Source organism: Sinorhizobium americanum (assembly GCF_001651855.1).
Lineage (GTDB): Bacteria > Pseudomonadota > Alphaproteobacteria > Rhizobiales > Rhizobiaceae > Sinorhizobium > Sinorhizobium americanum.
The window spans coordinates 227,314-284,984 of sequence record NZ_LNQC01000045.1; the positions used below are offsets into that span (position 1 = coordinate 227,314).

A 57,671-nucleotide genomic window follows, 5' to 3' on the forward strand; every position below is an offset into this window, starting at 1 on the left:
GCAGAATGCGGCACGGTCACCGTCGCGAATATGAACTGGCAAAGCGGCGAACTGCTGGCGCATGTGGACAAGTTCGTCCTGGAGCACGGCTTCGGTTGTCAGGTCGACTTCGTGCCCGGCGACACCGTGCCGACGATCACGTCCATGGTCGAAAAGGGGGCGCCTGACATTGCGGGCGAGGCCTGGGTGGACCTCGTCCCGGAAATCGTGAAACGAGGAACCGCGGAAGGTCGAATTGTACAAATCGGACAAGCCCTGTCGGATGGCGGCATTCAGGGCTGGTATGTTCCGAAGTACATCGTGGATGCAAATCCGCAGATCAAGACGGTCGACGACGCATTCGCCCATCCCGAACTCTTCCCGGATCCCGAGGATGCCTCCAAGGGAGCCGTATTCAACGGTCCGACCGGCTCGGGCGGTTCGGTCGTCAGCGCGCAGCTCTTCAGAGCCTATGGCGGGCCGTCGAAGAGTTTCAACCTTGTCGATCCCGGTACGCAGGCGGGCCTCGATGGCGCGATGGCCAAGGCAAACGAGCGGAAAGAAGGGTGGCTCGGCTACTACTGGTCGCCGACGGCTCTTCTCGGAAAGTACGCTATGGTGCGGCTGGAGGCTGGGGTGCCGCATGATCCCACGGAGTGGAAACGGTGCAACACCGTCGCCGATTGCCCAGATCCCAAGAGGAACGAATGGCCGAAGGACAATGTCGTCACCCTCGTCACGAAGAGGCTGGCCGATGGCAGTCACCCTGACGTGGCGGCCTATCTCAGCAAGCGCTCGTGGGACAACCAGACCGTCAGTTCCGTCATGTCCTGGATGACGGACACGCAGGCGAACGGTGAAGAAGGTGCGGTCCATTTCTTCAGGGAGCATCCCGACCTTTGGAAGTCGTGGCTTCCGGCCGAGATCGCCGGGAAGATTGAAGCTGCCCTCTAAACAGATGAGAACGGCGCGGACCTGGAAGGGTCCGCGCCGTTTTCGCTACCGCACGGTCCGCCGGGGTCCCGCAAGGCAGCCGCCACTTCACTCGCATGAGATGCCAAAATGACGAGCAGATTTCCCAGGATTTTCTCCGAAATTGCCCTTGGTCCCCATAGACTTAGAAACAGGGTCGTTTTCGGCGCGCACACGGCGAATATGTCCGAGAACGGCCTGCCCGGCGACCAGCACATCGCCTATTATGTGGAGCGTGCGCTGGGCGGGGCGGCCATGATCGTGGTGGAGCCGATGCCGGTGCACCCGGCGACGGTTCTCACCCGTGGCAACTTTCGCACTTGCGACGACACGGTCATTTCAGCCTTCCGGAAGCTGACCGATGCCGTCAAGCAGCACGGCGCGGTCGTCCTCCAGCAGCTCTACCACGTCGGCAGCCATGGAGACTCCGATCTTTCCTACCATGCTCATTGGTCTCCGTCCGGCGGGCCGAGCTATCACGACAGCGACGGTTCCCACGCCATGACCGAGGGGGAGATTGAGGAAACCATCGAAGCTTTCGTCAGCGCAGCGCTCCGCTGTCAGGCCGCAGGCTTCGACGGGGTCGAGGTCTGGGCGGCCTATGGCGGCCTGGTCGATCAGTTCTGGACGCCGTTTTACAACAAGCGTGAGGATCGATGGGGCGGGGCACTTGCCAACCGCATGCGGTTCTCGCGAGAGATCCTCAGCCGCATCAGACGACGCTGTAACCCGGATTTCATCGTCGGCCTGACCGTCAGCGACGAGCCGGGCTGTCCCACGGCTCTCACGCGCGACGAGCTTGCGGAGATCGTGGCCAGGCTCGATGAGGATGGGCTTATCGATTACGTAACCTGCGGCTCGGGCGGATATTTCGACTATGGCAGCTTGATGCCGACCTTTCTTTATCCCGAGCGCCTGGGAGCGGAGTTGTCTGCGCGCCTGAAAGCGGTGGTAAACCACGCCCTGGTTGTTGCCGAGAGCCATATCCGCACGCCGGAAAACGCCGAGATCACCCTCGGCGAGGGGGCCGCGGATCTCGTTTCCATCGTGCGTGGCCAGATCGCCGATCCTCATCTCGTCAACAAGGCGGCCGCCGGCGCGCCGGAGGATATCCGCGGCTGTCTCTCCTGCAATCAGATGTGCTGGGGCCGCCGGTCGCGCGACTATTGGATCAGCTGTCTGATCAATCCTTCGGTCGGCAGGGAGGCTGAGTGGGGCGGGGACCGCCTGCGTCCGGCCGAGCGCTCGAAATCCGTACTCGTCGTTGGCGGCGGGCCCGCCGGGCTCGAAGCGGCGCGGGTCGCGGCGGAGCGGGGGCATAAGGTTGTCCTCGCCGAGGCCGCGGATCGACTTGGCGGCGCGTTCCGTCTTGCGGGCGAACAGCCGCGCCGCGCGCAAATCCTGGATCTCTTCCGTTGGTACGAGGTTCAGTTCGAAAAGCTCAGCGTAGAGGTGCGCCTGAACACTTACATGGAAGGCGCCGATGTCGCGGCTCTCGGTGCCGAGGCGGTCATACTGGCAACGGGGTCGCTGCCGTTGGAAACCGGGTTTCAGAAAGCCCTGCCGGACCGGCCGAACCTCCCCGGATTGCAGGAGGGGAACGTCTTTTCTGCCGAAAGCGTCATGGCGCGTGAGGCAAGACCGGGCAGCCGGGTCGTGCTGCTCGACGAAACCGGCGGTTGGAAAGGATGCGGTACGGCATGGAAACTCGCCGAACAGGGCCATCAGGTTCTGTTCGTAACGCCGGATGCACTCGTCGGCAAGGAGCTGCAGCGCACATCGGCCGACGTGCCGTTGCGCCGGACCTTGAAGAAACTCGGCGTCGAATTCTTTACGGAGACCAGTGTTGACAGTTGGCAGGGGGATTCCGCTGTGTTGATCTCACATCTGACGGGAACGACCCAGACCGTTGTCGCCGACAGCCTAGTCGTCGCATCGACGAACACGGCCGCCAACTGGCTGGCGCGCGAGCTTGCTGACTTGGGAATACCCTTTATCGAGGTCGGCGATGGGGTGGCGCCGCGGCAGGCTCCCTTCGCTTTCTATGAGGGGCGCGTGGCGGGCATGAATCTCTAGGCGCTACCGCTACCGCGTTCCCGCTGCTCGACCGCGCGAATTCGCACGCATGTCGGGGTCGTCTTGTTTGTCGAGACGAACGGCAAGTTGGTAAACCAGCCGGACCCGGAGCGTAAGAGCAAGGAAGGTTCATCCGGTGAGCGATGAGCAGACAGCGGTTGACGCGTTTCGAAGCTTGCCGGCGGTCGAGCCGCACGAGCTTGTCGGGCTCTGGAGGGGGCTTGGCATTCCGACTGGCCACCCGCTCGATGGCGTGCTGGAAAACCTCGGATGGTTCGGCAAGCGTTTCAGGCCGGATATGCGCGTCGATGCGCTGTTGTTTCGCGTCGGACAGCGGCTCATCGCCATCGATCCGGCGAGAATACCGCTTCGTCTGGCGCTTCGTTTCCAAAACATCGGCAGGATGGGCGCCGCGAGACACCTGTTTTCGTGCCTCCAGCGCGGACTTCGGGCGAAAGGCCCGGTGGCCCTGTTGAGGACCATGCCGTTTGACGGCGTGGCGAGTGCCGCCATCGTCTATGACCACCAGCCGATCGTCGACTATTTTCGCCGGATCGACAAGCAGAGGATCATGGGAGCGATGACGATCAGCGGTGACGACCGGATCTACTTCTTCGAACTCGAGCGAGTGGATGAACCTTTACAGCGCCACGCGTCCAATTAGACGCGCAAAGGTCACGGTAGCACTTTGAATTACTGCCAGCTGAATAGCTGCCCCGTGGCAGTAATCATCTATCGCCGAGCATCTGTTTTCGACGACTGCTTTTTCGTGCGCGGTCGCCCGGCTGCTGCAGGGCGTTCGCCAAGCTCGGCCTCGGCTGCATCCCTCTCCAACCTGAGTTGTCTCAGTCGGGCCGTTTTCTTCTCTCTCGCCAATGCTTCCTGTTCCATGATTGCCCGACAGGCGAGAGTTGCCTGATCGACAGCGTGGTTCGAGGCGACTTTCTTGCTCGGCTTGAACGGATCACTTCGGCCAACATCTTTCATTGCCTTCTCCTTCGTGAGGTCAGGAACGCTGAAGCCCAGGTCATCTCGACGGGCGACATCAAAGTGCGCGAAGGTTGTCCGCAGAACTCTTGCCCGACCTGCGGTCCTGAGTGATTTCGAAACTTACCTTTTGGCCGTCTTTGAGAGTGGAGAGACCGGCACGCTCGACCGCCGAAATATGCACGAAGACATCCTGACCGCCGTCATCCGGCTGGATGAAGCCAAAGCCCTTGGTGCTGTTGAACCACTTTACCGTTCCAGAAGCCATGTAGCGTCCTTTTCAACCGTCAGAGACCATCGCCCCAGGGCGATCCGAGAAAGCCAATCTTTTCATGAAGTCGCGATCGAGTGCAACGGAATAAGAGTAGGGTCACTCGTCAATTGCTTAGTACCAGCGTCCCCGGCCGTACCAGCCGCCGCCCAATAGAATGAGAACAAGGACGATGATTAAGAGCGTCGTGATATCCATCGCGGTCTCCTGAAGTACATGGTCGACTTCACCGCGCTTGACGGTGGGTACTTCGATTGACGGAAACGTCCAAGCACGAAGGTTTGTTCCATGCTCGGGAGTGGAGGCTTGACCGGAGTGCCCGGCACTTGGCTGCAGCCGTCTGTTGCCAAGGGACTTTATTGAACTCACACTGCTTGAGCAGAGAAGGGCCCAGCCGAGGGGCGGGGCCCTTCATTTGAAATGATTGAAAATATCAAGTATCAATCGGCGAAGGACAAAGGAATATTCTTTATCAAGAAAACATACTCGAGAAAATTACTTGATAACGCCTGGAAGATTTTTCCTTGCAAGAAGGAGATTACACAATAATAGGCACATATCAATAAAAAATTAGGGGATTATTTTAAGTCATACTGGGGCGCGAGAATGCGAGCAGCCAACGTGTAGTGACGACGGATACCCTTGGTCGCGCAATCTGCTGCAGAGCGGGCAAGTGCTCTAAGAAGCTTTTTCGCAGAGCGACCGCGCGTTCAGGAGACCCCAGCCGAAGACTGGATCCTTGCCCGGATCGCCGAGGTCTTCGACGTTGCCGGCGAGCCTCTCGCGGATCGGCGCGGGGCCGAGTGCCGGTTCCGACGCCTTCATCAACGCCACCGCGGCGGTGACGAAAGGTGCGGCGAAGGAGGTGCCGGTTTTCGGACGGGCTCCGCTGATCGACGCCGCTGTCCAGACGGCCACACCGGGAGCAGCGAAGTCGATGTGGTCGCCGCGTCCGGCGCGCCTGTAAGGTCGCTTGCTCTTGTCCGTCGCCGTCACGGCGATGACCTCTTCGTAAGCGGCGGGATAGACCGGCTCCGCTCTCGGGCCGCCATTGCCGGCGGCGGCCACCAGGATGATGCCGCGTTCGCTCGCCTTCTTCACCACCTGTTCGAGCAGCCGATTGGGCGGGCCGGCAAGGCTGAGATTGATAAGCTGCACCCGACGCGCAGCAAGGAGGTCGAGAGCACGCACCAGATCGAAGGCGCCGGAGCGGTCGTCTTGCCTCGTGGCCCGGTAAAATGCATCGACGGCGATCAGGTCCCCGCCCGGAATGAGGCCGGGTGTGCGGCTCGTCGCGGACCCGACGAGCAGAGCCGCGATGGCAGTGCCGTGCTGCTTCCCCGACTGAGGAAACCGTTCATCGGCAAGGCGGATGATTTCGATATCGCTTCCTTCGAAGGCGTCGTGCTCGGGGTTGATCGCAGTATCCACGAGGCCGATCGTTACGGCGCCGCTGCAAGCGCTCGGTCGATCGTCAGCCGAGGGCCAGCCGATGACGCTGCGCGCCAGGCAGTCGCCGTGCGCGCAATGCTCTGCGGCCCGTTCCGGGCGGAAGTAATGGTTGAAGTCGATGCTGGCCTCTGGCGCAAGGGTCTGCGCCCGCGCTCTCGCGGCGTCCAGTGTCATCCTCGCGGGGATGCGAAGCTTGACGATTTCGCTGTCGAGCATCGTCACCGTGCCGCGGTCGACGACCTCGAAGCCCGCTTCGGCCAGCTGCGTGAGTTGGGCGGCGCTGAAGCCGAAACCGAGGATCTCATCCGGCGCTCGTGTCGGTACGGCGGGTGCGGCAGGCGCACGCCGGGCGCTGCTTCGGCGTGGAAAGAAGCCGCGGAAGGGGAGCAGGTTCCTGCCGCCGTTCCACCCCGCGCCGGACCGGTAGGATCCGGAGCGCCCGGATCTGCTGCCTCCGTCATCGCCGTCGTCATCGTCGGCCAGGGCCGTTTTAGCACCGAGAATTTCCAACTTCGTTCCGCTGCCGGAAACCATGATGTCGCCGGCGACGAAGGCTATTGCCGTAAGGGACATGACCAGAATTTCTTTCAGCGTGGTCACCATCTCAAAACCTCGATCTTGCTTGAAGCAGGAGAGTGCATTGCTTGGACAGACGGGCGGCTGCCTGTAGATTGAATGAGAACGGCTGAGTCGTCGATCTATTCCCATTTCTCGTCCAAATTGCGGAGTTTCGGAGTCATGAGCGATGCGGTGAAGGATGTCGGTGAACGCCTCATAGCGTTCCTGCCCAATCTGCGCCGCTTCGCCATATCGCTCTGCCGCTCGCGCGATGTCGCCGACGACCTCGTCCAGGCGGCTTGCGAACGGGCGCTGGCGAGCGCCGAACGCTTTGAGCCGGGTACGCGCTTCGACGCATGGATGTTCCGCATCCTCCGCAACCTGTGGATCGACCAAGTGCGCAGGCAGAAAACCGTGGGCATTCAGGACGATATCTCCGAACGCCATGACATTGCCGGCTCCTCCGGGGAGCGCGAAGCCGAGGCGCGGCTGACGCTCAAGACCGTGGCGGAAGCGATCGGAGAGTTGCCGGAGGAGCAGCGGGAGGTGCTCATCCTCGTCTGCGTGGAGGAGCTTTCCTATCGCGAGGCGGCCGATGTCCTCGACATCCCAATAGGTACGGTAATGAGCAGGCTGGCGAGGGCCCGCAAGAGTCTGGCCGAGACTGCGGGAATAACGGCAAAGACCGCACGTTCTCACGTAATGAAGGGCGTAGAGGGATGACCAGGACGGATTTCTCCGACGAGATATTGATGCGCTTTGCCGACGGCGAGCTCGATGTCGAGACCTCCGCTGAGGTCGAGCGGGCGATGGAAACCGACGACGAACTTGTCGCGCGGGTGGGCCTCTTCATCGAAACGCGTCAGGCGGCGAAGACCGCCATGAAACCGCTACTCGAAGAACCCTTGCCGGCCGAACTCAAATCCGCCGTCGAGAGGACGGTCGCGGAAAAGGCGTCGGCGCAGAGTGGATCGGCCCCCAGGGTGGTGTCTTTCCCGCATCGGGCCGCAAACGATCGGCGGATAAGCCGCTGGGCCGCACCCATCGCCGCCTCTGTTGTGGCCGTCATCGCCGGGTTCGGTGGATATTGGCTGGGCCGCGGTGGCGAAGCGACGCCATCTCATGTGCTGCCGCTCGCGGCTTTGAGCAAACCGGCGCTCGACGAGGCGCTCGTAACGGTCGCCTCCGGTGCCGAAAGGCAACTGCCGGGTTCCGACCAGCGCTTTCGGGCCATTGCGACATTCCGCGACAATGCACAGGCGCTCTGCCGCGAATTCGAAGTGGATTCGGCCGACCGCTCGACGGTGGTTTCCGTTGCCTGCCTTGCCGGCGCCGAATGGCGCGTGACTTTCGCCGTCGCCGCGCCAGGCGGCAGCGATGGCTATGCGCCGGCATCATCGCTCGAAACCCTCGACTCCTATCTGACGGCGATTGGCGCCGGGCAGCCACTCGAGACAGCGGAAGAAGCCAAGATACTCGGCGATCTTCGTCAAAAACGCGAAGCGAACTAAAAATTCGCGCCGTGGAATAGAGGCAGGCATCGCCCGTTACTCCATCGGACCGAGGAAACCGGTCCGGTCTAAATGAGGAGTAATTGGCATGATCAAGAATTGGGTAAATACCGCGCTCGCCGCCGGATTGGCGGCATTCGTGGGCTCTGCCGCCGAGGCGAGCCAGCACCCGCAGATCCTTCCTGACGGCGCCAGCTCGCAGAGGCAGAGCAGCCACGCGACCGGGCGCACGGACGGCGAGATCATCGTTGCCGGCAACAGTTCGTCCAACTCGAGTTCCAATTCATCGAGCAATTCCAGTTCCAACTCGTCTTCGAACAGCTCCTCGAATTCGAGTTCGAACTCCTCTTCGAACAGTTCCTCGAACTCCAGTTCGAACTCGTCCTCGAACAGTTCGTCCAACTCGAGCTCGAACAGCTCCGATCGGGACTATCGTCCCGGCAAGCTGTGGCGCGTGCGCTGAATACGCACGGCAAAGGAAGCGGGGGCCGGATGAATGCCGGCCCCCGCTCATTTATCTTGTAACGTTTCAACGAACAGCACGCGCCACCTTTCGGTACCACCCCTGACCGGCGATTGTGTTCCGGTAGATCGTCTCGCGCTCGACGGCCTCCCGTCTGGTCTCGGCGCGGATTTCCGCCGTCACGGCTGCATCCACGCGGCGAAACGGTATCACCTGAACGAGCGGCGTTCCCTTCTCGATGACATGGAGGCCATCCGGCGCCGTGGCGAAGAAGGGGAAGTGGATGTTTGCGGCGTAGGTATCGGTGTCGACGATGCCCGCCACGCATTCGAATGGCTGCCCCGGCCGGTTGAGCGGCGGCAGGAAAAGGCAGCTCCAGCCAGGCGGCGTTCGTATTGACCAGTAGTTGTGAAACTTGCAAGGGGGAGAGGGCTCGCGGGGATTTCCCGCCACCTGATGAGCCCCGTGATTGCTGACCATGACGCGGTCGAACTCCCAGCCTGCTTCGACACTGCGGCCGCCGTCCTTGATCTCCAACCTGACGGTGGCGGCGATCGGCAGAATCCACCCGGCGGCCATCGCATCGAGAAAAGGCATGCAGCGCTTGGCGGTCAGGCCATTGTTGCCGGTCGACAAGTGGTTTTTATCAATCGCCGGCAGCTTTCGGAACCAATCCGGCAGGGCCGACTTGGCCGGCACAGGCCGCGCGATGACGCCTTGGTCCTCCGGCCGGCAGAGAAAGCGCATGACCCGCGGTTCTTTCTGCAAAATATTCAACATCCCGGTTTCTCCAGTTTCGAGTGGCTCGGGAGAAACGGTGCGGCGCGACTTCTATTCCCTCGGCAGGATTCTATGCATCAGTCGGTTTTCCGACCGCGGAGGCCCGAATGGCATGGCGTTCCCTGCCGGTGCCGTCGATCGGTTGCAGCAACCTGCGAAATTCATCCCGTTTCTCGTGGATCGATGCGATCACGAGGCCCATTGGAATGCCGATATCGACGAGCACGGCTTGCGAGAGCTGCAGGCTTGCCTCGATGTTCTCCGGCACGGCATCCGTGACTTTCAGCTCGTACAATTCCGTCGCGTGCACCGCATCGCGCGCGCGGGCGACAATGGTCAGATCCGGCCGTTCGGATCGCGCAGCACGGACGATCGATTCGACCGCGTCGGGATTGTCTATGGTCACGACGAGGGCGCGGGCGCTTTGAATTCCGCATCGCCGAAGGAGCTCGATCCGGGTGGCATCGCCATAAAAGATCGTATCTCCGCGCGCTCGCTGTCTGGCGACCAGCGCGGGATCGGCATCGATCGCCAGGAATTTCAATTCATGCCGTGAGAGCATCTCGGCGACCAATTGCCCGACGCGCCCGTATCCGACGACGATCACACGCTCGGGATCGTCGTCATGCTGTGGCGTCAGCCCTGCGAACTGAGCTTCATCCATCCTGGCATATGCCGCACCTCGGCCGACGATGCGGATCAGCATCGGAATTCCGATCATCGTCAAGATTGCAGCGACCGTCGCCGTGGCGCCGGCTTCAGCAGGGACCACATTGCCCACTACAGCCGCACCGATAAGGATCAGCGCGAACTCGCCGCCGGGGCCTAGGATGATCGCCAACTCGCCGGCGCCTCGGTTCGACAATCCCATCAGGCGGGCGATGGGGAACAGGATGGCTGCCTTGATGGCGAAGAAGCCGATCGCGACACCAAGTGTGGGGATCGGGTTGGCAATGATTTCCGATAGGTCGAGGCGGGCTCCGACAGAAACGAAGAAAAGGCCAAGCAGAAGCCCCTGGAAAGGCTGGATCGTCACCTCGATCTGCCGGCGATACTCGGTTTCGGCCAAGAGCAGCCCGGCGATGAAGGCGCCGAGGGCCATGGACTGGCCGCTGAGCGCCGTGACAAGGCCGGAGCCAATCACGACCAGGAGGCATGCAGCGACGAACAGTTCACCGCTCTTTGTTGCGGCGACCAGCTTGAACAGGGGGCGAAGAACCAGACGGCCCAACCCGGCCATCGCGATCAGCGCCAGTGCGGCAGGCGCGAGCGCGTACAACAGGCCGGCGCCGAGCTCACTTCCTCCACGTGCACCCAGCATCATCACCATGAACAGGAGCGGCGCCACGGCGAGGTCCTGGAAGAGCAGCACGGCGAAGCCTGCGCGTCCAACCGTGGTGTTCAGCAGTTTGCGCTCAACAAGCGACGGCAGAATGATCGCTGTCGAAGACATCGCCAGCGCGCTGCCGAGCACGACCGCTGAAGCTGGCGTTTGGCCCAGAAGGCCCGCAACGCTTGCCAGAAGCGCTGTCGTGGCGAAAAGCTGCAATCCCCCCAGCCAGAAGACGAGCCTGCGCATCAGCAGCAAGCGGTTCCACGACAGTTCAAGCGCGATCATGAAGAGAAGGAACGCAACGCCGAACTCAGCTAGATGGGTGATCTGACCGACTTCCGTTATGGATATTGCCGAGAGCCACGGTACGTCTCTGGCAAGAGCTCCGAGACCGAAGGGGCCGAGCATGATGCCGGCGGCCAAAAATCCGAAGACCGGGCTCAATTTCAACCGCCCGAACAGAGGCACGATGACGCCGGCCGTCGCTAGAAACAGCAGGAGCTCCTTGTAATTTTCGGTTTCCGGCGTCATCGACAGCTCTCAACTTCCACGCCAGGCCGCACCAATTCCGATGCCGCATCCGCTCTCTTGACGATCCTACTCTCATTTCAGGTGGATAGTGTCGCCGCTGCGATAAGGAATGCCAACGCACGCAACGTATGCTCCGCGCCAGCCTGGCCTGCCGCTTTCAGCGAGCAGGAAAAGCGCTGCATGGCTGCGTTGTCCAGACTTTGCCCGTCTGGCTACACGGGCCGGTGAGAGGGACGCTCAGGGGTCAGTGTATCCGCGGGCGAAAAGGCGCAGCTCATAGGCCTTGGGATCACGTTGAAAGATCACGGCACCCTTCCGCTCGGACTGCTGTGGAATATAGTCGAGCACGGCGCTGCTCTCCTCGACGACCTCGTCGCCCTTGCGAAGCTCACCTTGAATCTCGACCGCGGCAACGGACCTTCCCGCACGATTTTCGGCGGCGAACTCGACCACGTAACTGCCATTCGTGGAGGTGACCTGGACCGGCAGAACGACGAGTTGGGCCGTCCCCTTGGGCTCGCTCAGCCCTTCCACGACCAAGTATGCGAGCACCGCAAGCAACGCCAAGCTACTCGTTCCGGCCGCGATCCACTCGACAGTGGATGTTCCGGGCCTTCGCGTGATTGTCTCGCTGTCACGCTGCTCCTTCTGCCTGTCGCCTTTTGCGGAGTTTTTTGTCACAGGATGAGCCTCGCCACCGCCGCCCCCAATGCGCCTGGAAACGAAAGAACCACGACCGCGCTCAGCGTTTCCGAGAGGCCGGCGCCATCGGTTCTGCCGAAAGTCCAAAGGATGTAGAGGTTGACCAGCATCACAAGGGCATAGCCGACGATCGCATATCGGAAGAAGATGCTGAAGAACCCGGAGCCCGGTTCCGGATTGTGCGTGCCGCGGAATTCGAGTTCATAGACGAAGGCGTGCATGAGGCCGAGCGTTCCGACAACCAGGGCGACCTCCTGCCAGGGGTTCATCTTGTAGGCAATCAGGACAACCTCTTCGGTTGGTGCGATGTTCACCGACAGGAACAGTGCTCCGACGACCATCAGAAACAGTTCGCCGGCGTAACCGGGCTCCGGAATCTCGTTGTCCTCCAACGGACTGGGACCCAACTGAGCCCTCGCCAACGATGCTCCCAAACTGCCGGGTACAACCTGAACGGCAATCTTTCCGACCACCTCCCGGAGCGGCATTTCCGCGTTCACGATCCCGAAGATCAAAAGAACCGCAGTCGCCGCGAAAGCGGCAACCAGGACCGCCACCAATGCATCCGCTATACGGTCGCGAAGCATCACCGTCTCGCGAAAGCCTCCATATTTGTGCAACAGCACCAGCATCGGGACGGTGACTGCCAGCAACAGAGCAAGCCGCAAAGGGTGAAGATGGAAACCCAACGCCCAAGCTTCCATCGTCATCAGCACCGGTACGGCGAAGATCAATGCTCCGGCGAAGGCGCGGCCGAGACCGATCCAGAACTCGCGCCGCGTTGGGCCGACGGTCACTTCAGTTGACGCCAATTCGTTCCCCTTTCACGACCTTGCACGTGCATCGGCTCATGCAAGCAGGTGAAAAATAATGCTTGCTGCGCATTCCTGTTCCGGAACACTGCAGGATTCTCTTGGTGTCTCCGGCGTTGCCGTTGCAGGTCTGCCCGCCCAGCCGTCATTGCAGCGTCGCTTGACGCCAATTGGATCGTTCGAGTCTGATTGGCTACGGAACAGGCCGGCATGTTGCGGCGTTTAGCCAATCGTTCTTCAGGGCGGCAATTGTTTGCGTGCTTTTCGCGTCGTGTTTTGAGATGCCGAAGGAGGCGGGGAACTTCGCCCCCGAACTCGTCGAGAAGCCACCTTCCTGACCGGATTAGAACCTCAAGGTGAGATCGGCTCACCATCCAAATGCTCTCCTGGCCTCTGACCGGAGGGAGGACCGATATGCTGCTTCGTCCTGCGAGAACTCTCGCCGCAGCGACCATGCTGCTTGGCTTGCCGGCATTGGCTAACGAGACCGTCCGGATATCCGGTTGGGGCGGGTCAGAGGTCGCCATCGTCAATGGCTTGTTGACCGACGTTCTTGCCGAAAAGCTCGCGAAAGAGGGCATCACGGTAAAATACGAGCCGGTCGATGGCGAGTTTTCGCAATTCATTATCAACGGCCTGTCGGCGGGCACCGCGCCAGACCTTTTCTACGTCGACATCTTCTGGGCGCGCTCCGTGTTCAGCGCCGGTCAGGCCTTGCCGGTAACGCAGGACGTATCCGGCTTCGCAGCCAATCTCGTCGAGGCGTTCACATATGAAGGGAAGCTTTACGCGATCCCGAAGGACTTCAACACGCTGGCGGTCCATTTCAACAAGGACATCTTCGATGATGCCGGCGTTGCCTATCCGAGCGACGGCGATACGTGGAAGACGCTGCAGGAGAAACTAGTCGCCGTGCACGAGGCTCTTCCGGAGGTCGATGGCCTCTGTCTCGTTCCGGAATATGCCCGCTTCGGGGCCTTTGCATTGTCGACAGGCTGGACCCCCTTCGACAGCCGGGGAAGAACGATGCTCGATCAGCGCTTCCGTCGGGCTTTTGAGTTCTACACCGGCCTCGTGAAGTCCGGGGCTGCCGTCCTGGCCGCCGACGCGGGGCAAAGCTGGGCCGGCGGTTGCCTGGCGTCCGAGCGGGCTGCCATAGCGATCGAGGGCGCCTGGATCATCAGTGCCCTGCGCGATAGTGCCCCAAACATGAACCTCGGCACTGTCCGAATGCCGAAGGACCTCGAAAGCGGCAAACGAGGCAATATCGTCTTTACGGTCGGCTGGACCGTCAACGCGGCCTCCAAGGTCAGCAAGGCTGCTGCAAAGGTCGCCGAGCTCCTGACCTCAAAGGAGGCCCAGCAATGGGTTTTGGAGCAAGGACTGGCCCTGCCGAGCCGGACCGGTCTGGCTGATAACTCCTGGCTGCGCGGCGGCCGTCCCGAACAGATGACAAGCCGCGTGATACTTGAAGGACTGTCGGACGATCACGTCATGCCGTATTTCTTCGGAAAGGTGGGAGGTAGTTGGATGCAGCCGATCAATGCTGCTCTCAATTCTGTCATCCTCGGGGAGACGGACGCCGACACGGCTTTGGCATCGGCGCAAAGCGCCCTCGATCGGATGCTCGCGAATTAAAGCTGCGTTGCTCTCGAGCAAGGACGAGAGGACTCGTTAGTCGGGCACCCTCAGGAGGAGCATGCATGGGGCGAGCAGGTTCGGAAGAGCGGAGCGGCTGGCTCTTCATCTTGCCCTTCACGGTCTCGATGGCGCTGTTTTTCGTCTACGCGATCGTCCGGACCGCCTATTACAGCTTTACCGATTTCGACCTCTTCAAGGCTCCGAGCTTCGTCGGGCTGTCCAATTACACTGCGCTTGTCTCCGATGAGCTTTTCCTCACTGCCCTGCGCAACACGATCGGCTTCTCGCTCATCGTCACAACGGTTCAGACGGCGCTTGCGCTTGCCCTGGCGGTTCTCGTGAACCACGCCGTCCGGGCGAGGGGGCTCGTCAGGACCGTGTTTTACCTGCCATCCATCATGTCCAGTGCGGCCATGACGCTTATCTTTCTTTGGCTCTTTCAAAGAGACGGCTTCATGACCGCGATCGTCGGCGTCGTGCTTGCCTATCACCGGCACATCCTTCTGTTCTTCGTGGGCATCGCTGCGGTGCAGGGTGCGCTCGTTCTCAAGGCGCGGCGCCGCTATGATGGCGTTTCGATTTTCGACCCCTTCTTTCTGCTCGTCGCCGCCGCGAGCGCGCTCACACTTGTCGTCGCCTGTGCCCTCGCGGGATTGCTGCCCGTCTTCGATAACGATCTGCGTGTTTCCTGGCTGAATACTCAGCAGCGCTTCTTCTTCATGCCGGTCACGCTGTGGTCGGTGGCGTTGATGAATATCTTTACGACCGTCCCGACGCTGATGCTGTTGTTCCTGGCGGGGCTCCAATCGATCCCGAACGCCTTGTACGATGCGGCCGAGATCGACGGGGCCAACGCTTTCCAGCGATTTCGCCATATAACCGTGCCGGCGCTTAGGCCGGTGACCTTTGCCGTCGTCACGATGAGCATAATCGGCACGCTGCAGATGTTCGACCAAGTCGCGATTCTGGGAGATGCGGCGCCGCTGGCAAGTCGCGTGACGCTTGCATATTACGTCTATGAGAACGCGTTTCCGGCCGGCGCCTCTTCGAGGATCGGCATGGCAAGTGCGGCGGCGCTCGTCCTCGGCATTCTGACAATCGCGGTCGTCTACGTTCAAAAGTCGGTCGGCGTGAAGGAACGGGCCGAATGATGGCGAGGAAGACCGCTGCGGATGCCCGGCCCTCACGCCGCCCTCTGCCGGCTGGCGCGCTTCGCCGGCGGCAGCTGGCCCTCAGCACCTGGTTATATCTCGCCCTTCTTGCCGTCGCGACGATAATGACAGGGACATTTGTTCTTGCCTTTATGGCGAGCCTGAAGGTCGATCCACTGGAAAGGCCGTTCCGTGTCTATTTCGATCAGCTGAACCCGGCCGCGTGGATTGCCGCCGCCCGTTTGGGGCAAGAGGGTGCGGGTGACGCTTTGTGGGGAGGACTGTCTCCCGGCGCCGAAGTGGACTTCAGTGTCACTTACGGAGCGCCCGCCGGGACCGAGATCGTCGAACCGAAGGCCGAGATTCCGCGCCGCCGCCCGGGGTCGGGCATCGCCGCTGCGCTCATGCGACATTACGCGGCGGATTATGCGTCAATCGCGCTGAAAAGTTCCAGTTCGGCAATGATGCAGGTTCGTGCCGAGAAGGGAGGATTGCAAGCGTGGCAGACGCGGACATTCGTCTATGAGATCACCTACCGCACCGACGGCCAGGATCAGCCATGGATCGAACGCACGCCCCTCAATCTGACCGCTCCGCCCTCTCAAACGCTTGTCGAAAGTCCGATTTCGCCATCGCGGTCCGAGCGTCGCGGACGTCTCCTGAGTTGGGACAACATCACGCCAGGCGTTCTCGGGCTGATCTTCAACAACTACCGGCGGGTGATAAACGAGACGGCTGACCTAGAGACCGGGAAAAGCCTGTTCGGGAGCTGGCTGGTCAATAGCTTCGCCATCGCCGCCGGACGCTTGGTCCTGACGCTCGTCGTCGCCAGCCTTGGCGGATATGCACTTGCGCGGCTCAAATTCAGCGGCAGCCGTTTCATATTCGCTGCTTTGCTCTTCTCGATGACGATTCCAGCGCAGGTGACCTTCGTCTCGAACTATCTGATCTTCAGGGACCTGTCGCTTCTAAACACCCCCTGGAGCGTAATCGTCGTTTTCGTCGCCTCGGCCAATGTCCTGTTGATGAAGCAGTTTTTCGAAGGGTTTCCAAAAGAGATAGAGGAGGCGGCGATCATGGACGGCGCCAGCCGTTTTCAAGTGTTCTGGAAGATCGTGCTGCCAAACGCAAAGCCGGCCTTGTTGGTCAACGCAATTCTCGCCTTCCAAGGTGCCTGGAACGATTTCTTTTGGCCCCTCGTCCTCATCACCAGCCCGCCCGAAGCGCTGACGGTCCAGGTCGGGCTTCTCAGCCTGCGTCGCTCGTTCGGGGGCGCGCAGGGCGATTGGGGACTCGTTCTGGCCGGCGCATTCATCTCGATCGTGCCGGTGCTTATCCTCTTCGTACTCTTCCAGCGGCACATCGTCTCGAATGAGCTCACCAGGGGCATCACCTAGCGCTGCCAAGCCATCCTTTGTTGGTGACCTCGAGGCGTCATACTTTGAGGGGGGCTTCCACCACCGAAGCGATCCACCTCTCGCCTATCATTTCATGACGGTTTTTATCTTGGCGATAGATTCGAGCGTGCGATGGACGGGGCACTTGCCGGCAATTTCCTCAATCTTGCTGCGAAGCGCCTCGGAGATCCCGCCGTCGATGGAAATCACGCGCTCGAATTGATCGATCCTGCCGCTGCCGAGTTCCGTTTCGGTGCATTCCTCGCAGTCCTCCGCATGAATCTTGGCATGCGAGACGTCAACGCCAATTCGCCCGAGGGAAAGCTTTTTGTGGTCGGCATAGAGACGCAATGTCATCGATGTGCAGGCGCCAAGTGCAATCGACAGGAAGTCATAGGGTGATGGCCCGGAATCGAGCCCGCCCACTCTTTTGGGCTCATCGGCGAACAGCCGATGGCCGCCAGCCTGAACCGCGTTTTGAAACTTGCCTTCGCCCGTTTCCGTCACACGGACATGTTCAATCGGCTCCTCGCCCTGCGGCAGGTCAGCGGAGACATAACGGGTCAGCCATCCCGATATGATCCGGCCGACGAAGGCTGCGTCCTCCGGATCGGTGAGCAGATGATCGGCCTTATCCAGCGACACAAAGCTCTTCGGATGTCTGGCCGCATGGAAGATTTCGGTAGCATTCTCGATTCCGACGGTCTCGTCCAGGGGAGCGTGGAGAATGAGAAGCGGCCTTCTCAGGTTTGCAACGGCATCCTTAATACGCTGCTCACGTGCGTCTTCGACAAATTGCTTTCGAACGAGGAATGTACGCCCGGCAAGTTCGACGTCGGCAGCACCGCTCTTTTCGATCTCCTCGAGGCTCGTCCCGAAGTTCTTCAGCACGTGACCCACATCGGCCGGTGCGCCGATTGTGGCCACGGCGCACACCTCAGGAATCTCATTGGCGACGGCCAGAACAGCAGCGCCCCCGAGCGAGTGGCCAATCAGCAATGACGGTGCCTGATAGCGTTGACGGAGATAGTCGGCGGCGGAAACCAGGTCGGCGACATTGGAGGAGAAATTCGTCGAGGCGAATTCGCCTTCGCTCGATCCCAGGCCGGTGAAATCGAAGCGCAGGACAGCGATACCTTCGCGCGCAAGCTCCGCGGCAATGCGGCGCGCGGCCGCCAGATCCTTGGAACAGGTGAAGCAATGCGCAAAGAGTGCGTAAGCGCGCAATTTCCCGTTGGGCAGATCGAGGCGGGCGGCCAGGGTGGCCCCGGAATGGCCGGCAAATTGGTGCCTTTGCGTGTTGAAAGACATGGTAACGCTCCTTGGCTCCGCGGAAAGGAGCATTCTACACCTGCAACGGCGACGGACTACCTAGCTGTTGTCCAATCGCGATTTGAGGAGTGAGGTCGACGCGGCGGCATCGCCGATGGTCTCCTCGGTTATGTGCCTCTGCTCGTCGTGCGCAAAATGGATCCCCGAGCGAACGCGGCGCTCAAGGGCGAAAGCGGCATCCGGCCGGGCGGTTCTGAGAAAATGCTGGCAATGACCGAGGTCATTGCCAGCGAAGTACTTGCCGGGGGAGTGGCCCAACAAGTTGGGGAACGCCTGATGGATGTGCGCCCAGGTCAACCGCTGACGGCGTTTAGCAGATCGTATCGTGAAACCACGCCAACCGGCCGTTTGCCATCGGAGACGGTGATAACTCCATCGTGTTCTTTCGCGACCTGCAGGAGTTTCGACAATTTGTCTGACGCGAGCACTGAGGGGCTGGAAGGGGCCGGGGTCTGTCCGGCGGCAAGGGGTTGCATCACCTTCCCGGCGGAAACCAGCTCCAGTCGGGAAATTCCCTTCACGAAATCGGCGACGTAATCGTCGACGGGCTCCGTCACGATTTGTTCGGCAGTTCCCACCTGCACGAACCGGCCGTCCTTCATGATGGCGATATGCGTTCCCAATCGGATCGCTTCGTCCAGGTCATGCGTGATGAAGACGGTTGTCTTCTTGAGTACCTTCGAGAGGTCCAGAAATTGCTCCTGAAGCTGCCGCCTGATGAGCGGATCGAGCGCCGAGAATGGCTCGTCCATCAGCAGGATCTCGGGATCGGCAGCCATCGCGCGGGCGAGCCCCACCCGCTGTTTCATGCCGCCGGAAAGCTCATCAGGGTAACGGTCGCCCCAGCCGTCGAGGCTGACTAGGCGCAGCTTTTCAAGCGCGACATCATGGCGGTCAGCCCTGCTCATGCCGCGCAGTTCCAGGCTCAGAGCGACGTTGTCGATGACGGTCCGGTGGGGCAGCAGAGCCATGTTCTGGAACACCATGCCCACGCTTTGCGAGCGCAACTGCCGCAGTTGCGGCCCCTCAAGGGCGTTGACATCCTGGTTGGCGACGCGGATCACGCCCGCCGTCGGTTCGACAAGCCGGTTGATGTGGCGGACAAGCGTGGACTTTCCGGACCCGGAGAGCCCCATGATACAGAAGATCTCACCCTGTCTGACGGTGAAGGACACGTCCGCGACGCCAACGACGCAGCGATATTGCTCCAGGATTTCCTTCTTGCTCAAACCACGCTCGATGACCGCCGAATGGGCTTCTTTCGAGTTCTCGCCGAAAATCTTCCAGACGTTCCTGCATTCGATGACCGCGTCAGTCACGCTGGACTCCTCAGTTCTTGATGGCCGACGACGGCAATTGTTGAGCTTGATCCGTCCGGGACGTTTTGGCTACGGAGCGCACCAGCCCGATGGGGCCCTTGCTGAGCCATTCGCCTTTCTTCCGCGGCTTGGCGAGCGCCTGCGTCAGGCGGTCCAGCACGATCGCGAGAGCGACGATGCCTACGCCGCCGACGGTTGCGATGCCGATGTCGAGCCGGCCAATACCGCGGAGCACCATCTGCCCAAGTCCGCCGACAGCGATCATTGAAGCGATCACCACCATCGACAGCGACATCATAAGGGTCTGGTTGACGCCGGCCATGATCGTCGGCATCGCCAGGGGCAGCTGTGCCTTCCACAGAAGTTGCGACTCCGTGGCGCCGAAGGCGCGCATCGCTTCGACTACGTCGCCGGGAACCTGCTTCATTCCGAGGTATGTCAAGCGGATCACAGGCGCGACGGCGAATATGACGGTAACGATTACGCCGGGCACGTTGCCGATGCCGAAGAGCATCACCACCGGGACCAGGTAAACGAAAGCCGGAATGGTCTGCATACCGTCAAGGAGTGGCCGCAGGATTGCGTAAAGGGTTTCCGACCGCGAGGCCCATATGCCGAGCGGAATGCCCAAAGCGAGCGAGAAAATCAGCGAGGTCAGGACGATGGCCAGGGTGAGCATCGTTTCCGGCCACACGCCGATAAAACCCACAAAGAGCAAAATAGCGACAAGTCCGAGCGCGAGCCTGATTCCGGCTATCTGCCAGGCGACGAGTGCGACGACCAGCACCACGACCATCGGGGGCACAGCCCCCAAGGCTGCGGTAAAGGACAGCAACATTGAATCGACCGGCGCCTTCACGGCTTGGAAGAACGGCCGGTAGTTGTCTACGGCCCACCGCAAGCCAGCGGTCATCCATTCGGCAAGCGGAAGCTTTCCGCATGCGAACGGATCGAGAAATCCGCATTCTGCCATTTGTTCCCTCTTTCGTTAGGTTTTTCTGATTTTTATCACAGCGAGACGTTGTTACCCGGCGCAAAAAAGTAGCGTCACAGGTGACTTAATTTCGGCTGCCATCGCGCGGCCGAAGCGCCATCCGGTCGGATCATCGAGGAAGATGCATGGCCCCATAATGGCCGAACTTGCCGAGGATGTGAGCGGTGGGAAGCGTGGCATCATCGCTGTGGCTTGCTTCCACGTCGGTGCGGCCGTCGCTCCGGACAAGGTTCGAGCGACGCTGGACCGGTGGCCTGCCACCGAAGGCAATTATGACGAGGAAAATCCAGTCCGCATCGAGGGAGGACGCATCAAGGCACCGATCGGACCGGCTCGTGCGTCGAAGCGCGCCTCACCAATCATGTCGTCTGGCTGACGCCATTTGGTCGGGCGCGATCTTGCGTTCCTGCTCTGCCACTTCGCGCAGCCAATCCCGAAGAACACAAGCTGCAGCCGACAGTTCGCGGTTGTTGTTGGTCGTCAGATAGTAAGCGCCTGGTGCCGGGATCATCAGCTCCGTGAGCCTTACGAGCTTTCCCTCGTCGATGAGATGGCCGACCAGCCGCTCCCAGCCTACAGCGACGCCTTGGTCCGCCATGGCGGCCTGTAAGGCGACAGTGAATCTGCTGAATCTCCGGCCACTGCTCAGGGCATGGGGAATCCCGGCACGCAACAGCACCTCTTCCCATCCGGCCCAATCCGGATCGCCCCAAGCCACATGCAGATGGGGCAATTCCGCCAGCTCTGCTGCGGTCACGCCCTGGTGTTCTGCCGCAAATCCCGGCCCGCAGACAGGGTAAATCACGTCGTCGAACAGCAGCTCGGCCGTCTCGTCTAGCCATGCACCGAAACCGTAGCGTATCCGCAACTCGACCTCGGATCGCCGATAATCCTTGGCATTGTCGGAAATCAGATGATCGACCGCGATGTCCGGGTATCGCCGCCAGAAATCCGGCATTCTCGGGATCAGCCACATTGTCGCGAAGGCGTCGGTGCAGGCGATCGTTACATTGCGGACCTGGTCGCCGCGCTTGATGGCGCGCACCACGTCCGATGCCTTGGAAAAACCGCTCGCCAAGACACTGTACAGCTCTTCCCCTGCGGGGGTGAGCGCGACGCCCTTTGCGTTCCGCACAAACAGCGGCACGCCAACCTCTTCTTCGATCGCCTTTATTTGTCTGCTGACCGCGCCAGGCGTCACGTTCAACTCGCTTGCTGCCAATTTGAAGCTTAGATGGCGCGCAGACGCCTCGAAAACGGCAAGTGTAGTGAGTGACGGAAGGTCGTAGAACCTACGAACCATTTGGCCCAACTCCCGGATCGGTAGGAACGCCGCACGCTAGCATAATAGTCAACTGCCGCGTGAGACTTTTGCATTTGGTTATTCCAGACGGCTCGGTCATTAGTCTAGTCCGTGCGCGACGTCGACCTTCCGCACACGAGAAACACTGCAGGGAGAACAGGCGCTATGAACGTGCAAGCCAACACGGCAAGAAGGGGCGGCCGAGACGCCCGTCGTGTGCTCCGGACCACTCCGAAATTCCAGATGTTTCCGACGCTCAGGCGTGGCCTCCCCGACACGGCGCCCATGAACGAGGAGCAGATCGAGCGCATTCACACCGCCTCGATGGACATCCTGGAGGAAGTGGGTGTTGTGTTCCGCGACCCGATCGCGCTGGAGGACTGGAAGCGCGCCGGCGCGGACGTCCGGGGTGAGCGCGTCCATCTCGACCGGGCGCTCGTCATGGACCTCATCAAGACGATCCCGCCCGAAATCAAATATTATGCCCGCAACCCCGAGAACAACGTCGAACTCGGAGGCAAGAAGTCGATCTTCGTGCCAATGACGGGCGCGCCCTATATGCGCGACCTCGACGACGTCCGCCGCGGCCCGACGATCGCCGACCTCGGCACCTTCCACAAACTGGCCCACATGATGCCGGCGCTGCATTCGTCAGCGCATCACATCGTCGAGCCGATGGACATCGTGGTGGCCCACCGCCATCTCCACATCACCTATTCATCGATGAAGTACTCGGACAAGATGTTCATGGGGATGACCACGTCGCCCAAGAACGCCGAGGACGTGCTCGACATGTGCGCCATCCTGTTCGGCGCGGAGTTCCTCGAAACGCATGCCGTCGCTACCGGCAACTGCAACGGCAACTCCCCACTGGTTTGGGACCAGACCATGCTGGGCGCCATGCGGGCGTTCAATCGGCGAAACCAGCCGGTTCTCTGCTCTCCGTTCGTCCTGGGCGGCGCAAACACCCCCGCGTCCACCGCCGCTGCCGTCGCGCAGCTCAACGCCGAAGCCCTTTCTGCGCTTGCATATACCCAAGTCGTGCGCCGCGGATGCCCGGCGATCTATGGCCACTACTTGTCGACCGTTTCGATGCAGTCGGGTGCGCCGATGGCCGGAACGCCAGAGATATCACTGATGAACTTCATGATCGGCCAGATGGCCCGACATTACAACGTTCCCTGGCGAACGTCGAACCTGCTTGGCGGCGCGAAAACATTCGACGCACAGTCGGGATATGAAAGTGCCATGACGATGATGGCCGTCCTGATGTCCGGAGCGAATTACATCTGGCATTCGGCCGGCTGGAACGAGGCCGGAATGCACTGCTCCATCGCAAAATTCATGGTGGACTCCGAAGTCTGCGCGATGGGTTACCGCATGGCCGAAGGCATCAAGTGGGATGACTTCGACGAGGCGCTCGCCGCGGTTCGTGATGTCGGCCCCGGCGGCCACTACCTCGGTCATCCACACACCCAGGCGAACTTCGAGAAGGCGTTTTTCATCCCGAAGCTTTTCGACAACAACTCGATCGAACAGTGGATCGCCGACGGCTCCAAGGACATAAAGCAGCGCGCACTTGAGCAGGCCCGCTATCTGCTGTCGGAATACCAGGAACCCAAGCTCGATCAAGCTGTCGACGAAGAGCTGCGCGCCTACATCGACCGTCGAAGCCGCGAAATCCCCGCTGTCGACGCGCTGAATGAGGATCACTGATGCGTCGGCGAACCTTGCCGCGCCGTGATTCGTGAGGAGCGAAATGACATATGAGGAATGGAAGGACGGAGTGGTCGCTCGCTCGGCGGACCGAGCGACCATTCCCGGTGAAAGCACGTCGATCGCGTGTGATGAAACAGCCGCGATCGCGATACTTCTGTTCCCCGGCTTCTCGCTCTTGAGCCTTTCGTCCTTTCTCGCACCGTTCGAGAAGGCGAACGCCATTCTTGGCAGACAGAGGTTCCGATGGACCTTCGCCAGCAGGTCGGGCATTTCCGAGACCTGCAGCCTTGGGCTGGCAATGCCCGCCCCCCTTTGTTTTTCGGAGGTCATGCCGAAGATACCGCTCGCCGATAGCACGAAGATGGTGGTCATGGTGGCTGACGGCATCATCGAGCCCGGTGCGCCGAAGGAATTGGCGGGATCTGTACGTCTTTGCATCCGGCAGAACATTCCGGTCGTCGCCATTGGCACGGCATCGTGGCTTCTCGCCGAAATGGGTGCGCTCAAGAATACCGAGTGCACAATCCACTGGGAGAGGATGGCCGCCTTTTCGGAGACGTTTAGCGGGCCGCGGGTGACTGACGCCATCTACACTGGTGACGGCGGCATTTGGAGCTGTGCCGGCGAAACCTCGGCATTCGATCTCGCGATAGCCCTTCTCGAGCGGGCCCTCGGTCCACACCTGACAACGGAAATCTGCAAGCGCAATGTTGCGGAAGGAGCCAGGGACAGGACGCATCGTCAGACCGGCTGGTTCCCGTGGAACGCATATTGCGCGAACGACAAACTGCCCGAGGCGATCAAGTTGATGGAGAGACATCTCGAGGAACCGCTTTCACTCGAGCAAATCGCCGAGACATTAAGAATCTCCCGGCGACAATTGGAACGCCTTTTCGATACCTACCTGGCTACCTCTCCTTACAAGTATTACGTCAAGCTAAGGCTGGACCGCGGCAGGCAACTCGTGGAGTCGACGAATAAACCCATCGTCGAAGTCGCGGTGGCCTGCGGTTTTGTCTCTGCCACTCACTTCACAAAATGCTACCGCCTTCAATTCGGGTGCAGCCCCACCCAGACGAGGTTCTCACGGTTGAGAAGAATGTGGTCACCGAGGAAAGCGCGGCTCGCTGAGCGCGGCTGAACACGCGCGAACCGCGGTGGGGTCGTCCGCGGAAAGTCGCTTCGAATGCCATGAGAAGGCTTGTTCAGAGGCAGCCTTGCGACGTGCGCGCGAGGCTGCTGCTTTGCGTGCTTCCGGCCCAACATCTCAATTGAATCAGTGCATTAAAGTCACCTGAGGGTCTACTTTTTTGCGGCGTGGCGCTCGGAAAACATATGTTACCAATTTCAACATTCCTCGGGAGGGAAAGCCTGACGCAGAGCGTGGAGACGCTGAGCGCCGAGCGGTTTCGGGGTTGAGGCCTATCAAAAAAGGGAACTGACATCATGAAGATCAAGACTACCGCTGCTTTGATCGCATCATTGCTGGCGACGACGGGCGCTGCGTCCGCAGCCGATCAAGTGAACGCCGCTTGGTCCGGCATCACGGAGGAACTCTTTCAGACCTTTATCGTGTCCGAGGGATTGAAGGAACTCGGTTACGACGTGGCCGAGCCGACCCAGACTCAGGTTCAACTCGCCCACATCGCGGTGGGCAACGGTGACCTCACCTTCTATGCCGCACACTGGGAGCCGCTTCACGAAGCTTTCTGGAAGGAGGCCGGCGGCGACGAGCAACTGGTGCGTCTTGGCAAGCTCTCCTCAAACAGTCTGCAGGGCTACCTGATCGACAAAAAGACGGCGGAGAGCTCGAGCATCAAGTTTATTGAGGATTTGAAAGATCCGGAAAAGGCAAAGCTGTTCGACACCAACGGCAACGGCAAAGCCGACCTGTACGGATGCGAGCCGGGATGGGGTTGCGAGCGCGTGATCGAACACCAACTCGATGCCTACGGACTGAGAGACACGGTGGAGCACCAGCAAGGCGGCTACTTTACAATTATTCCGGACGCTATCGAGAGAATCAAGGAAGGAAAGCCGACCCTCTACTACACCTGGACGCCGCTGTGGGTTTCAGCTGTTCTCAAGCCGGGTGAGAACGTTGTCTGGCTGAACGTGAAGGAGACGTCGCTCCCAGACGACCAGAGCGGCAACACGTCGGTCGAGGGACTCGGCAATCTCGGCTTCCCGGTAAACGACCAGATGGTGATCGCCAATGCCGTGTTTGTGAAGAACAATCCAAAGGCGAAGAAGCTCTTCGAGCTCCTGCAGATACCGATCGAGGACATCAACGCGGAAAACCAGCTCGTCAATGAAGGCGAGAAGTCGATGGAGCAGATCGAGAAGCACGCGACGGACTGGATTGCCGGGCACAAAGAGCAGTGGGACAAGTGGATCGCCGAAGCCAAGGCCGCAGAATAGGACAGGCATGGCGCTGCGTCCCGCTACTGCATGTCTCCTTAAATCAACCTCGATTTAAGTCGCTGTAGTGGGCCGCAGCGCCAACGCGAATACACACGCTCGGCCCGCATGAAATCATCCGGTTTCTCAAGCAAGCTCCTCGATGGTGATGCCGCCTTGAAGATGCTGCTCCATGCTTATCAGAGCGGCTGACATGGTCGCGGAACGGCTGTCGCGTCTGGATGTCGAACTGCGAACGCGCCATTGCGATCTGCAATACTTCAAGCGCATTGCGCTCGGCGTCACCCGGGCTTCGCGAGTCCCTGCATTCGAACTGCTTCCGGAACTCTTTCCGATATTCGAGCCAGCGGGCTTGTAGAACCGAAGGACGATCACGACACTCGAATGCATGCCATTCAGGTCGCTTATCTACCGGACCATGGTCGCTTTTTGATCGGCGACGGTAGAGCGATCATTCTACCTTCCTTCCTATGACAACGAGAAAAGAAAAAATCGCGAGCGACCTCGACCGCCAGTTTGCCGAGCTGGGTTTTGCCGAGCAGGGGGTGGAAGCGCTGCGGGCCGGGGCGGATGTCTCGCTTCGAACGCTCTACAAGTATTTTCCGAGCCGTGAGGCGATGGTGGTGGGAGCGTTGGAATACCGCGACAGAACCTATTTCGACTGGCTCGCAGGCGGTCCGGACAGCGGTGTCGAGCACGTCCTTCATCCAATCGTCCGGCTCGGTGACTGGTTGCGTGAAGTAGCGAACACCGGCTGTCTCTTCTTGAATGCTTTGGCAGATCATCCAGACAGCGCCGCCATTCGCGAGGTCGTCATCGATCATAAGGCGCGGCTCGCCGATGAATTTCGCAGACGCCTTCGAACCATTGCTCCTGACAAGGATATCGAGCGGCTCGCCGAAACGCTTTTCCTTCTTCACGAAGGCATGACGCAGACCGCCCGCTTGCATGGACGGGAGCGGGCAACGGCTGCGGCGCTTCGAGCTGCGAGAGCGGCATTGGCGGCTGAAGGTATCGCCTGAACTCTTGTCCACGATTCCAAACGCCTTGGGAGGCAAACTTGAAGATCAAGGAAATCCATATCTATAGCCATGACCTGCCCGTGAAGGACGGTCCCTACACGATGGCGAATGCCGAGGTCTGGTCATTGAGGACGACGTTGGTTCGTCTGGTAGGCGAGGATGGAACGGAAGGCTGGGGTGAAACCTGCCCCGTCGGCCCCACCTATGCCGAAGCCCATGCCGGAGGTGCGGTCGCCGCCTTGACCGAAATGGCTCCGGGACTGGTGGGAACGGAAGTCTGGCCCCTCTCACTCCAGCGCCGGATGAATGGCCTGCTGAATGGGCACAACTATGCCAAGGCGGCTATCGACATCGCCGCTCACGACCTGATCGGCAAAAAGCTTGGTCTGAGCGTTGCCCAGTTGCTGGGCGGGGCGGCAGTCGGAAAGGTGCCGTCATACTATGCGACGAGCGTCGGTACCCCCGATGATATTGCCCGCATCGCCCGCGGAAAGATGGAGGAAGGTTATCCGCGTCTGCAGGTCAAGGTAGGCGGCCGCCCCGTCGAGGTCGACATCGCGGCAATCCGCAAGGTCTGGGAGGTGATCAAGGGGTCGGGGATGCGGCTGGCGGTGGATGCCAATCGCGGATGGACAACGCGTGACGCGCTTCGCGTCAGTCGTGAATGCCCGGACATTCCGTTCATCATGGAGCAGCCCTGCAACACGATTGAAGACCTGCAAAAAATCCGCCCGCAGGTGCATCACGGCATCTACATGGACGAGAACGGTGTGGACCTGAATACGGTCGTCACTGCGGCGGGCACAGGCCTGGTCGACGGCTTTGGCATGAAGGTCACTCGCATCGGCGGCCTGCGCAACTTCGCAATTTTCCGCGACATCTGCGCCGCGCGCAATCTTCCCCATACCTGCGATGATGCATGGGGTGGCGATATTCTTGCTGCCGCCTGTGTGCAGGCGGGCGCCACCATCAGCCAAAAGCTTTGCGAGGGTGTGTGGATTGCAGCTCCGTACATCGAGGGCAACTACGACAGCAAAAACGGCATCCGGATCGAAGGCGGCCATATCGCCCTTCCCGAAGGCGCAGGTCTCGGCGTGACGCCAGATGCCGGCGTCTTCGGCGAACCGGTTGCCAGCTTCTGAACGAGGTTATCGATATGCGATTCTCCAACAAAAATGCCCTTGTGACCGGCGCAGCCGGCGGCATCGGCGCGGCAATCGTCCGGCAGCTTCGTGCCGAGGGAGCACGCGTGGCAGTCGCCGACCGCGATGTTTCCGGTATCGAGGCGGACGCGCAGCTGCCCGGCAACCTGCTCGAAACGGGCTATGCCGATGGCCTGCCACAGGCTGCCTTCGATGTGCTCGGCGGCCTCGACATCGTCGTCAACAATGCCGGCGTGATCACCCGCGGCAAGGTGACCGAAACCACGGACGCCGATTGGGACCTCTCGGTTGACGTCAATGTGCGGGCGCCATTCCGGATCAGCCGCGCGGCGATCCCGCTGCTGGCCGCGCGCGGCGGCGGGGCGATCGTCAACACCGCTTCCTGCTGGGGGCTGCGCCCCGGTCCGAACCATGCGGTCTATTGCATGACAAAGGCGGCCATTGCCTCGCTCACCCAGTGCATGGGCATGGACCACGCCCACCAGAACATCCGCATCAATGCGGTATGCCCAAACGAGGTCAACACGCCGATGCTGCGCACCGGCTTCATCAAGCGCGGCTTCGATCCGGACACGGCGGTCGCCGAGCTTGGCAAGACCGTGCCGCTTGGCCGCATCGCCGAGCCGGAGGATATCGCCGATGTCGTGCTCTTCCTCGCCTCCGACGCTGCCCGCTACATGTGCGGCGCGCTGGTCGAGGTGAACGGCGGAAAGGCGGTGGGCTGATGCGCTTCGAAGGAAAGGTTGCGCTGGTCACCGGTGGCCGTTCCGGCATCGGCCAGGCGATTGCCCGGAGATTGCGGGATGAGGGTGCGCGGGTCTTTACCGCCCAGCGTGGCGAAGATCGGGAGTTCGAGCGTTTTCCGGTCGATTTTGCCGATCCCGCATCGGCGGGCAGCGCGGTCGAAGGCGTGGTCACAGCCGCTGGGCGGCTCGATGTGCTCGTCAACAATGCGGGCATGATGCAGGAGTCGCTCGCCGAAGACATGCCGCTCGCGGATTGGGAGCGGAACATCGCCGTCAATCTCACCACGCCCTTCATGCTGATCAAGGCCGCCCTGCCGCATCTGAGAGTGTCAAAGGGTGCCATCGTCAATATCGGCTCGATCGAGGGGCTGGGATCGAACCCGAAGCATGCGGCCTATTGTGCGTCCAAGGCCGGCCTTCACGGCCTGACGCGGGCAATCGCGATTGACCACGGAGGCGAGGGCATTCGCTGCAACGCCGTCGCGCCGGGGTGGATCGATACGGAACTCAACATGGATTTCATCGAGAGCATGCCGGATCCACAAGCCTTTCGCCGCGAGATTGGTCGCATCCATCCGGTTGCGCGGACAGGCACGCCGGAAGAGGTGGCAGCCCTGGTCGCCTGGCTGGCATCGCCGGAAGCCGGTTTTGTCACCGGTCAGGTCTGGACGATCGATGGTGGGCGCATGGCAAAGCTCAGCCTGCCTTGAGCGGTTTGTCCGGCGGGGGCTAAGGGGCTAGCCTCGCAGTCTTTGCCGGGTCAGGTCAGCGGCGTCACGGAATGGCATATAGACGCCCTGGAGCCGGACCTTCCGAGCCATTCCAGCGCGTTCAAGAACTCGAACGTCTACAACGCCGAGCCTTCGCCACGGCGGATCATGACCCGCTGATCATTGGGCTCAATCTCCGAGACAACGGGCTCCTGGCCCTAATGCGTCTCGCGTTCCAGCGTATTCACGCGGCGCGCTTTATTTCGGCAAGCGCCAACAGCATTCGCAATGCTGGCTGGCGCTTGCCGGATGCATTCACCTTCGGCGCGCTCTCGAGGACATCAACCCTGCGTCGGTCGCCAGTCGGCCGATGGAATGACGTTGATCATCCACGGGACGCCGAACCTGTCGATCAGCGAACCGAAGCCAGGCGACCAGAAGGTCTCGCCAAAAGGCATCACAGGCTTGCCTCCTTCGGACAGCTGATCGAACCAGCGTTGGGCCTCGGCTTTGTCCTGCGTGTGCAGAGTGACATCGAAACCGTTCTTGGGCTTGTCGATGTTCCGAGCCCATTCGACGTCCATGTCGGCGCCCATCAGCGCCTGGTCGCCGACCTCCAGCCAGCAGTGCATCAGCCAATCCTTGTATTTGGGGTCGTTGATCGGCATGTCGGGCGGGGACTCACCGTAGGAGTGGGCGGCGGTGATCTTGCCGCCCAGAACCTTGGCGTAGAACTCGAACGCCTCGCGGCACTGCCCTTGGAAACTCAGGCTGGTGACGATCTTCATGATTGCGTCCTTCTCGTCGTAGTCATTCGAATTCGCGATGGAAACGGCAGGTGTGGGCAATCTCAGGGCATCTGTCGGCACTTGCGACTGCATAGCCGTCGTGAGGCGAGTCCTCCCGTAGCCGTTTTCATCCTTGACGATCTAACGTTGATATCAACGTAAATGATCTCGGGTGTCAACCTGAAGGATGCGATTTTCAACAGACAGAAACTGCCGCCGGTCTTCTGCGAGGTCGGCCTCGGCTCGGCAATCTGGAGCGGCGCTTGTCCGCGAGCTCGATTTTGGTGGGGTGTTCATCAACGGCGTGGTCGTGTGCAAGGCGTCGGCTTGTTCGCACCTCGTCAGGCAAGCGGCGCCAGCGCTCGTGTCACGTCACGCAAGGCTCCGGACAAATTGCAACGGCCCCGCCTCGGTGGAGGCGGGGCCGTAAGCTCGATCAAATCAGGCTTGGATTAGATGGCCTGGTATGCCGCGATGATCGCTTCCACCTGCGAGCCGTCCAGTGCATCCACCTGGGTCGTGGTGACCGCCAGCAACTGATCGCTGGAGAGGCTCATGATGTCGTCCGTGGACAGGCCGGCCAGTGCACTCGTGCTGATCGCAGCGATGTCAGCGGTCGAGAAGGTCGCGATGTCATCGGTCGACAGGGCCGCGATGTCGGCCGAGTCCAGCGCCGCGACCTGCGCCGAGGTCAGCGCCTCGACCTGATCGGTGCTCATCGCGTCGATCTGGTCGGAACTCAGGGCGCCGATGACTTTGGTGCTCAGGGCTGCGACCTGGTCGGTGGTGAGTGCCGCGACATTGTCCGTCGAGAGCGCCGCCAGTTGCGTCGAGGTGAGCGCCCCGATCTGGGCCGAGGTGAGCGCTGCGACCTGATCCGAGGTGAGCGCCCCGATCTGCGCGGTGGAGAGTGCTGCGACCTGGGTGGTCTTCAGCGCCGCAGCCTGGTCGGTCGAAAGCGCCGCCAGGTTGTCGGTGGAAAGACCCGTCAGCGCAGTGACCGTAATTGCGGCGATGTCGGCAGTCGAGAAGGTCCCGATATCTTCGGATGCGAAGGCAGCGAGCTGCGCCGAGCCGAGCGCGGCCACTTGTGCAGTGGTCAGCGCCTCAGCCTGAGCGGAGCTCATGGCGTCGATCTGGATCGAAGTGAGAGCTGCGACCGTCTTCGAGTTCAGCGCCGCGACCTGGTCTGTGGAGAGCGCCGCGATGTTATCGGTGGAAAGCACCGCAATCTGCGTGGAGCTCAGGGTTCCGACCTGGGACGTGGTGAGCGCCACGACCTGGTCCGACGTCAGGGCGGCGATCTGGGCGGTCTTCAGCACTGCGATCTGGCCGGTCTTCAGTGCTGCCGCCTGGTCGGTCGACAGTGCCGCGACATTGTCGGTTGTCAAACCGGACAGGGCAGTCGCGGTGATCGCAGCAATCTCGGCCGTCGAGAACGTCGCGATGTCCTCGGAGGCCAGAGCCGCAATGTCGGCCGAGTCGAGCGCCGCGATTTGGGCGGAGGTCAGAGCCTCGGCCTGATCGGACGTCAGCGCCCCGATCTGGGCCGAGCTCAGGGCTGCGACCGTCTTCGAGTTCAGCGCTGCCACCTGATCGGTGGAGAGCGCTGCGACATTGTCGGTGGAGAGCGCCGAAATCTGCGTCGAAGTCAGGGCTGCCACCTGCGACGAGGTGAGCGCCACGACATGGTCCGACGTCAGCGCGGCGATCTGGGCGGTCTTCAGCGCCACGACCTGGGTCGTCTTCAGCGCTGCGGCCTGATCGGTGGAGAGAGCCGCGACATTGTCGGTGCTAAGACCGGCCAGCGCCGTGACGGTGATCGCCGCAATGTCGGCGGTCGAGAAGCCGGCGAGATCCTCCGAGGCCAGAGCCGCAAGCTGCGTCGAGGTGAGCGCCGCCACCTGGGCTGTGGTCAGGGCCTCGGCCTGATCGGAAGTCAGTGCTTCGATCTGCACCGAAGTGAGCGCTGCGACGCTCTTCGAGTTGAGCGCTGCGACCTGGTCGGTCGAGAGCGCGGCGACATTGTCGGTCGACAGCGCCTTCACCTGCGTCGAGGTCAGGGCTCCGACCTGCGACGAGGTGAGCGCCACGACCTGATCCGAGGTAAGCGCCCCGATCTGCGCGGTGGAGAGTGCCGCGACCTGGCTGGTCTTCAGGGCGGCAGCCTGGTCGGTCGAAAGGGCCGCCAGATTGTCGGTGGAGAGGCCCGTCAGCGCGGTGACCGAGATTGCCGCGATATCGGCGGTCGAGAAGGTCCCGAGATCCTCGGAGGCGAAGGCGGCGAGCTGCGCCGAGCCGAGCGCGGCCACCTGTGCCGTGGTCAGAGCCTCAGCCTGATCGGAGCTGAGCGCGTCGATCTGGGTCGAGGTGAGAGCTGCGACCGTCTTCGAGTTGAGTGCCGCAACCTGATCGGTGGAAAGCGCCGCGACGTTGTCGGTCGAGAGCCCCGAAACCTGCGTCGAGCTCAAGGCTCCGACCTGGGACGTGGTCAGCGCCACGATCTGGTCCGAGGTGAGGGCGGCGATCTGGGCGGTTTTCAGCGCCGCGATCTGGGTGGTCTTCAAGGCAGCGGCCTGATCCGTGGACAGTGCCGCGACATTGTCGGTCGAGAGGCCTGCAAGCGCCGCGACGGTGATGGCCGCAATGTCTGTCGTCGAGAAGGTCGCGATATCTTCCGAGGCCAGGGCGCCAAGCTGGGCCATGGTCAAGGCGCCGACCTGCGCCGAGGTCAGCGCTTCGAGCTGATCGGAGCTCATCGCATCGATCTGCACCGTCGACAGGGACGCTAGCGTCTTGGTGTTGAGCGCCGCGACCTGATCGGTGGTGAGTGCCGAGAGGCTGTCTGTGGTGATCGCAGACGCTTGCGTCGAGGTCAGCGCACCGATCTGAGTGGTGCTCAGGGCGGCGATCTGATCCGAGGTGAGGGCGGCGATCTGGGTGCTCTTCAGCGCTGCGACCTGGGTCGTCTTCAGTGCTGCCGCCTGATCGGTCGAGAGTGCCGCGACATTGTCGGTGGAGAGGCCGGCGAGCGCTGTGACCGAGATTGCGGCAATGTCGGCGGTCGAGAAGGCTGCGATATCTTCCGAAGCCAGGGCAGAGAGCTGTGTCGAGCTGAGCGCGCCGACAAGAACCGAGGTCAGCGCCTCGACCTGAGTGGAGCTGAGCGCGCCGATCTGTGCCGTGCTCAGGGCCGCGACAGTCTTCGAGTTCAGCGCCGCCACCTGGTCGGTGGAGAGTGCCGCGATATTGTCGGTGCTGATTGCGGACACCTGTGACGAGGTCAGCGCTGCGACCTGGGAGGAACTCAGCGCCACGATCTGGTCCGAGGTGAGCGCGGCGATCTGGGCGGTCTTCAGCGCGGCAACCTGGGTGGTCTTCAGCGCTGCGGCCTGATCGGTGGAGAGCGCCGCGACATTGTCGGTGGAAAGACCGGTCAGGGCCGTGACGGTGATTGCCGCAATGTCGGCGGTCGAGAAGCCGGCGATGTCCTCCGAGGCAAAGGCGGCGATCTGCGTCGAGCCGAGCGATGCGACTTGCGCCGTGGTCAGAGCTTCTGCTTGATCCGAAGTCAGGGCCTCGACCTGCGTGGAGCTGAGCGCCGCTACCGTCTTCGAGTTCAAGGCGGCGACCTGATCGGTGGAGAGGGCGGCAACATTGTCGGTGGAGAGCGCCTTAACCTGCGTCGAGGTCAGGGCGCCGACCTGCGACGAGGTGAGCGCCACGACCTGGTCCGAGGTGAGGGCGGCAATCTGCGTGGACTTCAGTGCCGCGACCTGGCTGGTCTTCAGCGCTGCGGCCTGGTCGGTGGAGAGAGCGGCGACATTGTCGGTGCTAAGCCCGGCCAGCGCCGTGACGGTGATCGCCGCAATGTCGGCGGTCGAGAAGGCAGCGATATCCTCCGAGGCGAAAGCCGCAATCTGCGTCGAGGTGAGCGCGGCCACCTGGGCCGTGGTCAGAGCCTCGGCCTGGTCGGAGGTGAGCGCGCCGATCTGTGCCGAGCTCAGAGCTGCAACGGTCTTCGAATTCAGCGACGCGACTTGATCGGTGGAGAGGGCGGCGACATTGTCGGTGGAGAGCGCCGAAATCTGCGTGGAGCTCAGGGCGCCGACCTGGGACGAGGTGAGGGCCACCACCTGATCGGAGGTGAGGGCAGCGATCTGCGCCGTCTTCAGCGCGGCAATCTGCGAGGTCTTCAGCGCTGCGGCCTGGTCGGTCGACAGTGCGGCGACATTATCCGTAGAGAGACCCGCCAGGGCGGTCGCGGTGATTGCCGCAATCTCCGAGGTCGAGAACGTTCCGATATCCTCGGAAGCCAGCGCGGCAATATCGGCCGAATCCAATGCGGCGATCTGAACGGCGGACAGAGCGTCGACCTGATCGGAGGTCAGCGCGCCGATCTGTGCCGAGCTCAGGGCTGCGACGGTCTTGGAGTTGAGCGCTGCGACCTGATCGGTGGAGAGCGCTGCGACATTGTCGGTGGAGAGCGCCGAAATCTGCGTCGAAGTTAGAACGCCGACCTGCGACGAGGTGAGCGCCACGACCTGATCGGAGGTGAGGGCGGCGATCTGGGCGGTCTTCAGCGCCGCGACCTGGGTGGTCTTCAGCGCTGCGGCCTGGTCGGTGGAGAGCGCCGCGACATTGTCGGTGCCAAGCCCGGCCAGCGCCGTGACAGTGATCGCTGCAATGTCCGCGGTCGAGAAGGAGGCGATATCCTCCGAGGCCAGGGCCGCAAGCTGCGTCGAGGTGAGCGCCGCCACCTGGGCAGTGGTCAGGGCCTCGGCCTGATCGGAAGTCAGCGCTTCGATCTGTGCCGAAGTCAGCGCCGCGACGGTCTTCGAGTTGAGCGCTGGGACCTGGTCGGTGGAGAGGGCGGCGATGTTGTGAGTTGAGAGTGCCTTTACCTGTGTCGAGCTCAGGACGGCGACCTGCGAAGTGCTGAGCGCGCCGATCTGGTCCGACGTGAGGGCGGCGATCTGGGTCGTCTTCAGCGCTGCAACCTGGGTGGTCTTCAGGGCAGCGGCTTGGTCGGTCGACAGTGCCGCGAGATTGTCGGTCGAGAGACCCGCGAGTGCCGTGGCGGAAATCGCTGCGACCTCGGCGGTCGAGAAGGCCGTGATGTCTTCCGAGGCCAAAGCCGCAATCTGCGTCGAGGTGAGCGCGGCCACTTGCGACGTGGTCAGCGCCTCGGCCTGGTCGGACGTCAGGCCGCCTATCTGTGTCGAGCTGAGCGCCGCCACCTGCGACGTCGCCAGGCTTGCGATCTTGGCCGCATCAATGGCTGCCAGTTGGTCGAGGCTGATGCCGGCGACCGAGGTTGCGGCAATGGCGCTCAGTTGTGCGGTGGAGAAGATCGCGACATCTTCCGTATCGAGCGCCGCGATCTGGGTCGAGGAGAGCGCCTTGACCTGAGCAGTGGTCATAGCCGCGACGTCTTCCGTAGTCAGGGAGGCAACTGCGGAGGTCGAGAGATTTTTAATCTGGGTGACGCTCAGAGAAGAGATGATGGAAGTCATGGACGCGAGCCTTCAAAGTTAATCGCTTGTGGAACTAACCCGTTGGCGCCGACCGTGCGACAAGCGCTGGGAACCCTAGAGGGTCCAAGCGCGTGATGCGTGCGACCACATGCGACGCCCGTCCACCCCGGACGCGAAGACCAGCTTCGGCTGTCGAACCGTCCTGATGGGCGAAATATCGGGTTGAGGGACATGGCTCGCGTGAGCCCTAGCGTTCGGAAAGCTTCATGCAGACAGGACGATCGCGTCCTATTTCCTACGCCAATGAATGAAACCTTCCCTGGTCGAGATCGGTTTCGTCATCTTCGCCGCAGCCTCATCCGGCGGTTGCTGACTGCGGTACTCGGTTACTACGACTAGCTACGAAAGTTAAAGTTTTAGTTAACGGGCAGGTCAAACAAATGCCGCAATGCTCGACCGCACGCCCGCCGCAGACGCGACGATTCGGGAACAGGCGCACGTCCGGATGCGACGCTACACATCGAATCGGCCCTTCGCAATATTCAGGGGAACCTAAAATGCATGTCGGCCTTGAGGAATTGGTACCGAAACCGCGGGACGGCGCAAGCCCAAGGCAAGCTAGTCGGGTTAATGGCGTAAAACAGCATTCGAAGATGTTCTCAGAGTCGGCCGCCAACTCGCCTGTCAGTGGGATTTCCATGACCATCTACACTCATCTCGCCGCGGATCCTGCTTCGCCACTTGCCGGCTTTCTGGAAAGGGCGCGACAGCAGCGTCTCCCCCTGACGGAATTGTTCCAGTTTGCAGAAAGCTTCAATGCCGCCGGGCAGAGGGCGCAGGCTGCCGAACTCTACAAGTCCTGGATCGCCTACAACGATACCAATCCGCTGCTTCATCTCGTCTACTTCAACTACTCCGTCACGCTCCGGCAGCTGGGCGATCTGGCCGGCTCGATTCATGCGTTGCGCGCCTGTCTGAAGCTCGAACCGCGCTTCGGCCAGGGCCACATCAATCTCGGCCGCGCGCTCGAGGATGCCGGCCTGACGGGCCAGGCGATCCAACAATGGCAGGTCTATGCCGAGGCGACCTCCGAGATCACGCCCGAGCGAGCTGCGCATCGGCTGATGGTCCTCCAGCATATGGGCCGTGTGCTCGAGAATGCCGGCCTCATGGAGGAAGCGGAAAACACCCTCTGGAAGGCAATCGAGCTGAGGCCGGACAAGACCGAGGCCGGTCAGCATTGGACCTCGCTGCGGCAACGCCAATGCAAATGGCCGACATTGGTCCCGTCGGAGTATGTTTCGCATCGGCAACTGCTCGATGCGCTCTCGCCCTTGACCCTCGCCTGCTATGCCGACGATCCGGTCTTCCAGCTCGCCAAGGCCTATCGCTACTGCAAGTCGCTGGTCGGCCGCCCCGATCTTGCCGGCTTCCCGAGGCTTCAGCCTCGGCACAAATCCGGCACCGGGCAGAGATTGCGCGTCGGCTATGTGTCGTCGGACCTGCGCGATCACGCGGTCGGCTTCGCGCTCAGCGAAGTCTTCGAGACGCACGACAAGGACAGCGTCGAGATCTATGCCTATTACTGCGGCGAAGCACGGACGGGCGACGCGACGCAGACGCGGATGATGGCCGCCATCGACTGCTGGCGCGATATTTCCGCCGTCAGTGACAGCGACGCCGCAAAGCAGATCGTCGCCGACGAAATCGACATCCTCGTCGATGTCAACGGCTATACGAAACATGCCCGCACCAAAATCTTCGCCTATCGGCCGGCCCCGGTGATTGTCAGCTTCTGCGGCTATCCGGGTACGATGGGCAGCCCTTTCCACCAATATGTCATTGCCGACGAGCAGATCATCCCGCCGGAAAACGAGATCTACTATTCGGAAAAGGTGCTGAGGATCCCTTGCAACCAGCCCGTTGACCGGAAGCGGCAGATCGCGCCGCGGCCGAGCCGGGCCGAAGCGGGACTGCCCGAGGATGCCTTCATCTTCGCCTGCTTCAACGGAATGCAGAAGATCACCGCCGCTTGCTTCGACCGCTGGATGGCGATTCTTGCCGCGACCCCCGGCAGCTTCCTCTGGCTGCTCGGCGGCGGCGAGGATGTCGATCAGCGCCTCAAGCAGGCGGCCGAACAGCGCGGCGTGTCGTCCGAGCGCCTGATCTTCGCTTCGAAGGCTCCCAATCCCAAGCATCTGGCCCGCATCGGATTGGCCGATCTCTTCCTCGACACCTTCCCCTATGGAGCGCATTCCACCGCTGGCGACGCGCTGACCATGGGATTGCCGGTGCTGACATTCCCCGGCAACGGCTTCGCATCGCGGTTCTGCTCGAGCATCGTTGCCGCGGCCGGCGTGCCGGAGCTCATTTGCGACGGACCCGACGACTTCGTCCAGAAGGCGATCGCGTTTGCGCGGGACCGTCAGGGCCTCGCCGCGGTCCGGCAGGCGCTGGAGAGCCGGCGCGACGCCAGCGTATTGCGCGACATCCCGGCGCTGGTCCGGCGCCTCGAGGAACTGTTCTGGCAGATGCAGGGCGAGTGCGAACGCGGCGAAACGCCTGTGCCCGATCTCGGCAATCTCGATATCTACTACGAGGTCGGAGCGGAGATCATGAAGGAGAACGTGGAGTTCGTCGACAGTGCCGCCTATCGGCAGCGTTATGTCGAGAAACTGGCCGAGTGGCACGCCTTTGCGCCGATCCCGTTCGACTCCCGCCTGTGGACAGCGTCGGCGGCCGGCGCGCGCTGAGCGGCACTAATTCCAGACAGTGAGGATGATATGGCTCCGGTTATACTTGTCACATTCGCAGGCCGACAGAAAAGGATGGAAATCCTCACCCGGTACATCCATTCCGCTTTGGATGCCGGGATCATAGACGAGTGGCATGTCTGGGATTTCACCCGCTCGCAGCAGGATCATGAGTGGGTCACGCGCGAATTCGGGCCCGTCCGCTACATGGGCTCCGCCGCCCCGTACCAGTCCAACGGATCGGTAACGCCCAACCAGCCGCTGCGCCTCAGCGCGACGATCACCAACGACCTTCACATTGCCATCGTTCCGAATGGCGGTGGCGAAGACTATTTCGAACTGGTCGTCGGCGGCTGGAGCAATTCGCACTCGGTCCTGCGGAAACTGCCGCTGGACCAGCTCGGGAGTTTCGACCGCAACGACGTACCGGCGTTGTGGAGCAGGCCCACGCCGGGCATCCTGTCGCCAGGCACCGCCAACCAGATCGTCCTCAACGTCGATGCGGACGGCGTTCCGTCGCTCCATGTCAACAACGTCGCGATCGGCCGCTGGACCGAGCTCGATCTGTCGGCCGGCGCGTCCATACTGGTCAGAGGCGGATGGGGCGCAGATCTGGAGCTCGGCAACGTCCGCTCACGCATCCATCGTTTCGTCGGCAATCCGAACGAGCAGATGCCCTACTGGCAGGCCTATGACTACTACGCCAAGCGGCTGAAGACCTTTTCCGATTCGATATTCCTGAAGTGCGATGACGACATCGTCTACATGGATCTCGCAAAGCTCAGCGACTTCATCGAATTCCGGCGAACCAATCCGAAATATCTCGTCGTTTCCGCCAATGTGGTGAACAACGGCGTCTGCGCGCACTGGCAACAGGTAGCGGGCTCCATTCCGGCAGGGGTTGGCCACTTCGAACGGCCGCCGGGCGGGTTCGGAGGAAGCCTCTGGCAGAGCGCCGAACGGGCCAACGAGCTGCACGAGTATTTCCTGCAGACCAACAGCAAGCACCTGCCTTTGCCCAGCAAGGTGGTCGAATGGACCGAACGCCAATCGATCAACTTCATCGCCTGGCTCGGCAAGGACCTCGTGCACATGGCCCTGCCGAAGGGAGACGACGAGCGCGCGCTCACCGTCGACCTGCCGATGCTGCTCGAGCGGCCGACGGCGATCTATTCGGATTTCACCGTCAGCCATTTGAGCTTCGGCCCCCAGGAGCAGGGCCTGGCGCTCGATCGCCTGATCGATGCCTATGACGAGCTTATGCGCAGCGCGCTCGCCGCGTAACAATTCAATACGGGACTGGAGCATCTTCGAATGCGCGCAAGCGGAACAATCGGCATCGTTGGGGCGGGGTTGTCGGGTGCTGTCATCGGCCGGGAGCTGGCCGAGGCGGGCCACCAGGTCGAAATCTTCGATGCGCGCGACCATATCGCCGGGAACTGCCATACGGAGCGCGACGAAGACACCGGGGTGATGATCCATGTCTACGGTCCGCATATCTTCCACACCGACGACCGGGAAGTCTGGGATTATGTCAACAGTTTCCAGACCTTCATGCCCTACAAGAACCGCGTGAAGACGACCTCGGGGGACCAGGTCTATTCGCTGCCGGTCAATCTCCACACGATCAATCAGTTCTTCGGCAAGACCTTCAGGCCGGACGAGGCCCGCGCCTTCATCGAGGCCCAGGCGGACACCTCGATCGAGGACCCGAAAACCTTCGAAGAGCAAGCGCTTCGCTTCGTGGGCAAGGACCTCTACGAGGCCTTCTTCCAGGGGTATACGCAAAAGCAGTGGGGCTGCTCGCCGACCGACTTGCCGGCGTCCATCCTGAAACGCCTTCCGGTGCGTTTCAACTACGACGACAACTACTTCGCGCACAAATATCAGGGCATGCCGGAGAACGGCTACACTGAGATGGTCGGCCGCATTCTGGACCATCCCAACGTCAATGTGAGCCTGAAGACGCGTTTTGTCCGGGCGCAAAAGGACGATTTTGCGCATGTGTTCTACTCCGGCTCGCTCGACGGCTATCTGGATCACGAATTCGGCCCATTGGGCTACCGAACGCTCGACTTCGATCGTTTCGAGTATGACGGTGATTTCCAGGGCTGCGCGGTCATGAACTACGGCGATGTCTCCGTGCCCTATACACGCATCACCGAGCACAAGCATTTTTCGCCTTGGGAGCAGCATAGCGGCTCCGTCTGCTACCGCGAGTTCTCCCGTGAATGCGGCCTTGATGACATCCCCTATTATCCAATCCGCCTCGTCAAGGACAAGGAACAACTGGCCCAATATGTTGAGCGGGCAAGCCGCGAGACAGCGATCACCTTCGTCGGCCGGCTCGGCACCTATCGCTACCTCGACATGGACGTGACCATTCGCGAGGCCCTCGATACGGCGAGGCTCTACCTTGCCCGCAAGGCGGAAAATCATTCCATGCCGGTCTTCCTGCATTCGCCGATCTGATCGGCGATGGTCGGGCGATTGTTGTGCTGGCGGGACTGCCGACGCCTACTCCATGGGAAACGGGCGACCACCGGGTGCGATTGCGCGCACTCCAATCGGCGGAGCGCCGAATCTCATGGTGTCTATGCGTCGCCGCTCAAACCATTCCGGTGCAACGAAGGCGTGATCGCGCTGCAGGTCAGACAGACACAAGGTTGCTGACTATGATCGGGGCAACCTGAGCCCAATTGCAGCCATGAGATCGCCGCCCATGCCGTCAGCCGGACCTTTCCCTCCCACAGCCGTGTGTCGAACCTCCTGACGACTGCAATTGCGACGCTCATCCGAGCGGCAATGCCGACCGTTGCTGCAAGACCAGAGGCTGCGGCGGCGGCTCTTTCGGGGCGGTGTCGGCATATAGAGACTACCTAGGACCCAAGGGTTTTCACGCATGACGTCCATCGTTTCGTCCCTCAGCCCCACCCTGATCAAATCCTATTCGACGGCGGCGGTCGCCGCCTGGACGACGGAGGATGTGGCCTCGCTGACGACGAAGCAGATCAACGCTCTGTCTTCAGCGCAGATCGCCGCGCTGGACGCAGAGGATGTCGATGTTCTCAGTTCCCGGCAGCTGGGCGCCATCTCGCCAAGCGCCATCGTGGGTTTGACGCTTGAGCAGCTCGCCGTTCTCGATCAATCCGACATCGAAAGCTTCGGCACGAGCCAGGTCGCGGCCCTCACCACGACGCAGCTCGATGGCCTGTCGGCGGAGCAGGCGGAGGCTTTGAGCTCGACCCAGGTTGGAGCGCTGAGCGCGCTGCAGCTCTCGGTGCTGAGCGAGGAAGACCTGGCGACCTTCTCGACCGCGGACATGGCGGCCATCGGTGTCAAAGCGATAACGGGGCTTCCGACGGACGTCATCGCATCGCTTTCCACCGACCAGATTGCCGCCTTGAGCACGCGTGCGGTCGCCACCCTGACGACCGCGCAGATCGCCGCCCTCTCCACAGATCAGATCGCCGCCTTGACCACGGCCCAGGTCGGGGCTCTGAAGGCATCGCAGATCGACGCTTTGGACACCGACGATATTGCCGCGCTTTCCACCGATCAGATCGCCGCGCTGAGCGCCTCGGCAATCTCGGGGCTTTCCACCACCCAGATCGCCGTCCTGTCGACCGACCAGGTCGAGGCACTGACCGTCTCACAGGTGAAGGCACTGACCGCCCCGCAGCTCGGATCGCTGGAGACGGACGGCATAGCGACATTCTCGACCGCCGAAATCGCGGCTATCAACAAGGCCGTATGGGGCCTGACCACTAACGCCATCGCTGCGCTCTCCACCGCCCAGGTTGCCGCCTTGAACACGACCGCGGTCGCAAGCCTGACGACCGCCCAGGTGGCCGCCCTGTCGAGCGACCAGGCCGAGGCGATGTCCGCCTTGCAGGTGAAGGCGCTCAATTCGAGACAGCTTGCGGCGCTCGGAACGGACGGCTTCGCAACCTTCTCGACGGCCGAAATCGCGGCGATCTCCAACCTTGCCATCAAGGGCGTGGGCACGGAAGCGATCGCCGCCCTTTCGACCGCTCAGGTCGCGGCGCTCAGCACGAGTGCGATCTCGGGCCTGACGACCGCACAGAGCGACGCCTTGACCTCCGACCAGCTCGCGGTGCTGTCGGCGGCACAGCTGAGGACATTGAGCTCGGCGCAAGTCGCCGCCCTCGGCACGGACAACCTCGAGGCTCTGTCGACGGACCAGGTGGCGGCGCTCAGCACCAAGGGCGTCATGGGCCTGACGACCGATATGATCGCCGCCCTGACGACCGGCCAGCTCGAAGCGCTGTCGGTGACGCAGGTGAAGGCGCTGAACGCCAAGCAGATTGCGGCGCTCGGCGCGGAGGGGATTGCCACATTCTCGACCGGCGACATCGCGGCGATCAGCAACAAAGCCATTCTGGGTTTGGACGTCGATGTCATCGCGTCCCTCTCCACCGATCAGATTGCCGCCCTCAGCACGAGTTCGGTCGCCAGCCTGACGAGCACCCAGATCGCCGCGCTGTCGACCGACCAGGCGGAGGCTTTTTCCGTGTCCCAGGTGAAAGCGCTGAGCTCGGCGCAACTCGCCGCCCTTGGCGAGGACGGCATAGCCATGTTCTCGACCGCCGAAATCGCCGCGATCACCAACAAAGGCGTCTCTGGCGTCAGCGCGGACGCCATTGCAGCGCTTTCCACCGCTCAGATAGCGGCGCTCAGCACGACTGCGGTCGCCAGCCTGACGACGGCACAAATCGCCGCCCTGTCGGCCGACCAGGCCGCGGCCCTGTCCACAGCGCAGCTCAAAGCCCTGAGTTCGACGCAAATCGCCGCCTTGAGCACGGACAATGTCGCGGCTTTGACCACCGTGCAAGTCGCCACGCTCGGCACGAAAGCGGTCGCCGGTCTGACCGCCGACCAGATCGAAGCCCTGTACTCCGATCAGGTCGCGGCTCTCTCTTCTGCGCAGGTTGCCGCCCTCGGCTCCGAACAGCTTGCGGCCCTCAGTGCGGAGGACATAGCGGCATTCTCGACCGCCGATATCGCGGCGATCAGTTCGAGCGCTATTGCGGGGCTGACGGATGATCTTCTCGAAGCCCTGACCACGAACCAGATCGTGGCGTTGAGCACGAAGGGCATCGCTCGCCTTAGCACCGATCAGATCGACGCCCTCTCCAGCGATCAGATCGCCGCCCTGTCAACCATACAGGTTGCCGTTCTGAGCTCCACACAGCTGTCGGCCCTGGAGCCGGAGGATATCGCAAGCTTCTCGACCGCCGATATCGCGTCGATTGGCTCCAAGGCGATTTCCGGGCTGTCGGAGGATGTCGTGGCCGCCCTGTCCTCCACGCAGATTGCCGCACTCAGTACGGCGGGCATTGCGGGCTTGAGCACGGACCAGATGGCGACGCTGAGCTCCGCTCAGGTTGCCGCATTGAGCACCAAACAGATTGCAGCGCTGAAATCGACGCAGGTCTCGGCCTTGAGCACGGAGACCGTCGCGGCCTTGTCCTCGGACTTGATCGCTGCGCTGAGCACTGCCGGCATCAACGAGCTGACCACCGACCAGGTCGAAGCCCTTTCCACGGACCAGATCGTGGCGCTGAGCACCAAGCAGGTTGCCGCGCTGAGCTCGGCGCAGATCGCCGCGCTGGACACCAGCGACATCGCGACGTTCTCGACAGATCAGATCGCCGCGCTGAGCACGGTCGCGATCACCGGGCTGAGCACCAGGCAGATCGATGCCCTGAGCACCGACCAAATGGAGGCCCTGACCGCAGCACAGGTCGGCGCGCTGAGCTCGTCGCAGTTGGGGGCGCTCGGAACCGAAGACATAGCGGTGTTCTCGACGAAGGAGATCGCGGCGATCAGCGCAAGTGCGATGGCCGGACTGTCTACGGCCGTCGTGGCCGCCCTTTCCACCGACGAGATCGCTCTCCTGAGCACCGCCGGCATTGCCGGCCTCAGCAGCGCGCAGTTGAACGTGCTCGGCACCGATCAGCTCGCCGCCTTGAGCACCAAGCAGGTCGCCGCTCTCGGATCCGCGCAGGTCACCGCCTTGGGCACGAGCGACCTTGCAGCTTTCTCGACCGACCAGGTCGCAGCCCTGAGCGCAGCCGCGATCACCGGACTGACCACCAAGCAGCTGGTTGCCCTGAGCACCGATCAAATGGAAGCCCTGTCGTCGATACAGGTCGGCGCGCTGAGCGCAACGCAGATAGGGGCGCTGGCGGCGGAAGATATAGCGGTCTTTTCGACCAAGGACATCGCTGCAATCAGTTCGGATGCCGTGTCCAGCCTCTCCACGACCGCCATCGCGGCGCTTTCCACGGCTCAGGTCGCCGCCCTGAGCACGGCCGGCATTGCTGGTCTGAGCAGTGCACAGGTCTACGCGCTCGGCACCGATCAGCTCGCCGCCTTGAGCACCAAGCAGATTGCCGCGTTGAGTTCGGTGCACGTCACCGCTTTGGGCACCAGCGACATCCAGGTGCTTTCGCCCGATCAGATCTTAGCCTTGGGCACCGCTGCCATCGCGGGACTGACCACCAAGCAGCTTGCCGCCTTGAGCACCGATCAGGTGGAGGCGCTGACCGCGTCGCAGGTCGGCGCCCTGAGTTCGACGCAGCTTGCGGCCCTTGGCACGGACGACGTGGCGGTCTTCTCGACCAAGGACATGGCGGCCATCGGCTCGAGCGCCATAGCGGGGCTTTCCACGGCCGCCATCGCTTCCCTCTCCACCGCGCAGATCGCCGCCCTGAGCGCCACTGCCGTTGCGGGAGTGACCACCAAGCAGATGTCTGTCCTGAGTTCCGACCAGATCGGCGCCCTGTCGACCGAGCAGCTCAGCGGATTGACGTCCCAGCAAATCGCCGCCCTTGATGCAGACGACATAAAGGCTCTCTCCATCGATGACGTCGCGGCGATTGGCGCGGATCTCGTTTCCGCCCTGTCGACCGATGTCATCGCTGCCTTCTCCACCGATCAGATCGCCGCCTTGGGTACGGATGCCGTTGCGGCACTGAGCACCAAGCAGGTCGATGCCCTGAGCACCGATCAGCTTGCCGCCTTGGCCACGGCCCAGGTCGGAGCGCTCACCTCCAGGCAGGTCGATGCCTTGAGCACGGATGACGTCGCAACGCTCTCGACCGACCAGATCGCCGCCCTAAGCGCGGCCGGTGTCGTCGGCCTCGGCACCGCGGACATTGCGATCTTGAGCTCGGGCCAGGTCGATGCCCTGACGGCGACCCAGATCGCCGCTCTCGGCTCGAGGCAAATCGCCGCCTTGAGTTCGGAGGACATAGCGGGCTTTTCGACCGCGGAGATCGCGGCTCTGAGTTCGAGTGCCATAGCCGGTTTGTCCACCGACACGATTGCGGCACTTTCGGCGGAACAGATCGCCGCCTTGAGCACGGACGGGGTCGCCGGTCTTACCGCCGCCCAGGTCAATGCGTTGAGCACCGGACAGCTCGCGGCCCTGTCGACCGAACAGGTGACCGCGCTTAGCTCCAAGCAGGTGGCGGTGCTCGGGACCGACGACCTGGCGGCGCTTTCGGCGGACCAGATTGCCGCTCTGGGCACGGCCGGCATTGCGGTCCTTTCCACCGCACAGATCGATGCGCTGAGCGCCGAACAGCTCGAAGCCCTGACCACCGGCCAGGTGGCAGTGCTGGGCTCGACGCAAATCGCCGCCTTGAGCACCGACGACCTTGCGAATTTTTCCACTGCAGATATCGCGGCGATCAGTTCGGATGCCGTCGCGGGGTTGTCCACGGCCACGATAGCGGCGCTCTCGGCGGAACAGATCGCGGCCCTGAGCGCGGCCGGCATTGCCGATCTTTCCACTGCCCAGATAGGCGCGCTGAGCGCCGACCAGCTCGAGGCCCTGTCGACCGACCAGATCGCGGCGCTCAGCTCCAAACAGGTGGCGGCGCTCGGCACCGACGACATAGCGGCCCTTGCGACGGAACAGATTGCCGCGCTGAGCACGGCCGGCGTTGCAGCTCTTTCCACGGCGCAGATCCAGGCGCTGAATGCCGATCAGCTCGAGGCTCTGACCTCCGCCCAAGTCGCGGTGATGAGTTCGACGCAGATTGCGGCGCTGAGCACGGACGATCTGGAGAGCTTTTCGAGCGCGGATATCGGCGCGATCGGGTCGAGCGCCGTAGCGGGACTATCTACCGACACGCTGGCGGCCCTTTCGGCGGATCAGATCGCCGCCTTGAGCGCAGCCGGCGTCGGCGGTCTCTCCACGACCCAGATCCAGGCTTTGAGCACGGGCCAGCTAGAGACCCTGTCGACCGACCAGATCGCCGCGCTTAGCTCCAAGCAGGTGGCGGTGCTGGGAACGGACGATATTGCCATCCTCTCCACGGACCAGATTGCCGCCCTGGATACGGCTGCAATTGCCGGCCTTTCCACGGCCCATATCGACGTGCTGAATGCCGATCAGCTCGAGGCCATGACCTCCGCCCAAGTCGCGGTGATGAGTTCGACGCAGATCGCGATGCTGAGCACGGACGATCTGGAGAACTTCTCGACGGACGATATCGCAGCGATCAGTTCGCGTGCGGTGGCGGGACTGTCCACCGACACTATCGCGGCGCTTTCGGAGGATCAGATCGCGGCGCTCGGCACCGGCGGCATCGCGGGTCTTTCCACGGCGCAGATCAACGCCTTGAACACCGACCAGATCGAGGCTCTCACCTCGCTCCAGATTGCCGCCTTGAGTTCGAAGCAGATTGCCGTCCTCGGCACGGATGATCTGGAGACCTTCTCGACGGAAGAAATAGCGGCGATCAGTTCGACTGCCGTGTTGGGGTTGTCCACCGACACGATCGCTGCGCTTTCGGTCGACCAGGTCGGGGCCTTGAGCTCGGCCGGCATATCAGGCCTTTCCACCGCCCAGATCAATGCGCTGAGCACCGACCAGATCGAGGGGCTGTCGACGGCGCAGATCAGCGGTCTCGGCTCCAAGCAAGTGGCGGCACTAAGCACCGACGACCTTGCGATACTCTCGACGGCGCAGATCGCCGCGCTGAGCACGGCGGGAATTGCCGGTCTCGGCAGCGACCAGGTCAATGCCTTGAGCGACGATCAGGTCGAGGCCCTTACCACCGTCCAGATCGCCGCCATGAGCTCGGATGCGCTGTCGGGGCTGAGCACGGATGACCTGGCAGGCTTCTCGGCCGACGAGCTCGCGGCGATCAGCTCGGCCGCCATCAGCGGACTGCCCACGGAATTCATCGCCGGCCTCTCCACCGCCGAGATTGCCGCCTTGGGCACGGCCAGCATTGCTGGCCTGAGCAGCGCCCAGATCGGAGCCATGAGCGCCGAGCAGATCGATTCGCTGGCCACCGATCAGATTTCCGCCTTGAGCGCGGACGGGCTTGCGGGTCTCACCACCGAGGATCTCGCAAGCTTCTCGACCGAGGAGCTGCAGGCGATCAGCGCGGCGGCCATAAAGGGATTGTCCACGAGTTTTGTCGCAGCGCTCTCGACGGACGAGATCGCAGCCTTGAGAGCAAGCCAGGTTGGCTCGTTAAGCTACAACCAGGTGGCGGCGCTGAGCACTGCCCAGATCGCCACCTTGTCCACCGCGCAGCTCAGTGCTCTGAACGCCATACAGGCCGCGGCCCTGGGGACGGACGACATCGCCCAGCTCTCCACCGATGATATCGTCGCCTTGGGTACGAGCGCGATCTCGGGACTGAACACCCGGGCCATCGCCGCCTTGACGACGGGCCAGGCGGAGGCTTTGACGTCGTTGCAGGTGAGTGCGATGACCTCGGCGCAAGTCGCGGCATTGGAGACCGAGGATCTGGCAACCTTCTCGGCGGAAGATGTCTCCTCGTTCAGTTCATCCGGTGTCGCGGGGCTGTCCACGGATGACATCTCGAACCTGTCCAGCACCCAGCTGAACGCCCTGGTGGACTCCCAGATGGACGCTCTGAACTCGGATCAGATAGCGGCGGTGATTGCGGCCTATCTGGCGACCTGAAGCATTCAGCCTTTGCGGCTCGGTGCGCTGCGGGCGGCAGCGAGTTGCTTGCGTGCCGCCGCCGGCGTGATAGAGAAGGCCTTGCGGAACTTCCGGATGAAGTGAGAGACGTTCTCGAAGCCGGTTTCCAGCGCGATCTCGATCAGCGGCTTTTCGGTGGACGCGACGAGGCGCATCGCCGCGTCGAGGCGGAGCTTCAAATAGACGGATATCGGCGTCGCCCCGAGCTCGTTCTGGAACAGGCGCTCGAGCTGCCGGCGCGAGATGCCGAGCACATTGGCCACGTCGTCGATGCCGATCAGATCTTCCAAATGCTGCTCCATGACCATCAGCGCGAGGCTGATCCGCTTGTCCTGCACCGGAACAGGGCCGAGCGGATTTCGCGGCTGCATCTCGCTCGCCTCGCGCCGACGCGTGATCTGCATAATTTCAAGCGCATTGCGTTCGGCGTCTTCGCCGACATGCTTCCTGATCAGGTAGGTCGCGAGATCGGCGACGCTGCTGCCGCCGGCGCAGGTGATGATGTTGCGGTCCTCGACGAAGATCCGGTTCGAGGTGACCTCAATCGCGGGGAAGCGGCCGCGGAATTCGTTATGATGCAGCCAGCTCACGCAGGCTGAATGGCCGTCGAGCACGCCGGACTCGGCGAGAACGAAACTTCCCGTGCAAACCCCGATGATCGGCACACCGGCCCGTGCGGCGCGGTGGAGATAGTCGGTCGTTTCCCGATCGAGCGGTTCGGCGACGTTGAGCCGTCCGCCGACGACGGCGATATAGCTGAATTCCGTCGGCGGACGAAGCGGCGCGGTCGGCGCCACCTGGATGCCGCAACTGGACATGACGAAGTTCCTCGTGCTGCCGAGCACTTCCCAGTCGCAGTTGACGCGCCCCGACTTGTCCTCCACGTCGCTTCCCAAGCGAAGCGCGTCGACGAAGAGCGAGAAGGCGCTGAGCGTGAAGCTGCGCGCCAGAATGAATCCGACACGTAGCACGCCCTTGTCCTTAAGGGGCTTTCCGTCGGCAGCCGATGTTTCCGTGAGGGCCGTTCGCAACGTCGCGCTGTTCCGTACCGATCCGGTCGAGGTGCCCACTGGCTTCTCGACCGCCGAGCGCGTCCCGGACGCGCCTCAAAGTTTGAGTCCGCTTCTATTCGGCAATTATCCCGCAAGCAACGGTCCTGGTAAATGCTTTCCTTCGCATCTGGAACAAGGGGGCTAATCCGCATTGACAGGATGACTTATTAACCAAATTGTCGGAAAATTCTTAATGTCGATGGGAGGGATCGGCACGCCGGTTGTCGGTGACGAGCCGTCAAGTTGCGCCTTCGCTTAATCCCATTGGAAGCGCGGGCAAGGATCAACGCAGATGACAATGCACATGATGAAAGTGCTTCTGAGCCTCATCGCCGCGCTTTCGTTCGGCTCGCTCATGGTTCTGATGGCCGTTCTATAGGATCGCATGCGGGTCTGACCGCCGCGGCCGGGAGGTCAGGTCTTCGACACGTCGATCCATTCCGCGCCGGTCAGTTCCGCCATGCGCTGCGGGCTGATGTGGACTGCGGCGTTGACTGCGCCGGCAGCGGGCACGACGACGTCGAAAGCCTTCAAGGATTCATCGCAATAGACCGTATGCGGCTTGACAAGCCCGAAGGGGCAGACGCCGCCAACTGGATGGCCGGTCTCGCCTTCGACCTCGCCGAAGCCCAGCATGCGCGCTTTGGTACCGAAGCGGGCCTTGTATTTCCTGTTGTCGAGACGGGCGTCGCCACGGGTGACGATCAGGATCACCTCGTCGCCGACGCGAAGCGCTAGCGTTTTTGCGATCTGTGCTGGCTCGACCCCATGTCCCTCGGCCGCAAGCGCCACCGTGGCGGTGCTCTGCGGGAGTTCGATGACGTCGATGTCGGGAGCGTGCTCGGAAAAGAACTCTTTGACGGAGGTCAGGCTCATCTCGAAAGGCCGGTGCTGCGATCTGGAAAAGGATATCCGCGGCGAATGCGGCCGACGGTCTCATGAGGAAGGGGAATGTTTCAGTCGTCGTTCGACGCGTCAAGATCTTCCGGACGCAAACCCTCCTGTTGCGGCGGCAGGTAGCCGTGGCTTGCGAACCAGTTTTCGAGAATCGTGGAGATCGCGTCTCGGCGCGTCAAAGCGGCCGGATGATCGCTCATATAGGATTGCAGTGCGGTTTCGATCTTTTCCGCATAGAACTCGGTCATCTTTCTCTCCGCTTCATCGAGTGGCGATCCGCGGCTCCTACGCGGATCTGCCGGACAAGGATCGCCGTGACGCTTATCGTTGCTGAATGATTTTGTCCTCAAACCGGTTCCGAGGGTAGGCGAATCCCGCGTCGGAAATCGCCATTTCAGGCCTGTTTGACGATCCGGATCAGCACCAGCAGGATGACCGCACCGATGGTCGAATGGAGGATTGCAGCGAGGGTGCCGGTGCCGAGCGTAATGCCGAGCGCCGGAAACAGATAACCGGCGATAAGCGCCCCGATGACGCCGATCACGATGTTGCCGATCAGGCCGAAGCCGAAGCCGCTGACGATCAGGCCGGCGAGCCAGCCGGCGACGGCGCCGACGATCAGAAATACCAGAATGCTTTCAATGCCCATCAATGCTTCCTTTCGGTTGTGGCTGCAGGAAACATAGCTCATCCCATGCGGGCAGATAGGGGCGATTGCGATCGGGGATGATTTTTCTGCGCAAAAGGGATGCCGGCCGGGGCCGGCGACCCTTCCCTGAGCCGCGGCCTGCACGCAGCCCGGATAATCAGACGATACCGCCCCCCCCGCCGGCAACGGCAGGCCGTTCGGCCGCCACGCGGGCCCGATAGCCGCTTGCCCGGTAGGTCGCGACCGGCGCGATCGCACCGCCATTTTCGAGGCGGGCCATGGCCAGGATCGGCTCGACGTCGGTGCGGAAGGCAGCTTTCAGCGTCTCCGAGGCCATCAGAGCGTCGTTCTCCTGCTGGTAGCCGTCGAGTGCCCGGCGGTCGACGAGGAGAGCCTGGGCATAGGCACGGCCGACTTCCGTCGCACTCACCATCAGGCTCTCGATCGGATCGGTCACGTTGTGGCTCTGGTCGAGCATATGCGCCGGATTGAAACCCTCCGCGGCGCGCGTCTCGGCGTCGACCAACTCGTTGAACACCAGGAAGAGCCGGTAGGGATCGATCGAGCCGGTGTCGAGATCGTCGTCGCCATATTTGGAATCGTTGAAATGGAAGCCGCCGAGCTTCTTGAACTGGATCAGCCGGGCGACGATCATCTCGATATTGACGTTCGGGGCGTGATGGCCGAGATCGACGAGGCAGAAGGCCTTGGGCCCGAGTTCCTGAGCGATCATGTAGTTGGTGCCCCAGTCCTGCACCACCGTCGAATAGAAGGCCGGCTCGTACATCTTGTGCTCGGTGAAGACGCGCCAATCGTCCGGAAGCGCCGCATAGATCGCCTTCATCGAGTCGAGATAGCGCTCGAAAGCGCGGGTGAAGTTGCTCTGCCCCGGAAAGTTGGAGCCGTCGCCGATCCACACCGTCAGCGCCTTCGAGCCGAGCGCCTTGCCGATCTCGATGCATTCGAGATTGTGATCGACCGCCTGGCGGCGCGTCGCGGCATCGGTGTGGGTGAGCGAACCGAATTTGTAGGAATGCGCCTGACCCGCGGCGTCGGAGAAGGTGTTCGAGTTCATCGCATCGAAGCCGAGACCGAGGGAGGCTCCCTTTTCCTTCAGCGCCGCCAAGTCGGCCGCCTTGTCCCAGGGGATGTGCAGCGACACGGTCGGCGTCGCCCGCGTCAGTCGCTGGATGACGCCGCAGTCCTCGAGCTTGTCGAAGATGTTGCGCGGCTCGCCCTGGCCGGGGAAGCGGGCAAAGCGGGTGCCGCCGGTGCCGACCCCCCAGGAGGGCACGGCGACGCCGTAGGCAGCGACCTTCCGCTTGATGGCGTCGATGTCGATGCTGCGGCGCGCAAAGCGCTCACCGAGGGTTTCGTAGTCGCGCGCGAGCGCTTCCTGCCGCTTGGCATTCTCGGCGTCGATCACGGACGTGCTGATCATGTTGGTCATGGCGAGCTCCCGATCAGCGCGTGAAGGACTGGGCGTTGCCCGCGTCGACATTGACGATGTTGCCGGTCGACTTCGCCGACATGTCGGAGGCGAGGAAGTAGATCGCCTCGGCAATGTCTTCCGGGAAGACGCTGAGCTTCAGCATCGAGCGATCGCGGTAATGCGCCTCCAGATCGTCGACGTCCATCTTGTAGGCCGCCGCACGTTGCTCCTTCCATTCGCCGGTCCAGATCTTGGAACCGCGCAGCACCGCATCGGGGTTGACGACGTTGACGCGGATCTGTGCCGACGCGCCCTCCAGCGCCAGGCACCGGGCAAGATGGATCTCGGCCGCCTTGGCCGTGCAATAGGCAGATGCGCCTGGCGAGGCGGCAAGCCCGTTCTTCGAGGCGACGAAGACGACGTTGCCGCCGGCCTTCTGGGCGCGGAAGACCCGGAAGGCTTCGCGCGAGACCAGGAAATAGCCGGTCGCGAGGATGTCGATGTTCTTGTTCCAGAGCGCCAGCGTGGTGTCCTCGATCGCCGCCGACGAAGCGAGCCCCGCATTGGAAACGAGAATGTCGAGGCCGCCGAAGGCAAGGAGCGCATCGCCGAAGCCGGTCTCGACCGCCGCCTCGCTGGTCACGTTCATGGCGACGGAGCGGACGAAATCCTTGCCGTAGCGGGCGGCAAGCTCATTCTGGGCGGCTTCGAGCGCCGCCTCGTCGATATCGGCGAGGACGACGCAGGCGCCTTCCCGCATCAGCCGGTTGGCGGTCGCCTTGCCGATGCCGCCGGCGCCGCCGGTGACGAGCGCGATGCGCCCGGCAAGGCTCTTCGGCTTCGGCATGCGCTGGAGCTTTGCCTCCTCGAGCAGCCAGTATTCGATGTCGAAGGCTTCCTGCTCGGGCAGGCCGACATAGGTCGACACGCCCGAGGCGCCGCGCATCACGTTGATCGCATTGACGTAGAATTCGCCGGAGATGCGCGCCGTCGCCTTGTCCTTGGCAAAGGTGATCATGCCGACCCCGGGGACGAGATAGACGACGGCGTTCGGATCGCGCATCGCCGGGCTGTCCGAACGCTTGCACCGCTCGTAATAGGCGGCGTAGTCGGCACGGTAGGCGGCGATTGCCTCGGGCAGACCGGCAAGCGTCTTTTCGACATCCGGCTGGGCGGGATCGAAATCGATCACCAGCGGCCGGATCTTGGTGCGCAGGAAATGGTCCGGGCAGCTCGTACCGAGTGCGGCGAGCGGCTCCAGATTGGTCGAGGTCACGAAGTCGAGCACCGCCTTGCTGTCGTCGAAATGGCCGACTTTCTTATCGTCAGTGCTGATCAGCCCGCGGATCACCGGCATCAGCCTCTTGGCGATGGCCGCGCGCTCGGCAGGGCCAAGCACCGGCCGCGCCTCTCCGCCGAAGGCGGGGGCGGTGTTTTCCGCCTCGAACCAGGCAATCGCCCGGTTGATGATCTCGATCGTCGTCTCGTAGGCTTCCTTCGCCGTGTCACCCCAGGTGAACAGGCCATGGCTTTCGAGCACGACGCCGCGGGCTTTCGGATGTTCGAGGCAGAATTTCTCGAGCCACAGGCCGAGTTCGTAGCCCGGCCGCTTCCACGGCAGCCAACCGATCTCGTCGCCGAAAATCTTCCTGGTGAGTTCTTTGCTGTTCTTGGAGGCTGCGATGGCGATGATCGCGTCCGGATGCATGTGGTCGACATGCGGCTTCGGCACATAGGCGTGCAGCGGCGTATCGATCGAGGCGGCGCGCGGATTGAGGTTGAAGGTGCAATGCGGCAGGTAGCCGACCATCTCGTCTTCAAAATCGACGCCGCGATAGATGCCCCTCAGCGCCCGCAGCTTGTCCATGTAGAGGGTGGCGAAGCCGTCCATCTTGATCGTGCCGACGTCGCCACCCGAGCCCTTCACCCAGAGGACCTCGATCGTCTCGCCGGTGAGCGGGTCCTTTTCCAGCACCTTGGCGGATGTGTTGCCGCCGCCGTAATTGGTGATGCGCTTGTCGGAACCGAGGAGATTGGAGCGGTAGAGCAGCCGCTCCGCTTCGCTCATCGCCGCCGCCTTGGCGTCGTCCCAGAGATTGGCTAGGCGTGCGCCCTGTTGCTTGTCGAGCATCTCGAAATTCCTCCCGGTAAGCTAGCCGCCGGCACGAGGGGCCGCGACGATAAGATCGGCATCAGATCACACGCTCGATGCGCGGATGTCAATCAAAAACGATCAAAAACGTTCATATTGCAGCGCACAATGAAAAAAGATGATTGAAACTGATTGACAATGCGCGGGACTGATGGAAGCATGCAGGACATCGGAGGAGCGCATGCACGAGAAAGAAAGACATAGGATCATCCTGTCGGCAGTGCAGGAAAAGCCGGTCGTGACCGTGCCCGAGCTCGTCGAATTGACTGGCAGTTCCGAGGCGACGATCCGCCGCGATGTCGCGGCGCTGCATGTGCAGAAGCGGCTACGCCGGGTGCGCGGCGGCGCCGAGGCGATCAACCCGCCACAATTCGTCGGCCTCGCCGGCCGGCCCTTCAGCGTCAACGAGGGCCTGCATGCGCGGGAGAAGCAGGCGATCGCCCGCGAAGCGGTGGCGCTCTGCCAGGACGGCGAGCCGATCATCATCAATGGCGGCACGACGACCTTTCAGATGGTGCATTTCCTCGCCAACCGCCGGATGCAGGTCTTCACCAATTCGTTCCCGATTGCCGAGCACCTGCTCAAGCACTCGAAAAACACGGTGATGCTTTCCGGGGGCACGATCTACCGCGAGCAGAACATCATCCTGAGCCCCTTCGACAACGACGTGACGCGCAACTTCTATGCGCGCCGCATGTTCATGGGCGCGCAGGGGCTTGGGCCGCTCGGCCTGATGGAGGCCGATCCGCTGCTGATCCAGGCCGAACAGAAGCTGATCGACCAGGCCGACGAACTGGTCGTGCTCGCCGATTCTTCGAAATTTCACAAGCGTTCGAGCCTCATTCTCTGCGGCCTCAAGCGCATCGCCACTGTGATCACCGATTCGGGCATCGAGGACAGGCATGCCTCGATGCTCGAAAGCGCCGGCGTCAACCTTGTCATCGCCAATGCAAGGCCGAAGGTCGACGCGGAAACTGCTTCGACATCCGCCTGAAGCGGATGGGGAGGGGGAATGGGAGGCGGCCTGACCGGGAAAGCCGGTAGCAAGACCGTCGGACAGAGTTGTCGGGTCGGATGATGCATCCACTCCGGATGCGGGACCCAAGGGAGGAGAAAGTGATGAAAATACTCAAATCATTGATGGTGACGGCCGCCGTCGCGGCGGCGCTCATGGCGAACGCCGCCCATGCGGAGAACAAGAAGATCGCGCTCGTCGTCAAGGCGCTCGGCATCGGCTTCTTCGAGGCGGCCAACAAGGGCGCCCAGGAAGCGGCCAAGGAACTCGGCGACGTCGAGATCATCTATACGGGTCCGACCTCGACGACAGCCGAAGGTCAGATCGAGGTGATCAACTCGCTGATCGCCCAGAAGGTCGATGCGATCGCGGTTTCGGCCAACGACACCGACGCACTCGTGCCGGCGCTCAAGAAGGCTATGGACCGCGGCATCAAGGTTATTTCCTGGGATTCGGGCGTCGCCAAGGAAGGCCGGCTGATGCACCTCAATCCGTCGTCGAGCCCGCTGATCGGCAACATGATCATCAAGCTCGCCGCCGATAACCTGCCGGAAGGCGGCGACGTCGCCGTGCTATCGGCCTCCGCCACGGCCACCAACCAGAACACCTGGATTGCCGAGATGAAGAAGGTCCAGGGCAACTACAAGGGCATCAATGTCGTGGCCACCGTCTATGGCGACGACCTGGCCGACAAATCCTATCGCGAGACGCAGGGCCTCATCCAGTCCTATCCGAACCTGAAGGCGATCATTGCCCCGACCTCAGTCGGCATCGTCGCCGCCGCTCAGGCCGTCACCGATGCAGGCAAGATCGGGCAGATCAACGTCACCGGCCTCGGACTTCCGTCCGAAATGGCCGGCCACGTGAAGTCCGGCGCCTCGAAGTCCTTCGCCATCTGGAACCCGATCGACCTCGGCTATTCGGCAACGATGATCGCCTATGACCTCATCGGCGGTGCCGAAGCCAAGCCCGGCGCGGAACTGAAGATGGGTCGCATGGGCACGGTGAAGCTCGACGACAACAATGAAGGCGCCATGGCCGACCCGTTCGTCTATGATGCCAAGAACGTCGAAGAGTTTGCCAAGATCTTCTGATCGGCGAGGGTGAGGGCGCACTTCCCCTCATCTGGCCTGCCGGCCACCTTCTCCCCGCAGGCGGGGAGAAGGAAACAAGTGGCGACGTCACGCCTCTTCATGGATGCCGGCGGAGAACGCGGGCTGTGACAGGTCCCCTCTCCCCGCGAGCGGGGAGAGGGCTAGGGTGAGGGGCAGCCTTATCCTCGTTGTGCCTGAGCGACCGCCCAATGGAAACGACTGAACTGGTGGACTCTCTCTTGTTGCAGGAACCAACCACATCGCGGATGAAGCCCGCCATCACGCTTGAGGGCATATCGAAGTCCTTCCCGGGCGTGCGTGCGCTCTCCGATGTCTCGCTGGCTCTCTATCCGGGTTCGGTGACGGCGCTGATCGGCGAGAACGGCGCCGGCAAATCGACGCTCGTGAAGATTTTGACGGGCATTTACCAGCCGGATGCCGGCGTGATCCGGGTCGGCGACGTGGAAACCACGTTCCCCACCGCCCTTTCTGCGGCGCGCGCCGGAGTCACGGCGATCCATCAGGAGACGGTTCTCTTCGACGAGCTGTCCGTCGCCGAAAACATCTTCCTCGGCCACGCCCCGCGCAACCGCTTCGGTTTCATCGACTGGCAGAAGCTCAATGCCGATGCCAAGGCCCTGCTGCTGCGGGCCGGCGCGGATTTCGATCCGACGATCCGGCTGCGCGATCTCGGCATCGCCAAGAAGCACCTTGTGGCGATCGCCCGCGCTCTCTCGGTCGATGCGCAGGTCGTGATCATGGACGAGCCGACGGCGGCGCTGTCGCACAAGGAGATCCACGAGCTCTACGCGCTGATCGAGCGGCTCAAGGCCGAAGGCAAGGCGATCCTCTTCATCAGCCACAAGTTCGACGAAATCTTCCGGATCGCCGATCGCTACACGGTCTTCCGAGACGGCACGATGGTCGGCGGGGGTCTGATCGCCGACGTCCACCAGGACGATCTCGTCCGCATGATGGTTGGCCGGGCGGTTGATTCCGTCTACCCCAAGAAGGAGG

Annotated in this window: 43 protein-coding genes and 1 pseudogene (2 of these 44 only partly in view); 23 read left to right on the forward strand and 21 right to left on the reverse strand. The window is 62.1% G+C overall.

Annotated elements, in window-relative coordinates; genetic code table 11:
• From ATC00_RS09520 to ATC00_RS09530, 3 genes are all read left to right on the forward strand, one after another.
• A protein-coding gene (locus ATC00_RS09520; protein WP_064252613.1) for an ABC transporter substrate-binding protein crosses the window boundary here: on the forward strand, positions 1-933 show its 3' portion. 63 nt of this gene lie to the left of the window's left edge; only the last 933 of its 996 coding nucleotides appear in the window; its start codon lies beyond the left edge, outside the window; the stop codon is at positions 931-933.
• A gap of 108 nt (positions 934-1,041) precedes the next feature.
• Positions 1,042-3,027, forward strand: coding sequence for an oxidoreductase (locus tag ATC00_RS09525; RefSeq protein WP_064252614.1), 1,986 nt, complete (start codon positions 1,042-1,044; stop codon positions 3,025-3,027).
• Positions 3,028-3,163: 136 nt separating this feature from the next.
• Complete coding sequence (locus tag ATC00_RS09530) at positions 3,164-3,691, forward strand: DUF4334 domain-containing protein (RefSeq protein WP_064252615.1); 528 nt, start codon at positions 3,164-3,166, stop codon at positions 3,689-3,691.
• Positions 3,692-3,759: 68 nt separating this feature from the next.
• Here the strand turns inward: ATC00_RS09530 and ATC00_RS32770 are convergent, their stop codons facing one another.
• The 3 genes from ATC00_RS32770 to ATC00_RS09545 all read right to left on the reverse strand — a co-directional run bounded on the left by ATC00_RS32770 (position 3,760) and on the right by ATC00_RS09545 (position 6,340).
• Positions 3,760-4,014 (reverse strand): hypothetical protein, encoded by a 255-nt coding sequence (locus ATC00_RS32770; RefSeq protein ID WP_037378479.1) that lies wholly within the window; start codon positions 4,012-4,014, stop codon positions 3,760-3,762.
• 58 nt (positions 4,015-4,072) lie between these two features.
• The gene (locus ATC00_RS09540; RefSeq protein WP_037378482.1) at positions 4,073-4,282 is read right to left on the reverse strand and encodes a cold-shock protein; all 210 of its coding nucleotides are present in this window, start codon (positions 4,280-4,282) and stop codon (positions 4,073-4,075) included.
• A 681-nt stretch (positions 4,283-4,963) separates the two neighbouring features.
• Complete coding sequence (locus ATC00_RS09545; RefSeq protein ID WP_064252616.1) at positions 4,964-6,340, reverse strand: S8 family serine peptidase; 1,377 nt, start codon at positions 6,338-6,340, stop codon at positions 4,964-4,966.
• Positions 6,341-6,475: 135 nt separating this feature from the next.
• Between ATC00_RS09545 and ATC00_RS09550 the strand changes: the two genes are divergently transcribed.
• Both ATC00_RS09550 and ATC00_RS09555 read left to right on the forward strand, forming a co-directional pair.
• The gene (locus ATC00_RS09550) at positions 6,476-7,018 is read left to right on the forward strand and encodes an RNA polymerase sigma factor (protein WP_037378486.1); all 543 of its coding nucleotides are present in this window, start codon (positions 6,476-6,478) and stop codon (positions 7,016-7,018) included.
• A complete protein-coding gene (locus ATC00_RS09555) occupies positions 7,015-7,806 on the forward strand; it encodes an anti-sigma factor (RefSeq protein WP_064252617.1) in 792 nt (263 codons plus the stop codon). The genes ATC00_RS09550 and ATC00_RS09555 overlap by 4 nt, the downstream gene beginning before the upstream one ends.
• A 36-nt stretch (positions 7,807-7,842) precedes the next feature.
• Here the strand turns inward: ATC00_RS09555 and ATC00_RS32515 are convergent, their stop codons facing one another.
• From ATC00_RS32515 to ATC00_RS09580, 5 genes are all read right to left on the reverse strand, one after another.
• A complete protein-coding gene (locus tag ATC00_RS32515) occupies positions 7,843-8,208 on the reverse strand; it encodes a hypothetical protein (RefSeq protein WP_156877927.1) in 366 nt (121 codons plus the stop codon).
• A gap of 127 nt (positions 8,209-8,335) precedes the next feature.
• Positions 8,336-9,049 (reverse strand): DUF6065 family protein, encoded by a 714-nt coding sequence (locus ATC00_RS09565; RefSeq protein WP_064252618.1) that lies wholly within the window; start codon positions 9,047-9,049, stop codon positions 8,336-8,338.
• 70 nt (positions 9,050-9,119) lie between these two features.
• The gene (locus tag ATC00_RS09570; protein ID WP_037378491.1) at positions 9,120-10,913 is read right to left on the reverse strand and encodes a cation:proton antiporter domain-containing protein; all 1,794 of its coding nucleotides are present in this window, start codon (positions 10,911-10,913) and stop codon (positions 9,120-9,122) included.
• 237 nt (positions 10,914-11,150) lie between these two features.
• Positions 11,151-11,594: a TIGR02588 family protein gene (locus tag ATC00_RS09575; protein ID WP_037378493.1), complete on the reverse strand. Its 444-nt coding sequence runs from the start codon at positions 11,592-11,594 to the stop codon at positions 11,151-11,153.
• Complete coding sequence (locus ATC00_RS09580; protein ID WP_412458383.1) at positions 11,591-12,379, reverse strand: TIGR02587 family membrane protein; 789 nt, start codon at positions 12,377-12,379, stop codon at positions 11,591-11,593. Before ATC00_RS09580 ends, ATC00_RS09575 begins: the two co-directional genes overlap by 4 nt.
• Before the next feature lie 462 nt (positions 12,380-12,841).
• On the opposite strand from ATC00_RS09580, the gene ATC00_RS09585 reads away from it, so the two are divergent.
• From ATC00_RS09585 to ATC00_RS09595, 3 genes are all read left to right on the forward strand, one after another.
• Complete coding sequence (locus ATC00_RS09585) at positions 12,842-14,065, forward strand: extracellular solute-binding protein (protein WP_064252619.1); 1,224 nt, start codon at positions 12,842-12,844, stop codon at positions 14,063-14,065.
• A 65-nt stretch (positions 14,066-14,130) separates the two neighbouring features.
• On the forward strand, positions 14,131-15,219 hold the full coding sequence (locus tag ATC00_RS09590; protein WP_037378500.1) for a carbohydrate ABC transporter permease: 1,089 nt from the start codon (positions 14,131-14,133) through the stop codon (positions 15,217-15,219).
• A gap of 125 nt (positions 15,220-15,344) precedes the next feature.
• Positions 15,345-16,616 carry a carbohydrate ABC transporter permease gene (locus tag ATC00_RS09595; RefSeq protein WP_234782267.1) on the forward strand — a complete coding sequence of 424 codons (1,272 nt, stop codon included), beginning with the start codon at positions 15,345-15,347 and terminating at the stop codon, positions 16,614-16,616.
• An 87-nt stretch (positions 16,617-16,703) separates the two neighbouring features.
• Here the strand turns inward: ATC00_RS09595 and ATC00_RS09600 are convergent, their stop codons facing one another.
• The 3 genes from ATC00_RS09600 to ATC00_RS09615 form a co-directional block, all read right to left on the reverse strand.
• On the reverse strand, positions 16,704-17,927 hold the full coding sequence (locus ATC00_RS09600; protein WP_064252620.1) for a bifunctional alpha/beta hydrolase/OsmC family protein: 1,224 nt from the start codon (positions 17,925-17,927) through the stop codon (positions 16,704-16,706).
• Between the two features lie 314 nt (positions 17,928-18,241).
• Positions 18,242-19,267 carry a quaternary amine ABC transporter ATP-binding protein gene (locus ATC00_RS09610; protein WP_064252622.1) on the reverse strand — a complete coding sequence of 342 codons (1,026 nt, stop codon included), beginning with the start codon at positions 19,265-19,267 and terminating at the stop codon, positions 18,242-18,244.
• 10 nt (positions 19,268-19,277) lie between these two features.
• A complete protein-coding gene (locus tag ATC00_RS09615) occupies positions 19,278-20,240 on the reverse strand; it encodes an ABC transporter permease (protein WP_037378506.1) in 963 nt (320 codons plus the stop codon).
• Between the two features lie 142 nt (positions 20,241-20,382).
• On the opposite strand from ATC00_RS09615, the gene ATC00_RS09620 reads away from it, so the two are divergent.
• Positions 20,383-20,637, forward strand: a complete 255-nt coding sequence (locus ATC00_RS09620) for a hypothetical protein (RefSeq protein ID WP_153045190.1) — start codon at positions 20,383-20,385, stop codon at positions 20,635-20,637.
• Here ATC00_RS09620 and ATC00_RS09625 read toward each other — a convergent pair.
• On the reverse strand, positions 20,614-21,564 hold the full coding sequence (locus ATC00_RS09625) for a LysR substrate-binding domain-containing protein (protein ID WP_064252623.1): 951 nt from the start codon (positions 21,562-21,564) through the stop codon (positions 20,614-20,616). The two genes, ATC00_RS09620 and ATC00_RS09625, sit on opposite strands and share 24 nt — an antisense overlap.
• 165 nt (positions 21,565-21,729) lie before the next feature.
• Between ATC00_RS09625 and ATC00_RS09630 the strand changes: the two genes are divergently transcribed.
• The 3 genes from ATC00_RS09630 to proX all read left to right on the forward strand — a co-directional run bounded on the left by ATC00_RS09630 (position 21,730) and on the right by proX (position 25,704).
• Positions 21,730-23,280 (forward strand): trimethylamine methyltransferase family protein, encoded by a 1,551-nt coding sequence (locus ATC00_RS09630; protein WP_064252624.1) that lies wholly within the window; start codon positions 21,730-21,732, stop codon positions 23,278-23,280.
• 331 nt (positions 23,281-23,611) lie between these two features.
• Entirely contained in the window at positions 23,612-24,424 is an 813-nt protein-coding gene (locus tag ATC00_RS09635; protein ID WP_234782268.1) for a GlxA family transcriptional regulator, read from the forward strand.
• Between the two features lie 305 nt (positions 24,425-24,729).
• The gene (gene proX, locus ATC00_RS09640; protein ID WP_064252626.1) at positions 24,730-25,704 is read left to right on the forward strand and encodes a glycine betaine/L-proline ABC transporter substrate-binding protein ProX; all 975 of its coding nucleotides are present in this window, start codon (positions 24,730-24,732) and stop codon (positions 25,702-25,704) included.
• Positions 25,705-25,833: 129 nt separating this feature from the next.
• Here proX and ATC00_RS34025 read toward each other — a convergent pair.
• Positions 25,834-25,987: pseudogene (locus ATC00_RS34025) on the reverse strand (GlxA family transcriptional regulator); the annotation flags it as partial.
• Between the two features lie 187 nt (positions 25,988-26,174).
• On the opposite strand from ATC00_RS34025, the gene ATC00_RS09645 reads away from it, so the two are divergent.
• Genes ATC00_RS09645 through ATC00_RS09660 form a run of 4 tightly spaced genes read left to right on the forward strand, consistent with a single transcriptional unit; the run spans position 26,175 to position 29,345 of the window.
• Complete coding sequence (locus ATC00_RS09645; RefSeq protein ID WP_064252627.1) at positions 26,175-26,726, forward strand: TetR/AcrR family transcriptional regulator; 552 nt, start codon at positions 26,175-26,177, stop codon at positions 26,724-26,726.
• A 38-nt stretch (positions 26,727-26,764) separates the two neighbouring features.
• On the forward strand, positions 26,765-27,868 hold the full coding sequence (locus ATC00_RS09650; RefSeq protein WP_064252628.1) for a mandelate racemase/muconate lactonizing enzyme family protein: 1,104 nt from the start codon (positions 26,765-26,767) through the stop codon (positions 27,866-27,868).
• Between the two features lie 14 nt (positions 27,869-27,882).
• Positions 27,883-28,614 (forward strand): SDR family NAD(P)-dependent oxidoreductase, encoded by a 732-nt coding sequence (locus ATC00_RS09655; protein WP_064252629.1) that lies wholly within the window; start codon positions 27,883-27,885, stop codon positions 28,612-28,614.
• Positions 28,614-29,345, forward strand: a complete 732-nt coding sequence (locus ATC00_RS09660; RefSeq protein WP_199275541.1) for an SDR family NAD(P)-dependent oxidoreductase — start codon at positions 28,614-28,616, stop codon at positions 29,343-29,345. Before ATC00_RS09655 ends, ATC00_RS09660 begins: the two co-directional genes overlap by 1 nt.
• A 341-nt stretch (positions 29,346-29,686) precedes the next feature.
• On the opposite strand, the gene ATC00_RS09665 is transcribed toward ATC00_RS09660, so the two are convergent.
• Both ATC00_RS09665 and ATC00_RS09670 read right to left on the reverse strand, forming a co-directional pair.
• Positions 29,687-30,133, reverse strand: a complete 447-nt coding sequence (locus ATC00_RS09665) for a VOC family protein (protein WP_064252653.1) — start codon at positions 30,131-30,133, stop codon at positions 29,687-29,689.
• Between the two features lie 452 nt (positions 30,134-30,585).
• Positions 30,586-35,649, reverse strand: coding sequence for a beta strand repeat-containing protein (locus ATC00_RS09670; protein WP_064252630.1), 5,064 nt, complete (start codon positions 35,647-35,649; stop codon positions 30,586-30,588).
• 659 nt (positions 35,650-36,308) lie between these two features.
• Here ATC00_RS09670 and ATC00_RS09675 point away from each other — a divergent pair.
• The 4 genes from ATC00_RS09675 to ATC00_RS09690 all read left to right on the forward strand — a co-directional run bounded on the left by ATC00_RS09675 (position 36,309) and on the right by ATC00_RS09690 (position 48,342).
• Positions 36,309-38,363 carry an O-linked N-acetylglucosamine transferase, SPINDLY family protein gene (locus ATC00_RS09675; RefSeq protein WP_064252654.1) on the forward strand — a complete coding sequence of 685 codons (2,055 nt, stop codon included), beginning with the start codon at positions 36,309-36,311 and terminating at the stop codon, positions 38,361-38,363.
• 30 nt (positions 38,364-38,393) lie between these two features.
• The gene (locus ATC00_RS09680) at positions 38,394-39,647 is read left to right on the forward strand and encodes a DUF6250 domain-containing protein (protein WP_064252631.1); all 1,254 of its coding nucleotides are present in this window, start codon (positions 38,394-38,396) and stop codon (positions 39,645-39,647) included.
• Positions 39,648-39,677: 30 nt separating this feature from the next.
• Entirely contained in the window at positions 39,678-40,835 is a 1,158-nt protein-coding gene (gene glf / locus ATC00_RS09685; RefSeq protein WP_037378533.1) for a UDP-galactopyranose mutase, read from the forward strand.
• Positions 40,836-41,265: 430 nt separating this feature from the next.
• Positions 41,266-48,342, forward strand: coding sequence for a hypothetical protein (locus ATC00_RS09690; protein ID WP_064252632.1), 7,077 nt, complete (start codon positions 41,266-41,268; stop codon positions 48,340-48,342).
• A gap of 5 nt (positions 48,343-48,347) precedes the next feature.
• Here the strand turns inward: ATC00_RS09690 and ATC00_RS09695 are convergent, their stop codons facing one another.
• The 6 genes from ATC00_RS09695 to ATC00_RS09720 form a co-directional block, all read right to left on the reverse strand.
• Positions 48,348-49,334, reverse strand: coding sequence for a GlxA family transcriptional regulator (locus tag ATC00_RS09695; RefSeq protein WP_234782270.1), 987 nt, complete (start codon positions 49,332-49,334; stop codon positions 48,348-48,350).
• Positions 49,335-49,829: 495 nt separating this feature from the next.
• Complete coding sequence (locus ATC00_RS09700) at positions 49,830-50,291, reverse strand: YbaK/EbsC family protein (RefSeq protein ID WP_064252633.1); 462 nt, start codon at positions 50,289-50,291, stop codon at positions 49,830-49,832.
• An 80-nt stretch (positions 50,292-50,371) separates the two neighbouring features.
• A complete protein-coding gene (locus ATC00_RS09705; protein ID WP_037378542.1) occupies positions 50,372-50,560 on the reverse strand; it encodes a hypothetical protein in 189 nt (62 codons plus the stop codon).
• Between the two features lie 146 nt (positions 50,561-50,706).
• Positions 50,707-50,961: a GlsB/YeaQ/YmgE family stress response membrane protein gene (locus ATC00_RS09710; protein WP_064252634.1), complete on the reverse strand. Its 255-nt coding sequence runs from the start codon at positions 50,959-50,961 to the stop codon at positions 50,707-50,709.
• 157 nt (positions 50,962-51,118) lie between these two features.
• Positions 51,119-52,411 carry an L-rhamnose catabolism isomerase gene (rhaI, locus tag ATC00_RS09715; RefSeq protein WP_064252635.1) on the reverse strand — a complete coding sequence of 431 codons (1,293 nt, stop codon included), beginning with the start codon at positions 52,409-52,411 and terminating at the stop codon, positions 51,119-51,121.
• Positions 52,412-52,424: 13 nt separating this feature from the next.
• Positions 52,425-54,524, reverse strand: coding sequence for a bifunctional rhamnulose-1-phosphate aldolase/short-chain dehydrogenase (locus ATC00_RS09720; protein ID WP_064252636.1), 2,100 nt, complete (start codon positions 54,522-54,524; stop codon positions 52,425-52,427).
• Between the two features lie 202 nt (positions 54,525-54,726).
• Here ATC00_RS09720 and ATC00_RS09725 point away from each other — a divergent pair, with 202 nt between their 5' ends.
• From ATC00_RS09725 to ATC00_RS09735, 3 genes are all read left to right on the forward strand, one after another.
• Positions 54,727-55,539, forward strand: coding sequence for a DeoR/GlpR family DNA-binding transcription regulator (locus tag ATC00_RS09725; protein ID WP_037378547.1), 813 nt, complete (start codon positions 54,727-54,729; stop codon positions 55,537-55,539).
• A gap of 125 nt (positions 55,540-55,664) precedes the next feature.
• Complete coding sequence (gene rhaS / locus ATC00_RS09730) at positions 55,665-56,654, forward strand: rhamnose ABC transporter substrate-binding protein (RefSeq protein ID WP_064252637.1); 990 nt, start codon at positions 55,665-55,667, stop codon at positions 56,652-56,654.
• Positions 56,655-56,920: 266 nt separating this feature from the next.
• A protein-coding gene (locus ATC00_RS09735) for a sugar ABC transporter ATP-binding protein (RefSeq protein ID WP_064252638.1) crosses the window boundary here: on the forward strand, positions 56,921-57,671 show its beginning. It continues 761 nt past the right edge of the window; the window shows 751 of its 1,512 coding nt (coding positions 1-751); the start codon lies at positions 56,921-56,923; its stop codon lies beyond the right edge, outside the window.

What these genes read in the sequence shown, in the direction of transcription:
- ATC00_RS09725 (WP_037378547.1), top strand. Translation starts at nt 54,727, where the DNA reads ATGCACGAGAAAGAAAGACATAGGATCATCCTGTCGGCAGTGCAGGAA.
- rhaI (WP_064252635.1), bottom strand. Translation starts at nt 52,411, where the DNA reads ATGACCAACATGATCAGCACGTCCGTGATCGACGCCGAGAATGCCAAG.
- ATC00_RS32770 (WP_037378479.1), bottom strand. Translation starts at nt 4,014, where the DNA reads ATGAAAGATGTTGGCCGAAGTGATCCGTTCAAGCCGAGCAAGAAAGTC.
- ATC00_RS09590 (WP_037378500.1), top strand. Translation starts at nt 14,131, where the DNA reads ATGGGGCGAGCAGGTTCGGAAGAGCGGAGCGGCTGGCTCTTCATCTTG.
- ATC00_RS09710 (WP_064252634.1), bottom strand. Translation starts at nt 50,961, where the DNA reads ATGGGCATTGAAAGCATTCTGGTATTTCTGATCGTCGGCGCCGTCGCC.
- ATC00_RS09660 (WP_199275541.1), top strand. Translation starts at nt 28,614, where the DNA reads ATGCGCTTCGAAGGAAAGGTTGCGCTGGTCACCGGTGGCCGTTCCGGC.
- ATC00_RS09630 (WP_064252624.1), top strand. Translation starts at nt 21,730, where the DNA reads ATGAACGTGCAAGCCAACACGGCAAGAAGGGGCGGCCGAGACGCCCGT.
- ATC00_RS09635 (WP_234782268.1), top strand. Translation starts at nt 23,612, where the DNA reads ATGCCGAAGATACCGCTCGCCGATAGCACGAAGATGGTGGTCATGGTG.
- ATC00_RS09670 (WP_064252630.1), bottom strand. Translation starts at nt 35,649, where the DNA reads ATGACTTCCATCATCTCTTCTCTGAGCGTCACCCAGATTAAAAATCTC.
- ATC00_RS09620 (WP_153045190.1), top strand. Translation starts at nt 20,383, where the DNA reads ATGCATGGCCCCATAATGGCCGAACTTGCCGAGGATGTGAGCGGTGGG.
- ATC00_RS09545 (WP_064252616.1), bottom strand. Translation starts at nt 6,340, where the DNA reads ATGGTGACCACGCTGAAAGAAATTCTGGTCATGTCCCTTACGGCAATA.
- ATC00_RS09705 (WP_037378542.1), bottom strand. Translation starts at nt 50,560, where the DNA reads ATGACCGAGTTCTATGCGGAAAAGATCGAAACCGCACTGCAATCCTAT.
- ATC00_RS09665 (WP_064252653.1), bottom strand. Translation starts at nt 30,133, where the DNA reads ATGAAGATCGTCACCAGCCTGAGTTTCCAAGGGCAGTGCCGCGAGGCG.
- ATC00_RS09690 (WP_064252632.1), top strand. Translation starts at nt 41,266, where the DNA reads ATGACGTCCATCGTTTCGTCCCTCAGCCCCACCCTGATCAAATCCTAT.
- ATC00_RS09720 (WP_064252636.1), bottom strand. Translation starts at nt 54,524, where the DNA reads ATGCTCGACAAGCAACAGGGCGCACGCCTAGCCAATCTCTGGGACGAC.
- ATC00_RS09680 (WP_064252631.1), top strand. Translation starts at nt 38,394, where the DNA reads ATGGCTCCGGTTATACTTGTCACATTCGCAGGCCGACAGAAAAGGATG.
- ATC00_RS09600 (WP_064252620.1), bottom strand. Translation starts at nt 17,927, where the DNA reads ATGTCTTTCAACACGCAAAGGCACCAATTTGCCGGCCATTCCGGGGCC.
- ATC00_RS09550 (WP_037378486.1), top strand. Translation starts at nt 6,476, where the DNA reads ATGAGCGATGCGGTGAAGGATGTCGGTGAACGCCTCATAGCGTTCCTG.
- ATC00_RS09675 (WP_064252654.1), top strand. Translation starts at nt 36,309, where the DNA reads ATGACCATCTACACTCATCTCGCCGCGGATCCTGCTTCGCCACTTGCC.
- ATC00_RS09525 (WP_064252614.1), top strand. Translation starts at nt 1,042, where the DNA reads ATGACGAGCAGATTTCCCAGGATTTTCTCCGAAATTGCCCTTGGTCCC.
- ATC00_RS09565 (WP_064252618.1), bottom strand. Translation starts at nt 9,049, where the DNA reads ATGTTGAATATTTTGCAGAAAGAACCGCGGGTCATGCGCTTTCTCTGC.
- ATC00_RS09655 (WP_064252629.1), top strand. Translation starts at nt 27,883, where the DNA reads ATGCGATTCTCCAACAAAAATGCCCTTGTGACCGGCGCAGCCGGCGGC.
- ATC00_RS09625 (WP_064252623.1), bottom strand. Translation starts at nt 21,564, where the DNA reads ATGGTTCGTAGGTTCTACGACCTTCCGTCACTCACTACACTTGCCGTT.
- ATC00_RS09540 (WP_037378482.1), bottom strand. Translation starts at nt 4,282, where the DNA reads ATGGCTTCTGGAACGGTAAAGTGGTTCAACAGCACCAAGGGCTTTGGC.
- ATC00_RS09700 (WP_064252633.1), bottom strand. Translation starts at nt 50,291, where the DNA reads ATGAGCCTGACCTCCGTCAAAGAGTTCTTTTCCGAGCACGCTCCCGAC.
- ATC00_RS09570 (WP_037378491.1), bottom strand. Translation starts at nt 10,913, where the DNA reads ATGACGCCGGAAACCGAAAATTACAAGGAGCTCCTGCTGTTTCTAGCG.
- ATC00_RS09615 (WP_037378506.1), bottom strand. Translation starts at nt 20,240, where the DNA reads ATGGCAGAATGCGGATTTCTCGATCCGTTCGCATGCGGAAAGCTTCCG.
- proX (WP_064252626.1), top strand. Translation starts at nt 24,730, where the DNA reads ATGAAGATCAAGACTACCGCTGCTTTGATCGCATCATTGCTGGCGACG.
- ATC00_RS09555 (WP_064252617.1), top strand. Translation starts at nt 7,015, where the DNA reads ATGACCAGGACGGATTTCTCCGACGAGATATTGATGCGCTTTGCCGAC.
- ATC00_RS09585 (WP_064252619.1), top strand. Translation starts at nt 12,842, where the DNA reads ATGCTGCTTCGTCCTGCGAGAACTCTCGCCGCAGCGACCATGCTGCTT.
- ATC00_RS09595 (WP_234782267.1), top strand. Translation starts at nt 15,345, where the DNA reads ATGACAGGGACATTTGTTCTTGCCTTTATGGCGAGCCTGAAGGTCGAT.
- ATC00_RS09645 (WP_064252627.1), top strand. Translation starts at nt 26,175, where the DNA reads ATGACAACGAGAAAAGAAAAAATCGCGAGCGACCTCGACCGCCAGTTT.
- rhaS (WP_064252637.1), top strand. Translation starts at nt 55,665, where the DNA reads ATGAAAATACTCAAATCATTGATGGTGACGGCCGCCGTCGCGGCGGCG.
- glf (WP_037378533.1), top strand. Translation starts at nt 39,678, where the DNA reads ATGCGCGCAAGCGGAACAATCGGCATCGTTGGGGCGGGGTTGTCGGGT.